The organism is Pseudomonas sp. NBRC 111131, assembly GCF_001320525.1.
GTDB classification, from domain to species: domain Bacteria; phylum Pseudomonadota; class Gammaproteobacteria; order Pseudomonadales; family Pseudomonadaceae; genus Aquipseudomonas; species Aquipseudomonas ceruminis.
Genome location: NZ_BCBH01000013.1, coordinates 57,079 through 114,749 on the forward strand (window position 1 = coordinate 57,079; position 57,671 = coordinate 114,749).

Consider the following 57,671-nt stretch of genomic DNA (forward strand, 5'->3'; position numbering starts at 1 on the left):
GTCGCCCGTCAGGCAGTCATAAATCAAGGTCTCGTAACCGGTCGCCGGGGGCATCTTGAAGAAGTCCTTGTAAGCGAAGCCAAGCTCGACGTTTTCCATCACCAGCTCCGGCCCGGGCCGTTTGGCCTGCAAGTCGAACCACATGCCTTCGTTGGGCTGGATCTGGATCTTCAGGTAATTCGGTTTGGGCCGCTCAAGCTCCGACTCGCGAAATTGCGCATAAGGCGCGGGCTTGAAGCAGATGGCGATTTCCGTGTCGCGTACGCTCATGCGCTTGCCCGTACGCAGGTAGAACGGCACGCCGGCCCAGCGCCAGTTGTCGATCATGACCTTGAGCGCAACATAGGTTTCCGTCTGGCTGTCGGCCGCGACCTTGTCTTCCTGGCGATACCCCGCCAAGTGTTTGCGGCCCTGCTTGCCAGCCGTGTACTGACCCCGTACAGAGTTCTTCAGGGCCATCTTCGCCGACCAGGGGCGGATGGCGCCGATCACCTTGGCTTTCTCACCGCGCACGGCATCGGCGCCAAAGGCCGCGGGCGGCTCCATAGCGACCATCGCCAGCAACTGGAACAGGTGGTTGGGCACCATGTCGCGCAGCGCCCCGGTGTTGTCGTAGAACGCACCGCGGGTCTCGACGCCGACGGTTTCGGCGGCGGTGATCTGCACATGGTCGATGTAGTGGTTGTTCCAGAACGATTCGAACAGGCCATTGGAAAAACGGCTGACCAGAATGTTCTGTACGGTTTCCTTCCCCAGGTAATGGTCGATGCGGTAAATCTGCCGCTCACTCATCACCTTCAGCAGGCATGCATTGAGTGCCTCGGCACTGGCCAGGTCGGTGCCGAAAGGCTTTTCCACCACGACCCGGCGAAAACCGCCGGCCGATTCATCGAGCAGGCCGGCATCGCCCAGGCGCTGCGCCACTTCGGGGAAGAAACGTGGTGAGGTGGCCAGGTAGAAGATCGCGTTGCCGTGGCTGGTCTTGTCGATGCGTTGGGCCAGCGCCGTATAGGTGGCAGGGTCAAGAAAATCGCCGGTCTGGTAGTCCAGCCGCTTGGCCAGGCGTGCCCACACCTTGTCGTCCACGCATCGGGAGGCCCCCTCGCCGCCCTTGTCACGCTCACGCATGAACGCATGCAGGCGCTCGGCGAACGCCTCTGCCGTGGCGGCGTTGTGGTCGACGCCCACGATACGCAGGTTGCGGTCAAGCAAGCCGTCGCGGCTGAGGTTATACAGCGCCGGCATCAGCAAGCGCTTGACCAGGTCACCATTGGCGCCGAACAGGAACAGTGTGCAAGGCGGTGCAGCGGGAATGGTCTTTTTGGTCATTGGCCTTTCTTCTCGACGTGGCCACCAAAGCCCAGGCGCATCGCCGAGAGCACCTTGTCACCGTAAGTGCCCTGCTGCTGGCGCGAGCGGAACCTTGCGAACAGCGCGCTGGACAGCACCGGTACCGGCACGGCCTGCTCGACGGCGGCGTCGATGGTCCAGCGGCCTTCACCGCTGTCGGACACCGAACCGCTGAACTGCGACAGGTGCGGGTCGGCCGCCAGGGCGTCGGCGGTGAGGTCGAGCAGCCAGGACGTGACCACGCTGCCACGGCGCCAGACTTCGGCGATCTCGGCCACATTCAGGTCGAAGCGCTGGTCTTCGGGCAACTCATTGCCCCCCTTGCTGCGCAGCAGGTCAAAGCCTTCGGCATACGCCTGCATCAGGCCGTACTCGATGCCGTTGTGCACCATCTTCACATAGTGCCCGGCGCCGGGCGGGCCGGCGTGGATGTAGCCGTGTTCGGCGCGGTCGTGCTCACCTTCGCGGCCATGGGTACGTGGAATGTCACCTACGCCCGGTGCCAGGGCCTTGAACAGCGGCTCCAGGCGCTCGAACACGTCCTTCTCCCCGCCGATCATCATGCAGTAGCCACGGTCCAGGCCCCAAACGCCACCAGAGGTGCCGACGTCCAGGTAGTGCAACCCACGCTTGGCCAACTGCGCGGCGCGGCGCATGTCGTCCTTGTAGAAGGTGTTGCCGCCGTCGATGATCGCATCGCCCGGCTCGAGCAGCTCGGCCAGTTGGGCAATCGTCTGTTCAGTGGGTTCTCCAGCCGGCAGCATGACCCACACCGCACGCGGCGCCTTGAGCTTTTGCACCAGCGCGCCCAGGTCATGCGCCCCTTGTGCGCCCTCGCCTTCCAGCCCGGTAATGGCTTCACGGTTGCGGTCATGGACCACGGTGCGGTGACCGGCGCGCATCAGGCGCCTTGCGATATTGCCGCCCATGCGGCCCAGCCCGACGATTCCCAATTGCATGAGCCGATGCTCCCTTGAAAATGAATGACAACACAGTCAGCGTTTCAGATTAGTCCAGCGCGCCGCCTGAGGGTTCAGCGACGGACGGCGCGACAACGTTAAACAAAAAAGTTCCCATGGGCAGCGAAAGAATTCAGAATGCGCGCCGCGTGAAGTGTCTACGCTTTAACTGTCACCAGCCAAAACTGCGAGGTGTATCCATGGGTACCTTGATGCCTGCCACCCCTACCCAGACCCTCTATGTCTCCGTACGCCGTGATGAACTGCGTAAACTGAAGGAGGAGCGTGAACAGCTGCTACAACAAGTAGCGCGTCTCACCCTGATGCTCAAGCAAGCCAACCGTGGTGAAAAGTCCGTTAGCTACTGAACGATTTGCCCACTCGTTGACGCGCGGCGCCCTCTTTACCTTGGAGCGCGCCGCAGGCCCACCCCGGTGCCTGCATCCACGGATGCCAGCATGTTCCCCTTAAAATACCTCATCCCAGCAGCGCTACTCGTGGTTGCCGTGCCTGCGCAGGCAGCTACGCCGCACCCCTGTCAAATGTTGAACGAGGCAGACGCGCTCGGGCTGTTCGAGCAGTGGAATGCCAGCCTCAAGACCGGCGACCCGTTGAAGGTGGCCAAGCTCTATCAGCACGACGCGGTACTGTTGCCTACGGTGTCGAACGCGCCTCGGCTAACCCAGGCTGAGCGGGTCGACTATTTCAGCCACTTCCTTGCTGATCGCCCTAGCGGCAAGCTAAACAGCCATCACCTTAAGCGTGGCTGCGACACGGCCACCCTCGCCGGCTTGTACACCTTCGATTTCGCCTCCACCGGTCGACAGGTAGCGGCGAGGTACACCTTTATCTACCGCTGGGATGGCCAAGCCTGGTTGATCGACCACCATCACTCCTCATTGCTGCCTCAGTCCTAGCCACGCGTCGCCAGGGTGACGGGCTTGGGCCGTCACCCGCCTGCTCAGCCGCACCCTGACAGTGCAAGCAACACCCCCTGCCACAAAAATGCGCACAGCAATGTCGCCCGCGAGCCGTGCTTGAACACCGCCTTCACATCCCGTCACACACGCCAACGTTTGCGTCTATCTCGCGTCATAACGAAAGTGACCAGCGGGTCACATCTTTATCTCCGGCTCTCCTACACTCAGCTTTCGGCCCGCCATTTGCTCAAGGAAGAAGCGACATAAATAAGTCGAACTTTTGCAAACGGTGGCAGGTCAGCAACATAAGTAGGCCAAGGCTAAGGGACTTCCCTCGCTAGAGCCCCGCCACCCCAATCTGTCCAATCGCCTTCGGCCGGAATGCCGATAGCGCTGTGCCTGCGCGCACGACCCTGGGGCAAGGACCGCACGACGAACAGACGAAGCAGAGATAACCAACACGAATAGAGCAACGGGTGCCCGCACCCGGACAACACAATAGGGACGGAGAGAAGTATGATCAGTGCCGCTGTCGAACCTCACGTAGAGTCATTCAAACCGGACAACCGCGAACCGCTTACCCCGGATTTCGCCACGACAGGCAAGGCACCCGGCGCCCAGCGTCAGCACAACCCCAACAAGCGCAAGATCCTGTTCGTCACCTCCGAAATCGCCGACCTGGTAAAAACCGGGGGCCTGGGCGATGTTTCCGCGGCATTGCCACGGGCGCTGGCGCACCTGCACGATGTCCGCGTGCTGATTCCCGGCTACCGCCAGGTAATGGAAAGCGACAACCCCATCCATATCGTCGGTGAACTCGGTGGCCACGCCGCCCTGCCACCGTGCAAGATCGGCCGCATGGACATGGCCGACGGCCTGGTCATCTATGTGCTGATCTGCCCCGAGCTGTACCAGCGCGATGGTTCGCCCTATGGCGCCAACAATGGCCGCGACTGGCCCGACAACCACATTCGCTTCGCCCGCCTGGGCCTGGCCGCTGCCGAAATCGCCGCCGGCGAAGGCCGCATCCACTGGAAGCCCGAAGTGGTCCACGCCCATGACTGGCCTGCCGGTCTGGCCCCGGCCTACATGCACTGGCGCGGGCTGAACACGCCGACCCTGTTCACCATTCACAACCTTGCCTACCAGGGCGTGTACAGCCGCGGCTGCAGCCCGGAGCTGGCGATCCCTGACCATGCCATGCAGCAGGAAGGCATGGAGTTCTACGGCAAGCTGTCGTTCCTCAAGGCAGGCCTGGCCTACTCCAGCCACATCACCACGGTCAGCGCCACGTATGCCCGCGAAATCACCACGCCCGAATTTGGCTGCGGCCTGGACGGTTTCCTGGCCAGCAAGGCCCAGCAAGGCCTGCTCGGTGGCATCCCCAACGGCATCGACGAAAGCTGGGATTCGGCCACCGACACGCACCTGCAGCACAACTTCAGTATCAACGACTGGGAGGGCAAGGCGCGCAATGCCGAGGAGGTCCGCCGCCTGTTCGAACTTGAGCCGTCCGAAGGCCCGCTGTTCGCGGTGGTTTCGCGGCTGGTCTTCCAGAAAGGGCTGGACCTGACCCTGGGCGTGGCGGACTACATCGTCGAACAAGGTGGGCAGATCGCGATCATTGGCCGGGGCGAGCCGGAAGAAGAACAGGCCATGAGTGAGCTGGCGGTGCGCCACCCAGGCCGCATCGGTGTGCGTATTGGTTTCAACGAAACCGACGCCAGGCGCATGTTCGCTGGCAGCGATTTCCTGCTGATGCCGTCACGCTATGAACCCTGCGGCCTGAGCCAGATGTATGCGCAGCGCTTTGGCTCATTGCCGGTGGCGCGCAACACCGGCGGGCTGGCCGACACCATCGAGAATGGCGTTACCGGGTTCCTGTTCGACGAGTCCACGGTGCAGAGCTACCGCGAAGCGCTGAGCCGCGCCTTCTATGTATACGGCAAGAAAAACCTGCTCAATGCCATGCGCTGCCTGTCGATGACCCAGCCGTTCAACTGGTGCCAGGCGGTCGAACCCTATGCCCGCCTCTACGAGGACCTGGTCAAGCAGACACAGCTGAGCCACTACTGAGCAGGAGAATCGAAGATGCACAGGCATGGCGCACACCTGCTGGACGCCACGTCGGCGCGCTTCGCCCTGTGGGCGCCCGATGCGCGCAGCGTGAGCTTGGAACTGGAGCAGCAACCGCCCATCGCGTTGCTGCCCGCAGAGGATGGCTGGTACACGGGGGTCGCTCCGTGTCAGGCCGGTGACCGTTACCACTACCGTATCGATGGCACGCTGCAGGTGGCCGACCCAGCGTCGCGCTACCAGCCCGAGGGCGTGCAGGGGCCCAGCCAAGTGGTGGACACCCAGGCCTACGCCTGGCAACACCCGTGGCAGGGCCGGCCTTGGCACGAGGCAGTGATCCAGGAACTGCACGTCGGCGTGCTTGAGGGTTACGAAGGCGTTGCCCGCCACCTGCCACGCCTGGCCGAGTTAGGCATTAGCGCCATCGAGCTGATGCCCCTGGGGCAGTTCCCAGGCGAACGCAACTGGGGCTATGACGGTGTGCTGCCCTATGCACCACAACACAGTTACGGCAGCCCCGAGCAACTTTGTGCGCTGGTCGACCATGCCCACGGCCAGGGCCTGATGGTGCTGGTGGACGTGGTGTACAACCATTTCGGCCCCGACGGCAATTACCTGCACCAGTACGCCAGCCCGTTCTTCCGTGAAGACCGGCAGACACCCTGGGGGGCAGCCATCGACTTCCGTCGCCCGCAAGTGCGCGAATACTTCATCCAGAACGCCCTGATGTGGCTGTGCGACTACCGCTGCGATGGCCTGCGCCTGGACGCCGTGCATGCCATCGACCAACCTGACTTCCTCATCGAACTGGCACAGCGGGTACGTGCGGCGGTCGAGCCTGGGCGGCACGTGTGGCTGGTGCTGGAAAACGAACACAACCAGGCGTTTCTCCTCGAGCAGGGCTTTGATGCGCAGTGGAACGACGACGGCCACAACGCCCTGCACGTGTTGCTGACCGGCGAAACCGAAGGCTACTACGCCGATTACCAGGTGCAGCCGATCGACAAGCTGGCCCGCTGCCTGTCCGAAGGCTTCGTGTTCCAGGGGCAAGCCAACCGCCACGGCATACCGCGCGGCGAGCCCAGTGGGCACCTCGAGCCCAGCGCGTTCGTGCTGTTCCTGCAGAACCACGACCAGATCGGCAACCGCGCACTGGGCGAACGCCTGACCCGCCTGTGCCCACCTGCAGCCCTGCGAGCGGCCACCGGCCTGTTGCTGCTGTCGCCGATGATCCCGCTGCTGTTCATGGGCGATGACGATGGCAGCTGTCGGCCCTTCTTGTTCTTTACCGATTTTCACGACGCGCTGGCCGATGCCGTGCGCGAAGGCCGGCGCGGCGAGTTCGCCCATTTCGCGGCATTCGCCGACCCTGAACAGCGCGAACGCATCCCCGACCCCAATGCCGAGCAGACCTTCGAAGCCTCCAGGCCCCAGCGCAAAGAGGTGATCGCCGGCTGGCACGGCCTCTATCAGCAGTTGCTCGACCTGCGCCGGCAGCATGTCATCCCCCACCTGCCCGGCAGCCGCGCCCTGGGCGCCCAGGTGCTGGGCGACAAGGCGCTGAGCGCACGTTGGCGCCTTGGCAACGGCACTGTGCTGCGCATCGACCTGAACCTGGCCGCCACGCCGCAACCCACGACACTGCCCGCTGCCGAGCACCGCCTGTTCGACAGCAGCGACACCCAGCACCCCGACACCGCACTGTCCGCGTACAGCTGCGTGATCAGCCTGCTTGCACCTGGCCAGGAGAGCCCATGAGCGAAAACGCCCTGCACCGCTTGGCCGCCCGCGTCGGGCTGGCCCGCGACTGGATCGACGCCAACGACCGACCCCAACAGGTAACCGATGAGGTACTGCGCAAGGTACTCGAGGGGCTGGGCCATCCGGCCAGTGATGACAGCGCCCTGCGCGCCAGCCTGCAAAGCGTCGAGGCCGCCGAAGACAGCCAACACCTGCCGCCGCTGCTGACCGCCGACCTGGGCAGGCCAGTGGCGCTGGCGCGCTACTTCAGCCCAGGCGCCACCGTGCGCTGCACCCTGGAAGATGAAAGCGTACGGGAGCTCGCCCTCGACACCCAGGCTCGCCTGCCCGGTGATCTGCCAGTGGGCTACCACCGTGTCCAGATCGAAGGCCGCACGTTCACCTTGGCCGTAGCCCCGCAGCGCTGTTACAGCCTGGAGGATGCCGTCGAGCAATCCCCCCCACGCTGCTGGGGCCTGGCGGTCCAGCTTTACAGCCTGCGCCGCCCAGGCGATGGCGGTTATGGCGATTGCCTGGCATTGGAACAACTGGCCCGCAGCGCCGCCGAGCGCGGCGCCGATGCCTTGGCGATCAGCCCGATCCATGCGTTGTCGATGGTCGACCAGCAGCACTACAGCCCCTATTCACCCTCCAGCCGACTGCTGCTCAACACCCTCTACGCCAGCCCCGCCGCAGTGCTGGGCGAGCGCGCCGTGCGCATGGCGATCGAAAGCTGCGGGCTTGAGCAACTGCTCGAAGCGCTGGAGCAGCGCCCGCTGGTTGACTGGCCTCAGGCCGCCGATGCCCGCCTGCGCCTGCTCGAGGCGCTGTACCAGGACTTCAGCCAGGGCGACCACCCTCAACGCAAAGACTTCGACAGTTTTCGCAAGGCGGGCGGCCAGGCCCTGGAGCACCATTGCCGCTTCGAAGTGCTGCAGGCCCACGCCGTGAGCCACGGCCTGGGGGCCGACTGGCGCAACTGGCCCAGCGCCTGGCACGACCCATACCACCCGCAGGTGGAGGCCTTCGCCAACAGCCACCCGGCCAAGGTAGAGTTTCATGCGTTCTGCCAATGGCTAAGCGAACGCAGCGTGCAGCGCGCTCAGGAGGCCGCACGCGGCAATGGCATGGCGGTGGGCCTGATCGCCGACCTGGCGGTGGGTGCCGACGGTGCCGGCAGCCAGGCCTGGAGCCGTCAGGATGAGCTGCTGGCCAACCTCAAGGTCGGCGCCCCGCCCGACATCCTCAACCGCGCAGGCCAAGACTGGGGGATCTGCGCATTCTCCCCCGAAGGCCTCAAGCGCAACGGCTACCGTGCATTCATTGAAATGTTGCGGGCCAACCTGGCCCATGCCGGTGGGCTGCGCATCGACCACGCCATGGGCCTGCGCCGTTTGTGGCTGATCCCGCGCGGCTGCAAGCCCAGCGAAGGTGCCTACCTGAACTTCCCGCTGGAAGACCTGCTGCGCCTGCTGGCCCTGGAGTCGGTACGCCACCAGGCAATCATCCTTGGCGAAGACCTCGGCACGGTGCCGGCAGGCCTGCGGGAACAACTGGCAGACAAGGCCGTGCTGGGCATGCGCGTACTGCCTTTCGAACAAACCCAGCCCGGCCACTTCACACCGCTTCTGGACTGGCCAGACAACGCCCTGGCCACCACCGGCACCCATGACCTGGCGCCTCTGGCCGGCTGGCTGCAAAGCCGCGACATTGACTGGAGCCACCGCCTGCAACTGATCGACACCACCACCGAACAACACTGGCGCCAAACCCGCCAGGCCGAGCAAAACGGCCTGCGCCGCACCCTGGAAAGCAACTATGGCCCACAACCGGACGATGATGCCTTGATCGATGCTGCCATCCGCTACGTCGGCCACACCCGCGCGCCGCTGGTGCTGATTCCGCTGGAAGACCTGCTGGGCAACGACGAGCAACCCAACTTGCCCGGCACCACCGAGGGCCACCCCAACTGGCGCCGACGCTTTGCCGTGCCAGCCCGTGAACTGCTCGACGATGAAGACGCCGCGCGCCGCCTGGAGCTGCTGGCCCAAGCGCGCGAACAAGCCTGGGAGCGTGACCGATGAAACCCTTGACCGCGACCCTGCGCCTGCAACTTCACAGTGACTTCACCCTCGACGATGCCCTGCCCCTGGTGCCCTATTTCGCCCAGTTGGGCATCAGCCACCTGTACGCTTCCCCCCTGCTCAAGGCCCGCGCAGGTTCGCGCCACGGCTACGATGTGGTCGACCCTACCCAGGTCAACCCGGAGCTCGGCGGCGAGGCGGCCCTGCAACGCCTGGTCGCTGCCTTGCGCCAGCACGGCATGGGGCTGATCCTCGACACCGTGTCCAACCACATGGCGGTGGGGGGGGCGGATAACCCGTGGTGGCAAAGCCTGCTGGCCTGGGGGCGACGCAGCCCTTATGCAACGTTCTTCGACATCCAGTGGCACTCCAGCGACCCGCTACTGGCTGGCCAGCTGTTGTTGCCGTTTCTTGGCAGCGACTACGGTGCAGCGCTGAAAAACGGCGATATCCCGCTACAGTTCGATGCCGAGCACGGCGTGCTGCAGGTCGCCCACTACGAGCACCGTTTTCCAATCTGCCCGATCGATTACGGCTGGATCCTGTCACTAAGCCCCACGCCCGCGCTGCAAGCCCTGGCCGAGCATTTCACTGCCCTGGGCGACGCGCCCGAGCCCTTGGCTGCGGCGGTGCCGTTGCAGGCCGAGCTGGCGCGCCTGGTAGGCGAAGGCGCCGACCTGGCGTCTGCCTTGGTGGCCTTCGACAGCCGCAGCGAAAACGGCCTGAAACGCCTGCACCTGCTGCTCGAGCGCCAGACCTACCGCCTGGCCAGCTGGCGCACGGCCGCCGACGACATCAACTGGCGGCGCTTCTTCGACATCAACGAACTGGGCGGCCTGCGGGTGGAGCGCTCGGAGGTGTTCGAGGCCACCCATGCCAAGCTGTTCGAGCTGATCGAGCGCGGCCTGGTGGACGGCCTGCGGATCGACCACATCGACGGCTTGGCCGACCCACGCGGCTACTGCCGCAAACTGCGCCGGCGGGTCGATAGCCTGCCCGCCCGGCGCCCCCTGGCGGCGGCGCTGGAGCACTTCCCGATTTACGTGGAAAAGATCCTGGGCAGCGGCGAACACCTGCACCGTGACTGGCTCACCGACGGTACCACCGGCTACGAGTTCATGAACCAGGTGTCGCTGCTGCAGCACGACCCGGCGGGCGAAGCGCCGCTGAGCGAACTGTGGGCCACTGTCAGCGAGCGCCCGGCATTTGCCGAAGAGGTACGCCTGGCCCGCCACCTGGTGCTCAATGGCACCCTCGCCGGCGACTGCGAATCGGTGGCCCAGGCCCTGCTGCAGGTGGCGCGCGACGACCTGATGACCCGCGACCTGACCCTCGGCGCCATCCGCCGTGCATTACAGGCGCTGGTTGCGCACTACCCGGTGTACCGCACCTACTTCAATGCCTGCGGCCGCCCGGCAGAGGATGAACGTTTCTTCCAGCAGGCCTTGAGCAATGCCCGCCAGGACCTCGCTGAAGCCGACTGGCCACTGCTCGAGCAGCTCGAACAATGGCTGGGTGGCCAACCTTGGCGCTCGCTGCCACCGGGCCGGCCACGCAAGCACCTGCGCCATGCCTGCGTGCGCTTTCAACAGCTCACTGCGCCCAGCGCCGCCAAGGCTGTGGAAGACACCAGCTTCTACCGCTCTGCCCGACTGCTGTCGCGCAACGACGTCGGCTTCGAGGCCGAGCGCTTCAGTGCCGGCCCCGAGTATTTCCACAACGAAGCCCAGCGGCGCCTGCGTGACTTCCCCGACAACCTGTTAGCCACCGCTACCCATGACCACAAGCGCGGCGAGGACACCCGTGCGCGCCTGGCGGTGTTGAGTGAGCGCGGTCCCTGGTTCGCCAGCCGGGTGGAGCACTGGCGCGAGCTGGCCGCCCCCCTGCGCGCGCAGCTGGACGATGGCTTGGCGCCGAGCCCGGGCGATGAATTGCTGCTGTTACAGACGCTGCTTGGCAGTTGGCCCCTGACGCTCGACCTGAACGACGCCAACGCCTTGCAGCAGTACGCCGAACGTATCCGCCAATGGCAACAGAAGGCGCTGCGCGAGGCTAAGCTGCGCAGCAGCTGGAGCGCGCCGAATGAGGCCTATGAAGGCGCCTGTGCAGCCTACATCGATGGAGTGTTGCTCGGTCGCGAAAACCAGCAACTGCGCCAGTCACTGGCCGATGCCGCGCAGTTGATTGCCTGCCCCGGCGCCGTCAATGGCTTGGCTCAGGCGCTGCTGCGCATGACCGTGCCTGGCGTGCCCGATCTGTACCAGGGCAATGAGTACTGGGATTTCAGCCTGGTCGACCCGGACAACCGTCGCCCTGTGGACTACGCTTGCAGGCGTCGCACCCTGGACGACGCCACGCCACCCACCGAGCTGCTCACGCATTGGCGCGACGGCCGTATCAAACAGGCCTTGGTTTCGCGGGTGCTGGACTGCCGCCAGGCGCATGCCGAACTGTTCCGGCGCGGTGCCTACCTGCCGCTGAGCGTGCAGGGCCGGCACGCCGACAAAGTAGTGGCCTTTGCCCGCCTGGGTGAAGGCGAACGCGCCATCGTTGTTGCCCCGCGCCTGGCCAGCGGCCTGCTGGGCGGCGCCTCCATACCGTTGATCCCGGCACAGAACTGGGACGATACCCGGGTGATTTTGCCGTTTGCCTTGTCGCCTGCCAACTCGACGGGACTTTTTCCCAGCGCTGCGGTCAGCCCTTCAAAGGAGCTGATGTTAAGCGCCGTGCTGTCGGAATTTCCGGTCAATGTGTTGATACAACAATCTTGAGCATCAGGAGCGTCATGATGAGTGTCGATGAGAAACGAATCCGCGAATTCGCCTACCAGATCTGGGAGTCGGAAGGTAAACCTGAGGGCGAGGAGGAACGCCACTGGGAAATGGCCCGCAAGCTGGCCGAGGCCGAAGCGCTGGCACCCAAGGCTGCGCCGCGCAAGAAGGCACCTGCCAAGCCCAAGACGTCTGCACAGCCCAAGGCAGCCGCCAAGCCCAAGGCGCCTGCCGAGCCCAAGGCAGCAGCGTTGCCCGGTGTGAAACCGGCCGCTGCGAAAAAGCCCAGTGCAGTGAAAAAGACCGCCGCAGACTGAGCCTGTAGCGGCCTTATCGCCGACAAGGCGGCCCCACAGATACACCGGTGATCCTTTGATGACAGCGGGTTTGTGTGGGAGCCGGCCCGCCGGCGAAAGGCCGCTACTGTTGCAACTTCTCCCCCTTTATACGGCCATCCGAGGACTGCCATGAGCCCCCGCACCCCAAAGAAAAATCGCTCCGTCGCGCCTTCGCGCATTCGCGAAGGCATGCCTTTCCCCCTCGGCGCCACGTGGGACGGCCTGGGGGTCAACTTCGCGCTGTTCTCGGCCAACGCAACCAAGGTCGAACTGTGCCTGTTCGACTCCACCGGCGAGAAAGAGCTCGAGCGCATCGAACTGCCCGAGTACACCGATGAGATCTACCACGGCTACCTGCCCGACGCCCACCCCGGGCTGGTCTACGGCTACCGTGTGTACGGGCCCTACGAGCCGGAGAACGGCCACCGCTTCAATCACCACAAGCTGCTGATCGACCCTTATGCCAAACAGTTGGTCGGTAGCCTGAAGTGGTCCGAGGCCCTGTTCGGCTACACCATTGGTCACCCCGACGGCGACCTGTCGTTCGATGAGCGTGATAGCGCGCCCTTCGTACCCAAATGCAAGGTCATCGACCCGGCATTCACCTGGGGACGCGACCAGCGGGTACAGATCCCATGGGAGCGCACGATCCTGTACGAAGCGCACACCCGCGGCATCAGCATGCGCCACCCCGCCGTGCCGGAAGCCTTGCGCGGCACCTTCGCGGGCCTGGCCAACGACGAGTTGCTCAAGCACATCAAGGACCTGGGCGTGTCGAGCATCGAGCTGCTGCCAATCCATGCCTTTGTCAACGACCAGCACCTGCTCGACAAGGGCCTTAACAATTACTGGGGCTACAACAGCATCGCCTTTTTTGCACCGCACCCACGCTACCTGGCCAGTGGCAAGATCGCCGAGTTCAAGGAAATGGTCGCGCACCTGCACGATGCGGGCCTGGAGGTGATTCTGGATGTGGTCTACAACCACACCGCCGAAGGCAACGAGCGCGGCCCTACCCTCTCCATGCGCGGTATCGACAACGCCTCGTACTATCGGCTGATGCCCGATGACAAACGCTACTACATCAACGACTCCGGCACCGGCAACACCCTCGACCTCAGCCACCCGTGCGTGCTGCAACTGGTGACCGACTCGTTGCGCTACTGGGCCGGCGAAATGCATGTGGACGGTTTCCGCTTCGACCTGGCGACCATTCTTGGCCGTTACCATGACGGCTACAGCGAGCGTCATGGTTTCCTCGTCGCCTGCCGCCAGGACCCGATGCTCAGCCAGGTCAAACTGATCGCCGAGCCTTGGGACTGCGGCCCCGGTGGCTACCAGGTGGGGAACTTCGCCCCAGGCTGGGCTGAATGGAACGACCGTTTTCGCGATACCGTTCGCGCGTTCTGGAAAGGCGACGAGGGCCAGTTGGCCGACTTTGCCTCGCGCATGACCGCCTCCGGTGACATGTTCAACAACCGTGGCCGACGCCCCTACGCCTCCGTCAACTTCGTTACCGCTCATGATGGCTTCACACTGCGCGACCTGGTGTCGTACAACAGCAAGCACAATGAAGACAACGACGAGAACAACCAGGACGGCACCGACAACAACCTGTCATGGAACTGCGGCGCCGAAGGCCCCACTGACGACCCCGAGATCAACGCGCTGCGCATGCGCCAGATGCGCAACTTCTTCGCCACTCTGCTGCTGGCCCAAGGCACGCCGATGATCGTCGCCGGTGACGAATTCAGCCGCACCCAGCACGGCAACAACAACGCCTACTGCCAGGACAGCGAGATCGGCTGGGTCAACTGGGACTTGGACGAGCAAGGCAAGGAGCTGCTGGCCTTTGTCAAACGCCTGACCCGCCTGCGCCTGGCCTACCCGGTGCTACGCCGCTCGCGTTTTCTGGTTGGCGACTACAACGAAGCCATCGGCGTCAAAGATGTCACCTGGTTGGCACCGGACGGCAACGAGATGAGCGTCGAGCAATGGGAAGATCCCCATGGCCGCTGCCTGGGCATGCTGATCGACGGGCGAGCGCAGGTCAGTGGCATCGCCCGGCCAGGCGCGGAGGCAACCGTGCTGCTGATCGTCAACGCCCACCATGACACGGTGCCATTCCTGTTACCGGCTGTGCCTGAAGGCGACTACTGGAGCTGCCTGGTGGACACCGACCGGCCGGAGCTGCGCAAGGGCCAGCACCTGCAGTTCGACAGTACCTTCGAGGTCACCGGGCGCTCATTCCTGCTGATGGTGTTGCAGCACGAGGAGGACTGAACGCAAGCGATGAAGGCCGGTCCTAGGTAATAGTTGCCCCGCCGAACCTGTGGCAACGGGCTGACCCGCGAAGACGTTGGTGACACAACTGGCGTATTCGCGGGCCCTGCCCACTGAGGTGGGGTGGTGTTTTCCCGTCATGGACAAACAGGAGCCAACGTGAAGCTCGAAACCGGCAGTCCAGGTTTCGCCAACGTCAGCCAGGCGCCCGCCGTGCATCGCCTGCGGGTATTGACGGTCAATACCCACAAGGGTTTCACCGCGTTCAACCGGCGCTTCATCCTGCCGGAACTGCGCGAAGCGGTGCGCAGTACCCAGGCCGATATCGTCTTCCTTCAGGAAGTGCTTGGCAGCCACGACCGACACGCCACGCGCTACCCCGGCTGGCCGCAGACCTCGCAATACGAATTTCTTGCCGACAGCATGTGGAGCGACTTCGCCTACGGCCGCAATGCGGTCTACCCCGACGGCCACCACGGTAATGCACTGCTGTCCAAATACCCCATCATCGAGCACCGCAACCTCGACGTGTCGATCACCGGGCCGGAACGTCGGGGCCTGTTGCATTGCATCCTCGATGTACCCGGCAAGCAACAGGTGCATGCGATCTGCGTGCACCTGTCATTGCTTGAAAGCCACCGGCAAAAGCAGCTGCACCTGCTACGACAACTGCTCGATGCGCTGCCCGAGGATGCCCCGGTGATCATTGCCGGTGACTTCAACGACTGGCAACTGCGAGGCAACCGCACCTTGGGCCTGCAGCGCGACCTGCACGAGGCTTTCGAGCGCCATCACGGCCTGCTCGCCCGCACCTACCCTGCCCGCTTGCCCCTGCTGCGCCTGGATCGGATTTACCTGCGCAATGCCGATAGCCATGCGCCGCAGATTCTGGCGCACAAACCTTGGACGCACCTTTCCGACCACTTGCCGCTGGCGGTTGAAGTGCACCTGTAACAATGATTCGGCATAGCAGCCTGGCGGCAAATAGCGAAGCGGGCTATCCCACCGGCATTTGTTCGTGAAATCAACGGGATGATAGCGAATACGCAGGCGCCACCAACCTTTCACGCTTTCTTGACGCAACCCCCGTCCTCTCCTTAGCTGAACAGTATCACTCGCAATAAAACGTTGCGCCGGGCCTCTAGCTCGCGCCTTCGTGCGCGCTCGCGAACGCTGGCGTGCTGGTTTGGGTCGCCCTCTGTTTTTGTCGTACAGCTCGTGACAACAGGCCAGACCTTGGCTGTACAACAAAAACAGAGGAGATCCGCCATGAAAAGAACCTCGAATCCGCTGCGCTTCGATCGTATTTTCTACGCGGTTTCCACGTCGATGCTTCTGGCAACCCCGGTGGAAACCTTCGCGTTCGAATTGCGGGACGACCCCGGCTCGCCCGGCTTCCTGCAGCAATCGGCGGTGCCGCACCTGTCGCTCGACCCCGTCAGCGCCAGTGGCCTGAACCAGGGCATGTTGACGGCGTTTTCCGACAAGATGGGACAACGCCATGGTCAGGCGGTGCCCGACCTGATGGCCAGCCAGTGGACGCAGTTCTTCCCCGGCTCCCCTCGCCCTGGCGCACAAGCACCCGACCAACTGGAAACGCCCAGCCAGCAACTGCTGATTGGCCCGGACCTGTTCGTGCGTGAGACGGGCGACGGTAACGTACACCGCGCCGGGATTTTCGTTGGCCATAACAACTTGCAAAGCAGCTTCAGCGGCACCCGCCCGCTGCTGGGCGACAAGCAGCGCAATGCGGTCAACCTCAGCGGCGAGAGCTTGGGCGTGTATTGGAGCATGACCCATGAACAGGGTTGGCACCTCGATGCCGTGGCGATGGGCTCGCGAATCGATGTGATGGGCCGCGGCGACAGCGGCAAGCGCCTGGATGACTCCGGCCACGCGATGACCTTTTCCGTTGAGGGTGGCTACCCGATCCGCCTGGGCGGCAGTTGGGTGATCGAACCCCAGGCCCAGTTGATCAACCAGCAGTTCTTCCCGGGCAACCAGGTGCAGGCTGACACCTTGAAAGCCTTCGACAGCCAGCCCAGCTGGAGTGGGCGCGTGGGTGCCAAGCTGTCCGGACGCTACGAAGTGCGAGGGATGCCCATCGAGCCCTATGTACGGACCAACGTCTGGTACGACTTCAGCAACGCCGACGAGGTCAAGCTGGACCAGGTCGACAAGATCTCAAGTTCGCGCTATTCGACCACGGTGGAATTGGGGTTGGGCCTGGTGGCACGGGTGACGCCTTCGGTGGCGTTGTTTGTCAGTGCCGATTACAGCAGCGATGTGGATGACAATGACTTGAATGGGTTGATCGGTAGCCTGGGTGTACGGATGCGCTGGTGAGCCCGTTCCGGCCGCTTCGCGGGCTGCCCTGCAAAGCGGCCGGGCCAGACTACCCATCAGGCCGGCTTCATCACCAGCACCCCGAGCGGCGGCAGGTTCAGGGCCAGCGACAGCGGCTGGCCATGGCTGGCAACCTGCTCGCTCTCCACCGCCCCCAGGTTGCCCACATTGGACCCGGCATACAGCCCGGCGTCACTGTTGAGCAGTTCCTGCCAGCGCTCGCCGAACGGCACACCGATCCGGTACCCCTCACGCGGCACCGGGGTGAAGTTGGCCACCACCAGCAGCGGTTCGCCCTGGCTGCTCCAGCGCAGCCAGGCGTACACGCAGTTGTGCGCGTCATCGCCAATCAACCACTGGAAGCCCTGGGGCTGGCAATCCTGCTCGTGCAAGGCTGGCAGCTCGCGATACAGGCGGTTGAGGTCACTCACCAGGCGCTGCACGCCTTGGTGCTCAGGGTATTGCAACAGGTACCAGTCCAACTGCTGATCATGGTTCCACTCACGCCACTGGCCGAATTCACAACCCATGAATAGCAGCTTCTTGCCGGGGTGGGTCCACATGAACGTCAGGTAAGCACGCAGGTTGGCAAACTTCTGCCAGCGGTCACCCGGCATTTTGTCGATCAGCGAATGCTTGCCATGCACCACTTCATCGTGGGAAATCGGCAGGATGAAATGTTCGGAGTAGGCGTAGATCAGGCCGAAACTCATTTCATTGTGGTGGTAGGTACGGTGGATGGGGTCGTTCTGGATGTAATGCAGGGTGTCGTGCATCCAGCCCATGTTCCATTTGTAGGCAAAGCCCAGGCCCCCTTGCTGGGTCGGCTGGCTGACGCCGGGCCACGCCGTGGACTCTTCGGCGATGATCAGTGCGCCAGGGGCTTCGAGTGCCGCCACGCCGTTGAGGTGGCGGATGAAGTCAATGGCCTCCAGGTTCTCGCGCCCGCCGTGGCGGTTGGGCACCCATTCGCCCGCCTTTCGTGAATAATCGCGATACAGCATCGAGGCCACCGCATCGACACGCAGGCCGTCGATATGGAAGTGCTTGAGCCAGTGCAGCGCCGAGGCCAGCATGAAGCCACGCACTTCATTGCGGCCCAGGTTGTAGATCAGCGTGTTCCAGTCCTGGTGAAAGCCCTCCAGGGGGTTGTCGTATTCGTACAACGCCGTGCCGTCAAAGCGCGCCAGGCCATGTTCATCGGTGGGGAAATGCGCCGGCACCCAGTCGAGGATCACACCGATGCCGCCTTGGTGGCAGGCATCGATGAACGCTGCGAAATCTTCTGCCGTGCCATAGCGCGAGGTGGGTGCGAACAGCGACAAAGGCTGGTAGCCCCAAGAGCCCCCGAACGGATGTTCCATGATCGGAAGCAGCTCGATGTGGGTAAAGTTGAGCTGTTGCACGTATGGCACCAGGCGTTCGGCCAGTTCACGCCAGTTGTAGAAACGCGACACTTCGCCCAGGTCATCCAGCTCGCACTGCCAGGAACCGGCGTGCAGCTCGTAGATTGACAGCGGCGCGCTGTAGGCGTGGCGCTGCGCGCGCTGCTCCATCCATTCATGGTCCTGCCAGGGGTGGCTGAGCTCGGCGGCCACCTTCGACGCGGTGCTGGGCGGCAGTTCGGTGGCGCGGGCCAGCGGGTCGGCCTTGAGCGGCAGCACGCCTTCCTTGCCCAGCACTTCGAACTTGTAGGTTTCGCCGACCCCTAGGCGAGGGATGAACAGCTCCCATACACCCGCACCATGGCGCAGGCGCATCGGGTGGCGGCGGCCGTCCCAGTTGTTGAAGTCGCCGACCACTGAAACCCGCCGCGCATTCGGCGCCCACACCGAGAAACATACACCGTCGACGCCATCGACCTGAGTCGGTTGCGCACCAAAGCGCCCGGACAGGTCACGGTGGTTGCCTTCGGCGAACAGGTGCAGGTCAACGTCACCTAGCTGCGGGCCGAAGCTGTACGGGTCCTCGGTGACCTGCTCGCCACCGGCCCAGCCGATGTGCAGCAGGTACGGCTGTGCGTCATCCAGGCGCGCCGTGAACAGGCCCGGCAGGCTGCCTTGGACCATTTCCGCGAGCACGCGGCCATCATGGCGGGAAAGGATCCGGGCGCTCAGGGCCGTGGGCAGGAACGCCCGCACCCACACGCCGCCCGCGCCATCGTCATGGGGGCCAAGTACGGCAAAAGGATCAGCGTGCTCGGCGCGGGCAAGGGCATCGAGCTCCCGCTGCCGAAGGCCACCGTTATCACGCGTGGTTGCATTCATCTATGACTCTCCCCAGGTACTGATCAGGCCATGCAGGCCATGCAAAGGCACGGCCAGCCAGCTCGGACGGTTTTCGGCTTCGTAAGTGATCTCGTAGGCAGCCTTTTCCAGGCAGAACAGCTCCAGTGCCGCGCGCTCGCCCTCGGCCTGTTGCCAGGCGTGGGGCATCGCGGCGGTGGCCAGGCCATAGGCTTCGACGAAGGCGTGGCGGGACTGGTGCAGGTACTGCCGGGCGACCCGCTGACGAGCCTGCCGCGCCGCCTCGCAGAGGTCTACCGTCGAGGCGCTGCGCAGGACCATGGCAGCAGCATAGTCGAAGGAGCGCAGCACGCCGCTGACATCCTTGTACGGGCTGTGCTTGGCCCGGCGCTCGTCCAGCGGGCGCGAGGGTTCACCCTCGAAATCAATCAGGTAGGCATCGCCCTGCACGACCAGCACCTGGCCCAGGTGCAGGTCGCCATGCACGCGCATCAACAGGCCGCCCTGGGCCAGGCCGGCGAGGTTGGCGATGTGCTGGGTGAGGCCGTCGCGTTGCTGCTGCAGGTCGTCGACCAGGGCCTGGCTGTCGCCGTCGAGGTGGTCGCGGTGCTGTACCAGCAGATCAAGGGCATGGTTGAGCTCGGCGCTGATCTGCCGGCTCCAGCGTTCGCTGTCCTCGTGATCGCTGGGCCGCGGCTGGAAGGCCGCATCCTCGGTGGGCGCGGCCAGCAACAGGTGCATTTCGCCCAGGCGCTGGCCGAGCAAGGCGGCAAAGCCGTTGAGTTCGGCCAGGGCATCGGTGTGTGCCTCGGTATCACTGCTGGACGGCTCCATCTCATCACGGATGGCGCGCTCCAGCGTGTTCTGGGTCCAGGCCCAGGCATCGCCCTGGTTGCTCAGGTAGCCCTGGGCGATCATCAGCAGGTGCGGGGCGTTGGCCTCGTCCACGCGGCTGACCCACGCCAGCAACGGCGAGATATTGGCAAAACCGGCAGCGGTAAGGTAGGCGCTCATCTCCAGTTCTGGGTGGATGCCTGGGTTGACCCGGCGGATCAGCTTGAGTACCAGGCGGTCGCCGACCACCACCGAGCTGTTGGATTGCTCGGCGCTCAGGTAGCGCACGGTGCTGTCCTGCGTGAGCTCAAGGCCAGCCAATTGCCCGGTGCAGGCGAAGCGCAATTCGCCCTGGGCGTTGCCGCACGGCAGGCGCATGCCGTCCTGGCAGGCGCGCAGCACGGCGCGGATGAACGGCTCAAGCACGAAGGCATCGGTGATCAGGCCAACCTGCCGGCCACGCCGCACCCTGGAAAGCGCAAGTTGTTGCGGCAGGGCACTGGCGATCTGGTCTTCAGGCAAGAACCCGAACGGCAATTGGTACTGGTTGGCCACACCCTCGCTGAGCACTTCGATTTCGCTGAGCAGCACCGGTGTGGTGGCGGTGTTCAAGCGGACGCCATAACGCAGACGCACCTGGTCGATCGGCCCTTCCTTGCCGGCGAACCAGCGCCGCTTGGGCAGGTACTGCGGCAGGACCGCCTCTTGCAGGGTATCGCGCGAAGGCGCTTCGAGCAGCTCCTCCATACGTTTGCGTAGCACCAATGTAGTCAATTCCGGCAACCCCTCAGTAGGTTGAACGTGCCAGCTGGGCATGCGGTCATGGGACGCCAGCAGGAACCAGTAGAAGGCATAGGGCGGCAAGGTCAGCAGAAACGGCAACTGGCCGATCGGCGGGAAGGCGCTGCCACCGAGCATCTCCACCGGCACCTTGTCGGCGTATTGCGACAGGTCGAGCTCGGCGGCTTGCGCGGCCCGGGAAACGTTGGCGACGCAGAGGATGACTTCGCTGTTGCCTTCGGCGTCGGTGTACTCGCGGATGTACGCCAGGATGCGCCGGTTGCTGGGCGTGAGGGTGCGCAGGCTGCCGCGGCCGAAGGCTTTCTGCTGGTTGCGCACCGCCAGCAGGCGGCGGTTCCAGTTGAGCAGCGAATGGGGGTCGTGGGACTGGGCCTCGACGTTGACCGTCTGGTAGCCGTACAACGGGTCCATGATCGGTGGCAGCACCAGGCGCTGCGGGTCGGCCTTGGAGAAGCCGCCATTGCGGTCGGGTGACCACTGCATGGGGGTGCGCACGCCGTCGCGGTCACCCAGGTAGATGTTGTCACCCATGCCCAGTTCATCCCCGTAATACAGGGTGGGCGTGCCGGGCATCGACAGCAGCAAACTGGTGAGCAGCTCTATACGCCGGCGATCGCGCTGCAGCAATGGCGCCAGGCGCCGGCGGATGCCGAGGTTGATGCGCGCGCGGCGGTCTTCGGCGTAGTAGTTCCACAGGTAGTCGCGTTCGCGGTCGGTGACCATCTCCAAGGTCAGCTCATCATGGTTGCGCAGGAAGATCGCCCACTGACAGTTGGCGGGAATTTCCGGGGTCTGGCGCAGGATGTCGGTGATCGGAAAGCGGTCTTCCATGGCCAGGGCCATGTACATGCGCGGCATCAACGGGAAGTGGAAGGCCATGTGGCACTCGTCGCCGGCGCCCTCGCCAAAGTAGGGGCGAGTGTCTTCGGGCCACTGGTTGGCCTCGGCCAGCAGCATGCGATCGGGGTAGTTGGCGTCGATCTCGGCGCGAATGGCCTTGAGCACCTTGTGGGTCTCGGGCAGGTTCTCGTTGTTGGTGCCGTCACGCTCGATCAGGTACGGGATGGCATCCAGGCGTAGGCCGTCGACGCCAAGGTCGAGCCAGAAGCGCATGACCCCGATCACCGCCTTGAGCACCTGCGGGTTGTCGAAGTTCAGGTCTGGCTGGTGCGAGTAGAAACGGTGCCAGAAGTACTGCCCGGCCACCGGGTCCCAGGTCCAGTTGGACTTCTCGGTATCGAGGAAAATGATCCGCGTGCCGTCGTATTTCTGGTCGTTGTCGGACCACACATAGAAGTCCCGGGCCTTGCTGCCACGCTTGGCATGGCGGGCGCGCTGGAACCAGGGGTGCTGGTCGGAAGTGTGGTTGATGACCAGCTCGGTGATCACCCGCAAGCCCCGCCTGTGCGCTTCGCCGATGAAACGCCTGGCGTCCGCCATGGTGCCGTAATCGGGGTGCACGGCCTTGTACTCGGCGATGTCATAGCCATCGTCACGTCGCGGTGAGGGGTAGAACGGCAACAGCCAGAGGGTATTCACGCCCAGGTCGGCGATATAGTCGAGCTTGCTGATCAACCCTGCAAAGTCGCCGATGCCGTCGTTGTTGGCATCGAAAAACGACTTGATGTGCAACTGATAGATCACGGCGTCCTTGTACCACAGCGGGTCGTCGATGAAGGCTGCCGGGCGTGAACGCTTGGCCATGGGTGACTCCTTTCAATTCTGCAAAAACCGTGGAGACTCATGTGGCTACTTTGCAGCCCATTCGCGGGGCAAGCCCGCTCCTACAACGAGAGCATTCATCCTTTGGGTGGGAGCGGGCTTGCCCCGCGAATGGGGCGCGCAGCGGCCCCTAGCCGGACTTCTCGATACGCCAGATGCCAAACGGCTGATGCCACGGCTCGATACGCATCCATTGGGTCTTGCCATGCCAGGTCCAGCGGTGCCCGTTCATCAGGTCCTCGCCTAGCGTGTCGGCATCGTCATCCAGCCCAAGCTCCCACAGCGGCAGCTCGAAGCTCGCTTCCTGGGCGTTGTGCGGGTCGAGGCTGATCGCCACGAGGATGTAATTGTCGCGCTCGGGCGTGCGCTTGGCGAAGTACAGGATGTTGTCGTTCCAGCAGTTGAAGAACGCCACGCCGAGATGGGTCTGCAAGGCGCGGTTCTGCCGGCGGATGCGGTTGAGCTGGGCGATCTCGGCGATGATGTTGCCGGGCTGGGTGAAGTCGCGCGGGCGGATCTCGTACTTCTCCGAGTCCATGTACTCCTCCTTGCCCGGCAGCGGCGTGGCCTCGCACAGCTCGAAGCCCGAATACATGCCCCACAAGCCAGACCCCATGGTCGCCAGCGCGGCGCGGATCAGAAAACCGGCACGCCCCGAGGTGTGCAGGAAGAACGGGTTGATGTCCGGCGTATTGACGAAGAAATTCGGCCGGTAGCACTGGCTCCACGGCGGCTGGTTGAGCTGCTCGAAGTACTCGCGCAGTTCCTGCTTGGTATTGCGCCAGGTGAAGTACGTGTAGCTCTGCGCGTACCCAACCTTGCCCAGGCGTGCCATCATCGCAGGCTTGGTGAACGCCTCGGCGAGGAAAATCACCTCAGGGTACTGGGCACGCACATTGGCGATGAGCCATTGCCAGAATGGCAGCGGCTTGGTGTGCGGGTTGTCGACGCGGAAAGTGTTCACCCCCTCCTCGACCCACCCCACCACCACGTCGCGCAGGGCCAGCCATAGCGAGGGCACGGCCTCGGCGGCATAGAAATCGACGTTGACGATGTCCTGGTACTTTTTGGGCGGGTTCTCTGCGTAGCGGATGGTGCCGTCGGGGCGCCAGCTGAACCAGCCGGGGTGCTCCTTGAGCCACGGGTGGTCCTGGGAGCACTGGATGGCGAAGTCCAGGGCGATTTCCAGACCATGCTCGGCGGCAGCCGCGACCAGCCGGCGGAAATCCTCGCGGCTGCCCAACTCAGGGTGAATGGCGTCGTGTCCGCCTTCGGAGCTGCCAATGGCATAGGGACTGCCCGGATCGTTGGGCTCGGCCTGCAAGGCATTGTTACGGCCTTTGCGGTGCGTCCTGCCGATCGGATGAATGGGCGGGAAATACAGCACGTCAAAACCCATGTCGCGGATCATCGCCAGCCGCTCATGAACGTCGTTGAACGTGCCGTGGCGCTGGGGGCTGTCGGTGATCGAGCGGGGGAACAGCTCGTACCAACTGGCAAACTGCGCTGCCGGACGGTCAACGTCGACCGGGAATTCGACACTGCGGGTAAGGTAGCTGCGGTGTTCGGCTTCGGTCATCAGGCGCGTGGCGTCCGGGCCTAGCAACAAGGCCACCTGTTCGTCCACTGGCAGGTTCGGCAGGTGTGCCTGAAGCGCGCCGATCTGGTCGCGCAACACCCCTTCGCTGCGCTCGGCACCCTTGCCAAGCAGCAACCTGCCCTCCTCCAATTCGAGCGTGACGTCGACGCCGGCGTGGTACTTCTTCTCCAGGTCATGGCAATAGGTGGCGAACGGGTCGATCCAGGCCTCGACGCTAAACAGGTGCAGGCCCAGTTCCGTAGGCGTGAATTCAGCCAGCCACAGGTCGTTTCCCGGCGAATGCATGGGCACGCAATGCCAGCCTTGGCGCTTGGCCGGGCGCCAGTTGAGCATGACCGCCAGGCGGTCGTGCCCGTCGCTGTATACCTTGCTGCTGACGGCAACCGGCTGGCCACTGATGGCCTTGGCGGCAAAGGTGCCGCCGTCCAGTACCGGGGTGCTGTCTTCGATCACGATACGCGGCGCCAGCAGCGCCTGGGACAGGCTGATAGCCTGGTCCGGGTGATCGTTGGCCATCGGTACGCTTTCGAAGGGCTCGTTACGCGACATCGGTCCTGGCTCCCGGTTGGCATTGGCGGTAAGGATTCAGAGCGGCGGAGCTGGCGAGGGGTTCAAAAAAATTGAGCGAATGGCGCAGCCACCGAATCAAAGCTGCACCACCCCTTCATTCACCCCCGCGAGGTCAGGCCATGAACATTCCCATTCCACCGGAAACTCCCGATCCCAACATCGACGACCCTAGCTTGCCGCCACCTGTGCCGGAAGAAGAACCGGACGAACTGCCGATCAAGCCGACCGTACCGCCAACGGTGGGGGACCCACCGAGTGATGAACCGCCGGTGAAGGTCTGAGGTTCGGGCGCAACTGAGGGGCCTTATCGTCGGCAAGCCGGCGAGAGGGCCCGTCAATTCGCAGACAGTTCCTCCACACTGATCTCGCGCATGCGAAATTTCTGTACCTTGCCAGTTACCGTCATCGGGAACTCCTCGACGAAGCGAAAATGTCGGGGCACCTTGTAATGCGCGATGCGCGCCTTGCACCAGTCGTGCAACTCTTCGACCGTGGCGCTGTGCCCTGGGTGCAACTTGATCCAGGCCACCACCTCTTCCCCGTACCGGCTGCAGGGAATACCGACCACCTGCGCGTCCGCTACCGCCGGGTGAGTGTAGAAGAACTCCTCCAGCTCCCGTGGATAGATGTTCTCCCCACCGCGGATGATCATGTCCTTGTTGCGCCCGACGATGCGCACATGGCCGTGCGCGTCCATCACCGCCAGGTCGCCCGAATGCATCCACCCGGCCGGGTCGATGGCGTCTGCCGTGGCCTGCGGATTGTCCCAGTAGCCGAGCATCACGCTGTAACCACGGGTGCACAATTCGCCGATTTGGCCCCTGGGCACGATGCAGCCGTCGGCGTCCACCAATTTGTTTTCCAGCTGCGGCTGGGTGCGGCCGACGGTGGTCACGCGCAGCTCCAGGTCATCGTCCGGGCCGGTCTGCAGTGACACGGGGCTGGTTTCGGTCATGCCGTAGGCGATCTGCACTTCAGCCATGTGCATCTGGTCGATGACCCGGCGCATCACCTCGATCGGGCAGGTGGCACCGGCCATGATGCCGCTACGCAGGGTCGACAGGTCCATGCCTTGGCGGGCCGGATGGTCGAGCATTGCAATGAACATGGTCGGCACGCCGTACAGGATGCTGGCACGCTCCTCGGCCACGGCGCGCAGGGTGAGCTCGGCGTCGAAGGCGTCGTTGGGGTAGATCATGGTGCTGCCGTGGGTGATGCAGCCGAGGTTGGCCATGACCATGCCGAAGCAGTGGTACAGCGGTACCGGGATCACCATGCGGTCATGTGCGGTCAGGCCCAGGCTCTCGCCGACCATGAAGCCATTATTGAGAATGTTGTAATGGCTGAGCGTGGCCCCCTTGGGCGCCCCGGTGGTGCCGGAGGTGTACTGGATGTTCACCGGCTGGTCGAATTGCAGGCTTTGCTGGCGGGCAGTGCAGGCATCGGTCGAGGTCTGCCCTGCCCGCTCGGCCAATGCGTGCCAGGGCAGGAAGCCGGCAGGCGGGTTGGCGGCCAGGCTGATCACGCCGCGCAAGTCCGGCAGGCGCTCACTGGCCAGTTCACCTGGCGTGGCGCAGGCCAACTCTGGCACCAGTTCCTGGACCATGGCGTGGTAGTCAGATGTCTTGAAGGCATCGGCACACACCAGCCAGCGGCAGCCGGACTGACGCAACACATAGTCCAATTCGCCCACGCGATAGGCCGGGTTGATGTTGACCAGGATGGCGCCGACCTTGGCGCTGGCCAACTGCAAAATGCACCACTGGGCGCAGTTGGGCGACCAGATGCCGACACGGTCGCCGGTGTTCACGCCTAGGGCCATAAGCGCGCGGGCATGCACTTCGACCTGTTCGGCCAACTGCCGCCAGCTATAGCGCAGGCCTTGGTGGCGCGACACCAGCGCCTCGCCATCGGCACAGCGGGCCACCGTGGCATCGAACGCCTGGCCGATGGTCTGGGTCAGTAAGGCTCGGTCCTGGCGACCGCGGGTGTAGCTAGGTTGACTCATGGGTGTCCCTTCTTGTGGTTGTTCTGGGCACGGCTGAAGCAAGCGCAATTACTCTGGCGCAGATTTACGTTTACGTAAAGGTGATGAGCAGATTGACAGTGACCGAATGCAGGTTTACGTTAACGTAAAGGTGAAAACGGCACTACACTTCGCCCCTGTGGGAGCGGGCTTGCCCCGCGAAAGCGATCGTTCAGGCAATGACGGTCGCCCTGCCGACGCATTCGCGGGGCAAGCCCGCTCCCACAGGTGATGAGGTACGAACCGACGGTGCCATCCATATTTCAAGAACAAGAAGGTGCCCCCGCATGCATTACCCCTCCCTGAACTTCGCCCTGGGCGAAACCATCGACATGCTCCGTGACCAGGTGCGCACCTTTGTCGCTGCCGAACTGGCACCACGCGCCGCACAGATCGACCACGACAACCTGTTCCCCGCCGACATGTGGCGCAAGTTCGGCGACATGGGCCTGCTGGGCATCACCGTATCGGAAGAATACGGCGGCGCGGGCCTGGGTTACTTGGCCCACGTGGTGTCGATGGAAGAGATCAGCCGCGGCTCGGCGTCGGTGGCCCTGTCCTATGGCGCCCACTCCAACCTGTGCGTCAACCAGATCAACCGCAACGGTAGCCATGAACAGAAGCTCAAGTACCTGCCCAAGCTGATCAGCGGCGAGCACATCGGCGCCCTGGCCATGAGCGAACCCAATGCCGGCTCCGACGTAGTGTCGATGAAGCTGCGCGCCGAAAAGCGCGGCGACCACTACGTGCTCAATGGCAGCAAGACCTGGATCACCAACGGGCCCGACGCCAACACCTACGTGATCTACGCCAAGACCGACCTGGACAAGGGCGCCCATGGCATCACGGCGTTCATCGTCGAACGCGACTGGAAAGGTTTCAGCCGCAGCAACAAGTTCGACAAGCTGGGCATGCGCGGCTCCAACACCTGCGAGCTGTTCTTCGATGACGTCGAAGTGCCGCAGGAAAACATCCTCGGCCAGCTCAATGGCGGCGTGCGTGTGCTGATGAGCGGCCTGGACTACGAGCGCGTGGTGCTCTCCGGCGGCCCCACCGGCATCATGCAAAGCTGCATGGACCTGGTGGTGCCCTATATTCACGACCGCAAGCAGTTCGGCCAAAGCATCGGCGAGTTCCAGCTGATCCAGGGCAAGATTGCCGACATGTACACCCAGCTCAACGCCAGCCGCGCCTATCTGTACGCCGTGGCCCAGGCCTGTGACCGTGGCGAGACCACGCGCAAGGACGCGGCCGGGGTCATCCTCTACACCGCCGAACGCGCCACGCAAATGGCCCTGGAGGCGATCCAGATTCTCGGTGGCAACGGCTACATCAACGAGTTCCCGGCCGGCCGCCTGCTGCGCGACGCCAAACTCTACGAGATCGGCGCCGGCACCAGCGAAATCCGCCGGATGCTGATCGGCCGCGAACTGTTCAACGAAACCCGCTGAGCACAAGGGACGGGCGCACATGGCTACCTTGCATACACAGATCAACCCGCGTTCGGCGCAATACGCCGGCAACAGCGCGGCCATGCTCGAACAGGTCCAGGCCCTGCGTGGCCTGATCGCCCACATTGCCCAGGGCGGCGGCTCCAAGGCCCAGGAACGGCACACCTCGCGCGGCAAGCTGCTGCCGCGTGAACGTATCGACCGCTTGCTCGACCCTGGGTCGGCGTTTCTCGAGATCGGCCAGTTGGCGGCCCACGAGGTGTATGGCGAAGACGTACCCGCCGCTGGCGTGATCGCCGGCATTGGCCGCGTCGAGGGCGTGGAATGCATGATTGTGGCCAACGACGCCACGGTCAAAGGCGGCTCCTACTACCCGCTCACCGTGAAAAAACACCTGCGTGCGCAGACCATCGCCCTGCAGAACCGCCTGCCATGCATCTACCTGGTGGACTCCGGTGGCGCCAACCTGCCGCGCCAGGATGAGGTTTTCCCCGACCGCGAGCACTTCGGGCGAATCTTCTTCAACCAGGCCAACATGAGCGCGCTGGGCATCCCGCAGATTGCGGTGGTCATGGGTTCCTGCACTGCCGGGGGCGCCTATGTACCGGCCATGGCCGACGAAGCAATCATGGTGCGCCAGCAGGCCACCATTTTCCTTGCCGGCCCGCCCCTGGTGAAGGCCGCCACCGGTGAGGTGGTGAGCGCTGAAGACCTCGGTGGTGCCGACGTGCATTGCCGCACCAGCGGCGTGGCCGACCACTATGCCGACAACGACGAGCACGCCCTGGCCCTGGCCCGGCGCAGCGTGGCCAACCTCAACTGGCACAAGCTGGGCACGCTGCAGCGCCAGGCACCGGTGGCACCGCTGTATGGCGCCGAAGAGCTGTATGGCGTCGTGCCGGCCGACGCCAAGCAACCGTTCGATGTGCGCGAGGTGATTGCGCGCCTGGTCGACGGGTCGGTGCTCGACGAGTTCAAGGCACTGTTCGGCACCACGCTGGTGTGCGGCTTTGCCCACCTGCACGGCTACCCGGTCGCGATCCTGGCCAACAACGGCATCCTTTTCGCCGAGGCCGCGCAAAAAGGCGCGCACTTCATCGAGCTGGCCTGCCAACGCGGCATTCCGCTGCTGTTCCTGCAAAACATCACCGGCTTCATGGTCGGCAAGAAGTACGAGGAAGGTGGCATCGCCAAGCACGGTGCCAAACTGGTCACTGCGGTGGCCTGCGCCCAGGTGCCGAAGTTCACGGTAATCATCGGTGGCAGCTTTGGCGCCGGTAACTATGGGATGTGCGGTCGCGCCTACGACCCGCGCTTCTTGTGGATGTGGCCCAACGCACGGATTGGCGTGATGGGCGCCGAACAGGCCGCCGGGGTGCTGGCGCAGGTCAAACGCGAGCAGAGCGAACGCAGTGGCCAGGCGTTCAGTGCCGAGGATGAAGCCAAGCTCAAGCAGCCGATCCTTGATCAGTACGAACACCAGGGCCACCCCTACTACTCTAGCGCCCGGCTGTGGGACGACGGTGTCATCGACCCGGCGCAGACGCGCGACGTGCTTGGCCTGGCATTGTCTGCCGCGTTGAACGCGCCCATCGAACAGAGCCGCTTCGGCATTTTCCGGATGTGACCATGAGCGATTTCAACACCCTCGAAGTGATCCGCGACCCGCGCGGTTTCGCCACCCTGTGGCTGAGCCGCGAGGACAAGAACAACGCCTTCAACGCACAGATGATCCGCGAGTTGATCGTTGCCCTCGACCAGTTGGCCGAAGACGCCGGCCTGCGCTTCCTGGTGCTGCGCGGCCGGGGCCGGCATTTCAGCGCTGGCGCAGACCTGGCCTGGATGCAGCAATCGGCACAACTGGACTTCAACACCAACCTGGATGACGCCCATGAACTGGGCGAGCTGATGTACGCCCTGCACCGCCTCAAGGCACCGACCCTGGCCGTGGTGCAGGGCGCGGCCTTTGGCGGTGCCCTGGGGTTGATCAGTTGCTGCGACATGGCCATTGGTGCCGAGGATGCACAACTGTGCCTGTCGGAAGTGCGGATCGGCCTGGCACCGGCGGTGATCAGCCCCTTCGTGGTCAAGGCCATTGGCGAGCGTGCCACCCGCCGTTACGCCTTGACCGCCGAGCGTTTCAGCGGCGTGCGCGCTCGCGAGCTGGGTTTGCTGGCCCAGGTGTACCCGGCCAGTGAACTGGACGCACAGGTCGAGGCCTGGGTGGACAACCTGCTGCTCAACAGTCCGCAAGCGCTCCGCGCCACCAAGGACCTGCTGCGCGAGGTGGACGACGGCGAACTCAGCCCAGCCCTGCGCCGCTACTGCGAAAACACCATTGCCCGCATCCGCGTCAGCGCCGAAGGCCAGGAAGGCCTACGCGCCTTCCTGGAAAAACGCCGGCCTGCCTGGCAAACCGAGCACAAGAAGGAGCCGCGCCCATGAGCCGCCCCACACTGACCACCTTGCTGGTCGCCAACCGCGGCGAAATCGCCTGCCGGGTAATGCGCACCGCCAAGGCCCTGGGCCTGACCACTGTGGCCGTACACAGCGCCATCGACCGTGATGCCCGCCACACCCGTGAAGCGGATATTCGCATCGACCTGGGCGGCAGCAAGGCGTCTGAAAGCTACCTGGTGATCGACAAGCTGCTCGCGGCGGCCAAGGCCAGCGGTGCCCAGGCGATCCACCCCGGCTATGGTTTTCTTTCCGAAAACGCAGGCTTTGCCCGCGCCATCGAAGACGCCGGGCTGATCTTCCTCGGCCCGCCGGCCAGTGCCATCGACGCCATGGGCGCCAAATCGGCAGCCAAGGCACTGATGGAAGCGGCAGGGGTGCCGCTGGTACCGGGATACCACGGCGAAGCCCAGGACCTTGAGACCTTCCGTGCCGCCGCCGAGCAAATCGGCTACCCCGTGCTGCTCAAGGCCAGCGCTGGCGGTGGCGGCAAAGGCATGAAAGTGGTCGAGGACGAGAGCCAACTGGCCGATGCCCTCGCCTCGGCGCAGCGTGAAGCCCAGTCGTCGTTCGGCGATGCACGGATGCTGGTGGAAAAGTACGTGCTCAAGCCCCGCCATGTGGAGATTCAGGTATTCGCCGACCAGCACGGCAACTGCCTGTACCTCAACGAACGTGACTGCTCGATCCAGCGTCGTCACCAGAAAGTCGTCGAGGAAGCGCCTGCGCCAGGGCTTAGTGCCGAGCTGCGCCAGGCCATGGGCGAGGCTGCAGTGCGTGCCGCGCAAGCCATCGGTTATGTGGGTGCCGGTACCGTGGAGTTTCTGCTCGACGCACGTGGCGAATTCTTCTTCATGGAGATGAACACGCGCCTGCAGGTGGAGCACCCGGTCACCGAAGCCATCACCGGCCTCGACCTGGTGGCCTGGCAGATCCGCGTTGCCTGCGGCGAACCGCTACCGATCACCCAAGCGCAGGTGCCGCTGCACGGCCATGCCATCGAGGTACGCCTGTACGCCGAAGACCCGGCCAATGACTTCCTGCCGGCCACCGGCACCCTGGCGCTGTACCGCGAATCGGCACTTGGCGAAGGTCGCCGGGTGGACAGCGGGGTCAGTGAAGCAGACGAGGTTTCGCCCTTCTACGATCCCATGCTGGGCAAGCTCATCGCCTGGGGCGAGAACCGCGAACAAGCACGCCTGCGGTTGCTGGCAATGCTGGACGAGTTCGCCATCGGCGGGCTGAAAACCAACATCGCCTTCCTGCGCCGCATTCTCGCCCACCCGGCGTTCGCCGCGGCCGAGCTGGATACTGGGTTCATCCCACGTCATCACGCGGTTTTGCTACCGGCCCCGCAACCTCTGCCAGTGGCCTTCTGGGAGGCGGCCGCTGAGGCCTGGTTGCAGGGCCAGGCACCGTACCAGCGCGAGGACGACCGCCACTCACCCTGGGCCGCGTGCGATGGCCTGCGCCTGGGGCTGCCGGCGCGCAGCAGCCTGCACCTGCTCAGTGGCGGCGAACGCCGGGCGGTTGCCCTTGAACGCAGCGCGGCGTCCACCTGGCGGCTGGACGGTGAACAGTTGGGTCATGACAACAACGGCATGCGCCAGCGTTATCTGGCTGTGCGCCGGGGTGGCACGCTGTTCCTGCGCTGGGACGGGGAAATGCATGCCATCACGGCGTTCGACCCCATCGCCGAAGCCGAGGCCGGTCACAGCCATCAAGGTGGGCTTGGCGCGCCCATGAACGGCAGCATCGTCCGCGTGCTGGTCGAGCCGGGGCAAGTGGTAGAGGCGGGTACTGCCCTGGTGGTGCTGGAGGCCATGAAAATGGAGCACAGTATTCGCGCGCCCCAGGGGGGAACAGTGAAGGCGCTGTTCTGTCATGAGGGGGAAATGGTCAGCGAAGGGACAGTGCTGGTCGAGCTCGCCGAATGATCTGAACCGGGGCCGCTTAGCGGCCCCTGCCCTCTAAAAGACGCCGTGCGCCCGCACGACCACGCCCAGAAACTCACACCCTTCTTCACACACCAGCGCCGGATAACTGCTGTTAAGCGCCTTCAGGTACCGCTGCCCGCCCTCTTCGGCGAGCTCGCGCAGAATCGCTGACTTGCCTGGCTGACGCGCAATCACCAAGCGCCCAGGCTCCGCCTCCAGCCCTGGGTCCACCAGAATGCGCATCCCCTGCGGCACGCTACGGCCACTGGCGGTGCTCATCGCATCGTTTTCTACGGTCAGCCAGAACGCCTTGCCCTGCGCCAAGTACTCGGTCTGCTCGAACAGCACGGGCGGATCAAGCTCTGGCTCGGCCAAGGCGTCCCAGCCACGCACCGGGTAACGGAAGCACACGATGTATTGCATCAGGTCTACATCATCGTCTTCATCCAGTAGGTAGCGGCCAGTGTCCTCACCTACCTGGCCGAGCACCCTCAGTTGCATGCTGACGTGGTAATGCGGCATGCCCAATTCGACGAATACCCGGTTCATCGACTCGACCTTTGGCTGTCGCCGCTTGTTCACCCAGTGCCCGACACTGCCCTGGGAGACCCCGACGCGTTCGGCGAGCTGCTCCTGGGAGATATCGAGTTCCTCCATCCGCTCACGGACGAGGGCAATCCATTTATCCATATTCATCGCTGGCACGATACGGACTGCCTTCGAGCGCTCAATAAACATTCAGTATTATTTATCAGAAAGCGAAAAAATACTTTAGGTATTAGTATCACTCAGGACCTTTCCCCTATTGGCATTCGCAGGTATCAGGATGAAACCACCGAAAAACGACGTAACAGATCTCGACAGCGAAGCGGCCCGTCGCGCCCTCGACTATTACCTCAACCCCAACCCGACCCGTCCTAGCGAACACAACAAAATCTGGACCCTGCACGAGGGGGTCACCGCCGAACAAGCGCAGGAACATGCCATCGCACTGCTGCGCTGTGCTGCCGCCACTGCCCAGGAAACGGCCCTTCATCAGGAAGGCACCACCCGTGAACTGACCTTCGCACTGATGCACATGATGGACATGGCCAGGGCGCTGCTGGAGCACCGGCGCTCCGTGGATAGCGGCTTGTAGGCAAGAAACAGGTAGGGAGAACGTGATGGCCAGAACGGCAAATGCCCCGATTGCCGGGACAAGGAAGCGCTCCGGTAAAACTTTTTTACCGGATAACTGAAAATTCATTTGACTGGCAAATGATAACGATTATTATTGCACTCAGCTGATCGCGAGATCCGCTGGATAACCTGGAGCTTAGGTCGCTCTCAGATTATCTCCTCATCAGGCTAATCACGGTTTTTGACCCGGCTTTTTGCCGGGTCATTTTTTTTGGCTCTTCAGGCTAATGAAGATCGTTGATGGCCGCGATGATAGCAAAAGTGTGTCAGGGCGTGAACGCTCATTACAAAACTTTGCGGATTCAGCACTTGAGAATCAATCTCGTTTCGCCTACTCTGGTTCCGCATCAAGGAAGATGCCCCCACCTTCCCCTCGAGCAAGGAGCTGTCCATGACCCGTCTGCTGCTGCCCCTTGAACACCCAACGCCTTCTTCCGGCCATGCGGCCGAGGATGCTCTGCTGCATGGGCTCAAACGCCTCCCTCGTCGTGTTCAGCAAGTCTTCCTGCTCAACCGCCTCGACCAGCTGGATTTCGCCAGCATTGCCAGCCGCCTCGACCTGCCTTTAGTGAGCATCGAACGCAACATGAACCAAGCGCTGCAAACGGCATGCCCCCATGGCGATGCCCTGGCCAGCGTTGCCGGGCAATGGTATGTGCGGCTACAAAGCCCTGATGCAACCGCCTGTGAACGCATCGATTTCCGCCGCTGGCTCGATGCCGACCCCGCCCACCTGCAAGCCTTCCATGACACCGAGCTGCGCTGGCGCAGCCTGCTGGCACCGGCGCGCGAGCTCGGCCAGGATGGCTGGTACCGGCAAGGGCGCGCGGCGCTTTCGTTGGGTGGGTGCTCGATTGCGGTTGGGTTGGGTGTTGCTGCGCTGTTGCTGATTGGTTATTGGGCGTAGGCCCGTGACAAGATCCTCAGCCTCTATTAACAGGAGTAAGAGGCATAAGCATAATTATCGAAGGAAAAGTTAAAGCTACGCGTAGGGATTTTCTTCAAAAATCCTTTATTTAACGATTTTTCCCACAATACAGGGGTGCTCGATTTGCGAGGCCTTCACACCCCAACCCAAGAGCAGGTCATCAGCACAAGAGCGTTCTTCCAGGCCATCAAGGGGTGTACAGTACCCCCACAATAAAGCCCAAGGAGCCTCGCCAATGACCGTGACGCTTTCCCCCCTGCAGATCGACTACGCCTTTGATTCCGGCAACATTCAGGTCCTGGATGCCAGCAACCCGGCGCTGGTCCACCTGGCCATCCGCCCGGACACTCACAGCGGCCACTTCCAGTGGTTCCACTTCAAGGTCAGCGGCCTCACCCCCGGTCACACCCATCGCTTCAGCCTGGACAACGCCAGCGAGTCCTCCTACAAGAACGCCTGGGCCGGCTATAACGCCGTGGCCTCCTACGACCAGCACACTTGGTTCCGCGTGCCCAGCCAGTTCGATGGCAAGGCACTGGCCTTTGAAATCAAGGCCGAGCACGAGCAGATCTGGTTCGCCTACTTCGAGCCCTACCCGCGCGCACGCCACAACCAGTTGATCGAACGTGCCCGGCAAATCGAAGGGGTCGAACTGTTGGCCCATGGCCGCAGCGTGCAAGGCCGCGACATCCCCCTGCTGCGCGCAGGCAACGGCAGCGCGGGCAAGCGCAAGCTGTGGCTGATCGCCCAGCAGCACCCGGGCGAGCACATGGCCGAGTGGTTCATGGAGGGTGTGATCGATCGGCTGCAAGCGAATGATGACGTCGTTCAGCAACTGCTGGCCAAGGCCGACCTGTACCTGATCCCCAACATGAACCCCGATGGCGCCTTCCTCGGCCACCTGCGGACCAATTTCAACGGCAAAGACCTCAACCGAGCTTGGCAGGATGCCAGTGTCGAGCTGACCCCTGAGGTGTTCTTTGCCCAGGCGCAGATGAAGCAATATGGGGTGGATGCATTTATCGACGTGCATGGGGATGAGGAAATCCCGCATGTGTTCACTGCGGCCTGCGAAGGCAACCCTGGGTACACGCCGCGACTGGCCAAGCTGGAGGCGCAGTTTCGCGCTACGTTGTGCAGCGTTACGCCGGATTTCCAGACCAAGCATGGCTACACACGTGATGAACCGGGGCAGGCCAATACGACGCTGGCGTGCAATGCGGTAGGGATGGCGTACGACTGCTTGTCCCTGACCCTGGAAATGCCCTTCAAGGACCATGACGATGCGCCCAACCCGGTTACCGGCTGGTCGGGTAAGCGGTCGAAGGCGTTGGCGGGGGCGGTGCTGGAAACCTTGCTGAAGATCGCTGACGATTTGCGCTGATCGGTGCCGGCCTCTTCGCGGGCATACGACCGAAGATGCCCTTTACACCGTAAACCGGGCGCGTGGTTTATACCTTCGAGGCTTTTACGCGGTTTTCACCCTGTTCAAGCCTCCCCAAGAGCGGGTCACACAGGCCGACACGGTCAAAACTGCACATCGAGTATCACGCTATCGGTATAGCTCGTGGCCGGCGGCGTGGCCTGGTCGGTATAGACCTTGGCGTTGTAATTGAATAGCTGGCTTCCGGTCCCGGTGCCCACCCCAGGGTTCACATCGGCATCGCTGCTCGACCTTCTCGCACTCGTCAGCGAACCCCAGCGCACAGCCCCGGCGCTCTTGAAGATGTCGTAGGCCAGGTAGTTGTTGGCCGCAGACTTCATCCGGCGGCGCCCGCCCGCCGCATTCTGGCCGTCATCCAGCCCCACGGTATAGCTGCTGCCCTTGGTGCACGACAAGCTGATGCTCTGGTTCACCGTACCGAACCCCGTCACCACCGGCGCACTGCCAAAGTTGATGTTGGGCGTGGTGATCTGGCAATCGTTGCTTACGGTCAGGCTGACACTCAGGGTCTGGCTGCCAGCACCGATGTCACGACCCAGGCAGAGCGAACCGACACCTATGCCGGAGCAGTAGTTCCAGCTCCAGGCCACGGTCAGATTTTCCCTGTACACCCCGGCCGCGACGTTGCTGCCGATCAGGGTTCTCATGTAGAGCGGCACGGTTTTGGGGGTAGTGCCGTTGAGCAACCCCAGCAAATCCAGGATGCCGTTGCGGGCGAAGTCGAAGGCCACACCTCGGGCGATCGGGTAGCTGGTGCTGTTGTCGGCATACAGGGTGTAGGCGATGACATCACCCGTAGGCCCCACCAAGCCGCCCGAGGCAGGGGTAATGGTGGCGTAGAAGTGATCGCTGGCACTGAGCAGCGTCAGCAGCGAGCCGGTGCATTGCAGCCCCGCGTTAAGGGTAGAGGCAGCCTGTACGTTGGTGCGTACCAGGGTCGAATTGACGGTGCCGAAACCCGCGGGCGAGGTCGGCACCGACGTGCACAAGGCCCAGGCCGAACCCGCCGGCAGCAGCAACCCTGCCCATACCAGGCCGCGGATCACCGAACTCATCGACACACCAACGGGCCGATGAGCGGAATCGAGCCTTCTGCCTGCGGCAAGTCGAAGGCGACCTCGCATTGGCCTGCGCCTTCCAGTTGCACGTGCAGGCGGTTGTGCGGCGACAGGTTTTCCAGGTACACCAGGCCATCCCAGCCGACCACCGCCTGGCTACCACTTTCCTGGTGGGTCACCTTGCTGCCCAGCTTGAGCGGCTGCTGATTGCCATCGACCAATTCAATGCTCGCCGCCAGCACGCGCTTGAGGTCAAACTCCAGCAGGTAGCCGCTGCCACGGCGCACCGCGACGCGCTGCTCCACCTCAGGGGCAAGGATGTCGGGCGGCAGGCCCATGGGGTCGATCTCGTATTTGCCACGGTAGTAGCCGCTGCTATAAGGCACCAACAGGTGACCGCCTTTGTCGGTGCGGCCTATCGCCTGGTTCTCGTAGCGCACCGGCACGTCGGCGTAGCCGCTGGTACTGACCACCACGAAGGCATCGTCGATACGGTTGGCAGCGAAGACGCCAGCGTCCATCCAGACCAGCGAGCCGCTGGCATCGGCCCAGCGGGTCATTTCGCCGCTGCTGCCGTACACACCGGCCTGCAGTTGCACCGACTGCAGGCGCCAGGTGACATCGGCCTGGCGATAGGCGTCGCGGTTGCCGCCTGTGGCATAGCCGAGGTTGTAGCCAACCCCCGTGCCCACCGGTACCGCGCGGCTGTAGTTGACGCGCTGCAGGTCCTGGCCGTCCTTGCTGCGTTCCAGGCTCACGGCAAGCGTGCCGTTGAAGTCGAACGGAATCACCAGTTGCGCCTGCACTGCCCATTGGCTGTCGCCGACTTCGCGGTTGGCCGACAAGTACATGCTGCTGTTGCCCCACAGGGGCTTGCTCCAGCTCAGGTTGATCAGCCGGGTGCGCGTACCGTCCCCAGCGCGCACATCGAAGTAACCGGCTCCGAGGCTGCCGTAGCGATCCAGGTTGAGGCTGAGCGTGACTTGCTCGCTGCGCTGGCTCAATTGCATCTCGGGGGTGTCGACGCGGCTCAGGTCGGTGTAGTCGCCGTGGCGTTGCAGACGCTGATAGCTGAAGCCGATGCGCTGACTGTTGTATTGGTAGCCGAGGGCGAGTTGGTGGCCGTTGTCACTGTCGAACTGGCTCTGCGCCAGCGCGGTATTGAGCACACCGAAGTTGCCCAGGCGCAGGGTGCCACCCAATCCACCGAGCAACAGCGATTCGGCAGTTTCGACATGACTTTCCAGGGTGAAAAAATCACTGACGCCGTGGCGCAGGCTGGCCGAGGCAACACCGGGGCCATACCCGAAGTCCTCCATGGCGTAGTCGCGGCGCAAGCTGCCGGCGGCCACCGAAAAGTCCGTAAGGCCCTTCTGCAACAGGCTGCTGGTAACGTAGAACGGCAAGGTGGTCGACACCTGACGGCCAAGGGCATCGGTGGTGACCACGACCGCTTCGCCGGCCCCATTGATGAACGGCACGTTGGTCAGGGTGTAGGGGCCCGGTTGCAACTCGGTGGTACTGGACTTGTAGCCGTTGATGAACAGATCCAGTGAGGTCGGCACGGCCGCTTCACCGGCGAATGCCGGCAGCGGGTAGGTGACCAGGTCCGGGCGGGCGGCGAAATCGCGTGACAGCTGCAGGCCGCCGACACGCACTGAGCTGGTCCAGGGCAAGGCCGCGGTGACCACGTCACCGGCTTCGTAGGTCAGCAGGCGCTGCTCGTCGGTGAAACGCCAGGTGGTGTCGTAACGCAGGAAGCCCTGACGGCTGGCGCCAGCTTGCGCACCGTTGAATGACTGACGCCACTGGCCGGTGGTGGAGAAGGTTCCCCAACGGTCGAACAGGCGCAGTTCGTTCCAGGCGGCCAGGTAGGTGCCGCCGTCGTCGGTGTCGTTCAGGTACAGGTCATAATTGAACAAGGCGCCAAAGCTGCTGCGCGCATCGCTGGCAGGGTACAGGCTGCGATCACCGACCTGCTGGTCCGGCAGCCAGGCCGGCGGCACCTGCAGCAACAGGCGTTGGTTTTGGCTGTCGTAGTCGGTGTGCAGGCCAGCCACCTCATCCAGTGCCACCTCACCCAGGGGATCGCCCGGCAGCTTGATGCCCGCCGCCCGCAGCACGTCGCTACCCAGGTACAGGCGCCCGGCCCGTTGCTGCACCGGCACCAGCTCAGCCTTGGGCACCTGATTCACCAGCAGGTCGAGGTAGAGCGTGGCGTCGGCGATGGCAGCGGCCTGCGTGGGGGGTGGCGGCAGGTCGTCGGCCACGGCCAGGCTGGGGCTAAGCACGACGAACCCCAGGCACCAGCGGCGCGTTGCCCGCAACAGCCATTTCACACACCGATTCCAACCATTGCCGGGTCCTCCCTGGCCCCTGCCCTTCACTCAGCCGCACGCTCATTGCCCCTGACGGATCGCTTCAGCCGTTTCCTGGCCGTTAACCCTGCCCTTGAGTACGCCACTGCTGCTGGCCGCCACAGGTGCCGGCCAACGCATGCTGGCCCCGGGCAGCACATAGCCGAGCAGGCCCTCGGCCACAGGTCTGGCCTGGCTGCCCTGCTGCACCACCACGTCGGTCAGCCGCGCGTGCACCGGGCCGGTATTACGCAGCTCCACATAGGGCTTGCCTTGAACAGTCACTGGGCGCCAGCTCAACTGCGGCTTGCCGACGCCACTGGCACTGCGCTTGCCGTCCGGGTCGGGTTTACCCCACAAACCTTCGCCATAGACGAACAACGGCACCGAGTAGCGCATCTGCAGGCGGATGGCTGCCGTGGTGCCTTGGTTGGCATTGTCGGTCGGCAGTGGCGAGGGGATCTCATCGATGATGATGCGGTAGGCCTGCTCCTGGCCGGCGGGTGAACTGCCGGTGCGGGTCAGGCGAATCAGTTGCTTCTGGCCTGGGGCAATGGTGGCTACCGGCGGGCTGCCAATGATCTCGCGCTGGGCCTGGAACTGCTCCTGGTAATCGCCCTGGCGCCAGGCGAACACCCGCACCTGCAGACTGGCCGGGGCCGAACCGCGGTTCTCCAACCACAGCGCACCGGCTTTCTGGTCGGCCTCCAGCACCGGGTCGATCGGCCAGATCAGCACCGAAGTTGCCGCCCCCATCGGCAGGCTCGTCAACAGCAGAAACCCGATCACTCCCCGCGCCCACTTCGCGCATGCCCGCATACCACTCTCCTTGGTTGATGCTCAGGTTGCCGGTGCCATCACCAGCTCACCGTCACTTGCACTACATCGCTATAGGTCCCGGCCGGCAGCGTGCCGCTCAGTTGGGTGCGGCCATATACCGGCAGCTTGATCGCCATCGGGTCGCTGTAGCTCACCGTCACGCTCTGGCCGATGCCCAGGGCCTGGGTGTAGGCCGCATCGCGGTATAACTGGTAGGCCAATACCTGCGTGCCGTCGCTGCGCTTGAGGTTGCGCGTGCCGCTGGCCGGGTTCTGGCCGCCATCAAGGCTCATGCTCAGGGTTACGCCCGGCGTGCACTGAAAGGTCACGGTGGTGCCGCCCAGGGACGTGCTGAGAATGCCGGTGGACAATGCCGACTGCGTGCCGAAAATGAGCACCCCATAGCTGGTTACCCCACCGACGACCAAACAGCCGGCAACGATCTGCGCCGAGACCTGGAAGGTGCTGGTGGTGGCCGCATCGAGCGGTGTGGCCAGCAGCAGGCCCAGGCCCACAAGGCAGCCAGCGAGCCCTTCGCGCATGGGGGCGGCTCAGAACGACAGCTCAACGGCCACCGTGTCGGTGTACACCCCCGCCGGTAACCCCGCCTTGCCTCGCGCCTGACCGTACAGGTTGACGGTTTGCGCAACGCCGGTACTGGTCGGCAAGGTAATGGTGCCGTCTATGGCGAGCAGCTGGGTATGCCCGGTGTCGGTATAGAAGTCGTACGCCACGAAGTTACCGTTGCCGTCGGCCAGCGCACGCGTGCCCCCTGTCGACTGGCCATCGTGGGTGCCGGCGCGCACGCGGATCGCTGGGACGGTGCCAGCCGAGCAGAGGATGCTCATCGCGCCGCCGCCACCGCCCAGCACCTGACCGCTGGCGGTGGTGAACAGGGCATCCTGAGTGCCGAAGTTGAGGGAACCAAAGTTCAACCCCGACGTACCGGCACTGCCATTGACCTGGCAGGCTGCAGTCAAGGTCAGGGTCGAGCTGATGGTCCCGGTCACCGTGGCGGCCTGGGCATGGGATGCCAAGGCCAGGCCAAGGCCAGCGAGGATGCAGCGGGTGAGGTTCGTTCGCATGGCGGTCTCCTTGCGTTGTTTACCAGTCCAGGGTCACTCTCAGGGTGTCGCGGTACAGCCCGGCCGGCAGCGCGCGCGGTTGCGCCACCACTACGCCGTAAATAGGAATCGGGATCTGTTGGGCGCTGCTGATGGTGAAGGCGCGGGCCTGGCCGATGCCGTAACGGCTATTGCCGCCGGGGTCGACCGCCAGTTGGTAGGGAATCATCTGGCGACCATTGCTCAAGCGCCGCACGCCATCGCTGCCGTTCAGGCCGCCGTTGATGCGCACGTTGAAAGCCCTGACCTCAGGCGTGCAACTGATTTGCAGGCGGCCCTCGCCACTCACCTCGTCAACCCGGCTACGCAGCGGCTGGTCCCAGTTCGGACCGCGCTCGCCAAAGTCCATCACGCCCGGGTTCCCCAAGGTGGCCGGCGGTTGGTCACCGCTGCTGATCTGGCAAGCTGCGCTGATGACCAGGCGTGCCTGGATGAACCCGGTGGTGGTGCCATGCACCGCACCGCTGGGCAACAACAGCGGGCCGAGTGTCAGCAGCAGAAGCGAAGTGCGGTTCATGGTGTGACGTCCATGTGCAGAGTGGCCTCGCTACCAGGTGACCGTGACTTTGAGCAGGTCGGCGTACTGCCCGGCGCGCGGCACCCAAGCCAACCGGTCGATCCGCGCATACAGCGGCAGTTCAACCGTGCCACTGTCCGGCACCCGCGCCGCCTGGGACACCTCGACAGCCACCGGTTCGCGCCAGGCCGCGTCGCGGTAGAGGCGATAAGGAATGGGCCGGGCCTTGGCATCTTCGCTGGCAAGAAAGCGCAGCTCGCCAGCGCCGCCATGCTGGCCACCGTCGACGCGCACCTGATAAGGCGTGTCGGGATTACATTCCAACCGCGGTGGGCGCTGGCTGAGCAGCACGCCGCTCACCGGTGCACCCGGGCCATCCAGGCGTGCGGTGCTGCCCAGGTCGATTCGACCCAGCGCCTGAGCCCCTGCATCGCGCTGCTGGCCGACCAGCATGCAGCCCCGCTGCACCTGCACCCGCACCTCGACGAGGAAATCCGCCGCAACGGCACAGCCGCCCGGCAAGAGACCCAACAACGCGGCCAGAAAGCGCTCCTTCACCTCGTATTCCTTGTTTGTATAGGGTGAATTTGAGCGTAGCAGCCAGTGGCGCACAAACCGGCTGGCAGACGCCATTCTTTGGTGCTAACGACAAAGACTTAACAGGCCCTCACACAACGTCTTCAACAAATTTTCTGTCGGTACCGAACCCATGAACCTCCCGCGCCTCCAATGGCCATAGGCCGGCAAAGCGGCACGTATTCTGTTACGGTGCAGCACCGCCACAGGGCCGGAATCAGACGCATGCGCCATGCATGGACGAACATGACAGGAGCGTATTCATTGACGACCGCAGACATCGCACTCGCCGAGGCCGTGGAACGCTGCGCCCAGGAGCCGATCCAGGTACCGGGCAGCATCCAGCCGCACGGCTTCATGCTGGTGCTGGACGAGCCAAGCTTGCGCATCCTTCAGGCCAGCGAAAACGTCGAGCGCTGGCTCGGCGTGCCCGCACAGGCGCTGGTAGGGAGCACATTCGCCAGCGTGGTCAGCGGCTGCTTCGACCTGTGCGCGCAGCTCGAGCGCCTGCCCGGCGACCAGGTGTTCCCGTTCCATGTCGGTGATGTGCGCTTGCGCCATGGCGCGCCCTGGATCGACAAGCTGCGCCTGCTGACCCACCGCCACGACCAGGTGCTGATTGCCGAGTTCGAGCCCATACGCTCGCCCTCCAACCTGACCGATCACGACGACTACTACCCGCTGGTACGCAGTTTTGTCGCCAGCCTGACCAACGCCGCAAGCCTGGCGGACCTGCTGCAACAGACGGTACGGCAGATCAAGCGCATTACCGGTTTTGGCCGAGTCAAGGCCTACAGCTTCGACGCCGAGGGCAATGGCGAAGTACTGGCCGAAGAGGCCGATGAGGGTTACCCGCGCTACCTGGGCCTGTGCTTTCCGGCATCGGACATTCCGCGCCAGGCTCGCGAGCTGTACCGGGTGAACCGCATTCGCGTGATCGAAGATGCCAACTATCAGGCCTCGCCGCTGGTACCAGGCACCAACCCGCTTACCGGCAAGCCGTTGGACATGAGTTTCGCCGCCCTGCGCAGCGTATCACCGGTCCATCTGCAGTACATGCGTAACATGGGCACACTGGCGTCGATGTCGCTGTCGATCGTGGTCGACGGGCAGTTGTGGGGCCTGGTGTCGTGCCACCACGAGCAACCGCACCCGGTGGACCTGCGCATCCGCACCGCCTGCGAACTGTTGGCCAGCGTGCTGTCGTTGCAGGTCGAATCACGTGAGTCCCACGCCAAAACCCGCCAATTGCTCGACCTGCGCCAGCACATCGTGCGGATGATTTCGTCCATGGCCGACCACGACAGCGTCAGCGACGGCCTGCGCGCCCTCCCGGATGTGCTGCTGAAATTCACCGGGGCCAGCGGCGCCGCCGTGATCTGCGCCGAACGCTGCGACCTCATCGGCCAGACGCCGCCCGCGGCGCAGGTCAATGCTCTGGTACACTGGCTGGCCCAGCGCGGTGAAGAGACTGTGTTTCACAGCGACAACGTAACCCGTGACATCGATGAACTGCCCGAACTGGCGCAGCATGCCGGTGGCGTACTGGCGGTGGCTATCTCGCAAATTCATTCGCACTACTTGCTGTGGTTCCGCCCCGAGCAGGCGCGCACCGTGCACTGGGCCGGGCGGCCGGAAAAGCAGGTCGGGGCCCATGGTGCGCTCAGCCCGCGGCACAGTTTCGAGCATTGGCAGGAGCAGGTCAGCGGGTATTGCGAACCTTGGGACCCGCTGGTCATCGAAGGCGTGCAAGAGCTGCGCACCGCCGTGTTCGGCATCGTCCTGCGCAAGGCCGAGGAGATGGCCCAGCTGGCCAACGAACTGCGCCGCTCGAACAAGGAACTCGAAGCGTTCAGCTACAGCGTGTCCCATGACTTGCGTGCACCGTTGCGGCATATCGCCGGTTACACCGAACTGCTCAGCGAGATCGAAGGCCAGGAGCTGAGCGAACGCGGCCGGCGCTTTCTGACGCATATCGAGGAGGCCGCGCATTTCGCCGGCAGCCTGGTGGACAACCTGCTGAACTTCTCGCAGATGGGCCGTTCGGCGCTGCGCCTATCGGACGTCGACCTCAATGCCCTGGTCGAAACCATCCGCCAGGACCTGGCGCCTGACTATGAAGGGCGTGAGATCATCTGGGACATCGCCGCGCTGCCCAAGGTGATCGCCGACCCGGCGTTCATCAACCTGGCGCTGCACAACCTGATCGCCAACGCCATCAAATACACCCGTGGCCGCGAACCTGCACGCATTGAAATCGGTGCCTGCGAGCACGCCGAGGAAACCGAGGTCTATATTCGCGATAATGGTGTCGGCTTCGACATGGCCTATGCCAACAAGCTGTTCGGTGTGTTTCAACGCCTGCACCGCATGGAAGACTTCGAGGGCACCGGGATCGGCCTGGCCAGCGTGCGGCGCATCATCGAGCGCCATGATGGCCGCGTCTGGGCCCAAGGCCAGGTCGACCAAGGCGCCAGTTTCCATTTCACCCTTCCCCGTCATCCAGAGACTACCTGAGGCACCCGTACCATCATGCTCAAACCTATCCTGCTGGTAGAAGACAACCCCCGGGACCTGGAGCTCACGCTCCTGGCCCTGGAGCGCAGCCAGTTGGCCAACGAAGTCATCGTCCTGCGCGACGGTGCCGACGCCCTCGACTATCTGCTGCGACGCAACGCCTATGCCGAACGCGACGACGGTAATCCCGCAGTGTTGCTGCTGGACCTGAAACTGCCCAAGGTCGACGGCCTTGAAGTGCTCAAGGAGGTGCGTGGCACGCCCGAACTGCGCAGCATCCCTACGGTGATGCTGACCTCCTCGCGGGAAGAGCCCGACCTGCTGCGCGCCTATGAACTCGGGGTCAATGCCTACGTGGTCAAGCCGGTGGAGTTCAAGGAGTTCGTCGCGGCAATTTCAGACCTTGGCGTGTTCTGGGCCGTGCTCAACGAACCCCCACCCGGCTCGCTGCGCCTGACCCGGCGTGGCAGCAACTGAGGCCCGCCGCGAAGATGCTGCCAACGCCGCTGAAACTGTTGATGGTCGAAGACAGCTCGATGGATGCCGAGCTGACCCTGCTGGGCCTGGAGCGCAGCGGGCTGCAGTTGCAGTCGCACCTGGTATTCGACCATGTTGCCGCCGAGCAAGCCCTGCGCGAGGCCAGCTATGATCTGATCCTCTGTGACTGCGTGCTGCCCGGCTCCTCCGGCACCGACGTCCTGGCCATCGCCCAGCGCCTGGCGCCGGACACACCGTTCATTTTTCTTTCGGGCATCTACGGTGAAGAACATGCCGTAGAGATGATCCGCCTGGGCGCCACCGATTATGTGCTGAAAAAGAACCTGCCACTGCTGCCCAAGGCGGTGCGCAGGGCGCTGACCGAAGTACAGGAGCGCCAGCGTCGGCGCCGCGCCGAGGAAGCGCTGGCCGACGTCGAGGCGCGCGCACGTATCGCCATCGACGCCGCCGGCATGGGCACCTGGGACCTGCGCCCGCAAGAAGACCTGCTGGTCTGGGATGATCGCTGCAAGATCCTGTTCGGCCTACCGGTCGATACCGAGATGAGCCTGGAGGTGTTCTACGCCGGCATCCACCCCGACGACCTGCCACAGGTGCGCAATGCAGTGGAACACGCCATGCGCCCGGACAGCGACGGCCTGTACTGGGTCGAGTTCCGTAGCGCCCAGGCCAATGGCTTGGAGCCGCGCTGGCTGCTTAGCAGCGGCCAGTGCCAGTTCGTCGACGGCCAGTGCACACGCTTTTCCGGGGTTCTGCAGGACATCCACGCCCAGCGCCTGGCCACCCAGGCGCTCAAGCAACTCAATGAGATGCTCGGCGAGCGTGTCGAGCGCCGCACCCGCGAACGTGACCGCGCCTGGGAGTTGTCGCAGGACTTGCTTGCGGTGCTCAACAAAGACCTCACGCCGGTGGCGCTCAACCCCGCCTGGGAGGCCAGCCTGGGCTTCTCGCGCGAGCGGCTAAGCCAGACCTCGCTGCTGCAATTGCTGCCAGAGCCTGACCAGGAGTCGCTGCTGACCGAGTTGGCCGCTCTCGCCCACGGCCGTACCAGTGCCCGTTTCGTCGGCCGTATCCAGCATGCCGGAGGCCAGTTGCGCTGGCTGTCGTGGGTGGTAGTACCGGAGGACACGCTGCTTTATGCGGTGGCCAGGGACATCACCAGCGAGCGCGAAACAGCCCTGGGCCTTGCTGAGGCCAACGACCGCCTGCGCGAGCAGATCACCGAGCGTGAACGCATCGAGGCGGCGCTGCAGCAGATGCAGCGCCTGGAAGCGGTTGGCCAGCTTACCGCCGGGGTCGCCCACGACTTCAACAACCTGCTTACAGTCATCCTCACCGGCACCAGCTTCCTTGAGCGCGACCTGGACAAGGGTGATCTGGACAAGGCCAGAACGCGCCTCAAGCATGTGCGCGAGGCGGGTGAGCGGGGAGCCAAGCTGACCTCGCAGTTGCTCGCCTTCTCTCGCCGCCAGCGCCTGGAGCCGGTGCCGTTGAACCTCAACCGTACCTTGGGCGGCCTGGAAGAATTGCTGCGCCGCACCCTGGGCGGCAGCATTTCCGTGCGCCTGGACCTGGACCACACCCTGTGGCAAGCGCTGACCGACCCGACCCAGACCGAGATGATCATTCTCAACCTGGCGATCAATGCCCGGGATGCCATGCCCGAGGGCGGGCAGCTTACCCTCTCGACCCGCAACACCCGCATCAAGGCCCGCCCCCAGCGCCCGGAAGATCCGGAGCCAGGCGAATACGTGATGCTGAGTATCCGCGACACCGGCTGCGGCATGAACGAAGACGTGCTGGCCAAGGTCTTCGAACCTTTCTTTACGACCAAGGACATCGGCAAGGGTTCTGGCCTGGGCCTGGCACAGGTGTTCGGCTTTGCCAAGCAGTCCGGCGGTGGCGTGCGCATCGATACCGAACCTGGGCATGGCACCCAGGTCGCTGTGTACCTGCCTGCGGTCAAACATGAGGTAGCGCCGGTGGCCGTGCTGCCGACGGTGCCCCAATCGGTCGGCGACAGTGGCCGTAATCGCACTGTATTGCTGGTAGATGACGACCACCTGGTGCGTGACATGCTCGGGGATGTATTGCGCCAGTATGGCTACCAGGTGCATCAGGCACACAATGGCGAACAGGCACTGGCGCTGCTGGACGAGGGGATCGACCTGTTGCTGACCGACTTCGCCATGCCCGAATTCAACGGCGGCCAGTTGGCCCTGGCGGCGCGCGAACGGCACCCGAAGTTGCCCGTGGTGTTTTTGACCGGCTATGCAGAACTGCAGGGGCTGGAGCTGCCTGACAGTCTGGTGATTCAAAAGCCGGTGCAAGCCGAAGAGTTGGCCCGGGCGCTTGATGAACTGTTGCGGGTTGCCAGGTAGCGCCAGGTAAACCCGTTCCACAGGCGCGCCGACCTGTTGGAACGGGTTCAACCCGCCAACGGCTTGGCGCGCACGACAGAAACGGAAGATCCCAGCGCGGGCGTCGCCTGCACTGAATCAAGAATGGGTATTTGAACGAGAGAAAATGGCAGGGGCGGCTGGATTCGAACCAACGCATGGCAGGATCAAAACCTGCTGCCTTACCGCTTGGCGACGCCCCTGTATCGGATGCAGCGATGGCTGCTCTGACCATTCCAATGGTGTGACAACTGGGTTGTTGTCTTGGAATGCGCGGCACTTTAACAACATTCTTTTCACCTGGGAAGCACTTTTTGAAAAAAAATGCTTTAAAACAGCAAGTTAGTGCCCTTTGCCGTGGTGCGTAGGGTTAGCGGGGTAACCACCCGTCGTTTTTCCACCGCTTCACGCCAACACAATCACTTATCGCCTTTCCAATCAGGTAAGCCAATTGCGCCTACCAAGGAGGACCCCATGCCCGTTTCCCACGATCTGTACCAGGACCTGCATTACCCGCGTGAAATCGTGCAACAGCGCCGCCAACAGGACAAACACCTCGACCGCCTGCTGGACGAGTACATGGACATCGACAACCAGGTTCTGGCCGCCGAATCGATTTCGGCGGGCAACTTCCAGGATGATGACTTGCGCCAGCTAAAGGAACGCCGCCTGACCATCAAGTACATGATCGAACGTCAACTGGAACGCAAAGGCTGAGCAGTCGCTCCCGGCATCCACATCGCAGCACTTTTCCACTGTTAAAAAGGAACGCCCTCGGGCAAGCTGCGCCCTGCCCTGTCATTGCCAAGGAGCTCAGCGGTGCCCGCCTGGATCCCTACCTCGCTACTTCAGCTCGGCCAGCGCAAACGCGCCGCTTCGCCCAGCGATAGCCCACTGCTCGGTTGGTTCGAGGACACGGCACGCAGCCGCGGCTACCAGCTGAGCGCCGGCCAGCGCCGGGTCATTCAGTGCATGGCCGAGCAACTTGCGCAATTGCAGGGCGGCCAACCGCGCAGCCTGTATCTGTACGGCGCGGTTGGCCGCGGCAAGAGCTGGTTGCTGGACGGCTTTTTCCAGGCGGTACCGGTGCAGGCCAAGCAGCGCCTGCATTTTCATGACTTCTTCGCCCGCCTGCACCAGGGCATGCACCGCCACCGTTCCCTGGACGATGCCCTGGGCGCAACACTGGACGAACTGCTCGGCAATTGCCGGGTCTTGTGCTTCGACGAGTTCCATGTGCATGACATCGGCGACGCCATGCTGCTTACACGCTTGTTCAATGCCTTGTTCGCCCGTGGCATCTTCCTGCTGGTGACCTCCAACTACGCGCCCGAAGGGCTGTTGCCCAACCCGCTTTACCACGAGCGCTTCTTGCCGGTGATCCGCCTGATCAATGGCCGCATGGACGTGCTCGAGGTGGGCGGCGATACCGATTTTCGCAGCCTGCCCGCCAACCGTGAACACCAGCGCTTTACCCAGGGGCACTATGTGTGGCCCGGTAATGCCGCGCAGCGCCAGGCGCTGAAGGTGCCCGCCGTGCAACCGCTTACGCTGGACGTCAATAAACGCAACCTGCGGGCGCTGCACAGCGCCGACAGACAGGTGATGTTCGCCTTCGACGACCTGTGCGAGCAGCCCACGGCGGTGATCGATTACCTGCAGCTTGCCCGCCAGTACGATGCCTGGGTCATCGACGGGCTGGATGATTTATCGCAATGCTCGCTGGCGGCGCAACAGCGTTTCATCAACCTGGTGGACGTGCTGTATGACCAGGACCGGCACGTGACGGTGATCGGCCGGCGACCGCTGGAGCAAAGCCTGGATGGCGCAATCGCCGACCTGATGCGGACCCGCAGCAGGCTGGGGCAGTTGCATCAGGTAGGTCCTGAATGACCTGGCCTTGTATGGCAAAAGGGCCGCACCGCGGCCCCACCAACAATCACCCAGCCCGAGGCAAGTCCGCCAGCACCGCCTCGATCTCCCCCAGCACCGCCGGGTCGTCCAGGGTCGAAGGCGGCACATAGGCCTGGCCATCGGCAATCTTGCGCAGCACCGCCCGCAGGATCTTCCCGGAACGGGTCTTGGGCAGCCGCTTGACCAACCGCACGCGGTTGAAACACGCCAGCGCCCCGATCGCTTCGCGCACACTGCCCACCAGTTCGACCAGCAACTGCGGTTCGGCGATGCCCTCGCCATCCTTGAGCACCACCAGCGCCAACGGCACCTGCCCCTTGATCGCGTCGTGCACGCCGATCACCGCGCACTCGGCCACCGCCGGGTGACGCGCTACCAGGTCTTCCATCTCGCCGGTGGACAGGCGATGGCCGGAGACATTAATCACATCGTCGGTTCGGCCCATGATGTAAACGAAGCCATCGTCATCGAGGTAGCCACCATCGCCGGTGTGGTAATAGCCAGGGTAGGTGCGCAAGTAAGCCTGCAGGTAGCGCTCGTGGTCGCCCCACAAGGTCTGGCTGCAACCGGGTGGTAGCGGCAGGGCGATAACGATTGAACCTTGATGGCCAGGGCCGAGCAGGTGCCCCTCGTCGTCCAGCACGCGCACGTGGTAGCCCGGTACCGCGCGGTTGCTCGACCCGGGGCGCGCCGCGCTGCCATCAAGCCCCACGCACGGTGCGGTAACCGGCCAGCCGGTCTCGGTCTGCCACCAGTGGTCATGCACTGGCTTGCCGCTGACCCGTTCCAGCCATTCGTGGGTGCTGGAATCGAGCTTTTCCCCGGCCAGGAACAGTTGCCGCAGGGAGCTGAGGTCGTGTCGGCGGATCATTTCACCGTCCGGGTCTTCCTTGCGGATCGCCCGCATGGCGGTGGGTGCGCAGAACAGCGCGTTGACCCGGTATTGCTCGACCACACGCCAATACGCCGAGGCATCGGGCGTGCGAATGGGCTTGCCTTCGTAGAAAACCGTGGTGCAGCCGCTCATCAGCGGCCCGTAGACGATCAACGAATGGCCAACCACCCAGCCGACATCGGAAATGCCCCACCACACGTCGCCCGCTTGCATGCCATAAATGTGGCGCATGGCGTAACACAACGCGACCGCGTTGCCGCCGTTTTCGCGAACGATGCCTTTGGGTTTACCTGTGGTCCCGGAGGTGTACATGATGTACAACGGGTCGGCCGCATCCAGCTCGACCGGGGCCACCGGCTCGGCGCCGTGCAGTGACGCCTGCCAGTCCAGGTCACGGCCCGGCTGCAACAGGGCGCGCGCCTGCGGGCGTTGCAGCACCAGCACATGGCGCGGTTGGTGCCGGGCCACCTGCAAAGCACGATCGACCAGCGGCTTGTACTCGATCACCCGGTCGAACTCCAGGCCGCAAGAGGCCGTCAGCAACAACGCCGGGCGCGCATCGTCGATGCGCAGGGCCAGCTCGTTGGCGGCAAAACCGCCAAATACCACCGAGTGCACCGCACCGATGCGGGCACAGGCGAGCATGGCCATGGCCGCCTGGGGCACCATGGGCATGTAGATGATCACCCCATCCCCTTTGCCCACTCCCAACTGGCGCAGCAGGCCGGCCAGGCGCGCCACTTCGTCACGCAGCTGGTTGTAGCTCAAACGCTGCTGCGTGCCGGTTACCGGCGAGTCATAGATCAACGCTGTCTGCTCGCCGCGGCCTTGCTCGATCTGGTGGTCGAGGGCCAGGTAGCAACTGTTCAGGCGCCCATCGGCAAACCAGCGGTGGGTACCGTCGGGGTTTTCCTGCAGGGTAAGGGCAGGTTTGCGGTACCAGGCCAGGTGGTTGGCCTGTTCGGCCCAGAAGGCGGCAGGGTCGGCAATGGAGTGGGCGTAGCTGTGCTGATAAGTCATGTTGAGGAAAACCCGGTACTTGTTGTTATTGAAGGGCGAATCCTGAGTATGGACCGCCCCGCCGGGCCTGCCATGGGACTTAAGTCACAACCGACCTGCAAATTTGCAGACAGCGCAAATGCGCCCCATCACGGGGCAAAGCCTCTAGAATAGGCCACCTTTCGTGCAACAGAGCAGCCCATGGATATCGATCAGGCCCGAACCTTTCTGGAAATCGTGCGTTGCGGCAGCCTGGTCGCCGCCGCCGAACGCCTGTTCGTGTCACAGACGGCCATCACCGCCCGCGTGCAGCGCCTGGAACAGCAACTGGGCTGCCAGTTGTTCGTGCGTAGCCGCAACGGCGCCAGCCTGACCAGCGACGGTGAAGCCTTTGTCAGCTATGCCAACCAGCTGGTACAGACGTGGGAGGCAGCGCGCCGCGACCTGCCGTTGCCCCAGGGCTGCCAGCAGGTGCTGCACATCGCAGGCGAGGTAAGCCTGGGTAACCCGATGATGCTCGAATGGGTCAGCGCGCTGCACCGCGAGTTGCCCAGCCATGCCATCCGCAGCGAGGTGAGCGACGGTGAATCATTGCTACGCAAGGTGGAGATGGGCCTGCTGGACGCCGCGCTGGTGTACCAGCCAACCTACGGCCCAGGCCTTCAGGTGGAGCAGTTGATGGAGGAAAAACTGATTCGCGTGCGCCGGGTCGGTAAACCGGAGCCGTATATCTATATCGACTGGGGCGAGGCGTTCCGCCGTCAGCACGATGCGGCGTTGCCAGACTGCGCGCGCCCGACGCTGAGTTTCAACCTCGGGCCGCTGGCCCTGCAGTTCATCCTCGACCAGGGCGGCAGTGGTTATTTCCGTACCCGTGTAGTGCAGGCCTACCTGGACAGCGGGGTCTTCGAGCGCGTGCCGCAAGCCCCGGAATTCACTTACCCGACCTTTCTGGTGTACCCACGCAAGCGCGACAGCGAAGCCCTGCAGCAGGCCTTTGCCGTGCTGCGTCGGCTGGTGGCAGCCGGCGCCAGCGACTGGTCACAACGCTGGGACCCGCTGATCTGAACCATTGCCCGCGGCACTGAGCAACTGGCGTTTGAGGCCGGCGATCAAGTCGGTCTGGGTAATCACGCCAACCAGCAGGCCGTTTTCGAGTACAGGCAGGCAGTGCAGGCCCTGCTCACACAGCAGCGGCAGCAAACGCTCCAGCGGATGCTCGCCACTGACACTGACCACGCGCCGGCTCATCACCTGTTCCATGCGCACGGCCTTGCGGTTGAACAGGCCGCGCCAGGTGAACCGGCCACGCTGCATGGCCGGGCCGACCAGGTCGCTGAGGCTGACGATACCCACCAGCTTGCCCTGCTGCAGCACCGGCAAGGTCTTCAAGTGGTGGTTGTCGAGCATTTTCCAGGCCTGCTCCAGGGTTGTGTCGGGCGTGGCGAACTGCACATCGCGGGACATCACCGAAGCGGCAGTGATGCCGCCGAGGCTGCGCTGCAGGGCATGCTGTTCGGTGGCCAGAATGATGCGTTCGAGTTCGTCACGGGTCACATCGACGAACTCACCCAGTTCTTCCAAGGCCTGGTCCAGGTCCGCGCCGCTGATGCCGACACGCTGGCTGGGCAGTGGGTCATGGGTGTGGTGCAGGTCTTTGCGCGGCGCCACACCCTTGGGGTAGCGCACACCGGTCATGCGGTTGTACAGCACCGCCACCGTCACCAGGATCAGCGCGTTGAGCAACACCGGTTCGAGCAGGTGATCCCCCATCGCCGTCAGCCCCGAGTCAGCCAGCACCGCGCTCACCGCCACACCGCCGCCCGGTGGGTGCAGGCAACGTAACAGGCACATCACCAGGAGCGAGAGGCCCAGCGCAGCCGCCGCCACCCATAGTTCAGGGCCAAAGCCCTCGCGCATGGCCAGGCCCACCGCACCGGCCAAGGCATAGCTGCCCACCACCGGCCAGGGCTGGGCCAATGGCCCGGAATGCACGGCAAACACCAGCACCGCCGATGCGGCCAAAGGGCCCAGCAGGTGCAAGGCGATGCTTGGCCCGTAGGCCATGCTGGTCAGCCAGCCGGCGAGGAACAGGCCGAGCAGCGCGCCGATGCCCGCGCGCAGCCATTGTTTGGGAGGGATATTCAGAGGTGCCGGCAGCAGCCGCTGCAGAAGACGTTCGGAGCGCGAGGCAGACATTTGCAAGATCGTATTCGTAGTACTTCGGATTAAAAAGAAAGCCCAGCAGAAGAGGCCTGGGCCCTAGGGGGTTCCGTCCGTGGAGAGATGGAAACCGGGAGGTTTCGTGAGGATGATTGTGCCGGTTGGCGACAGGCTGGGGCCAATTCAAAAAAATGAGGCTGTACTGCAATTTTTTTGCAGTGCTGTCAGGGGCACCGCGCCAATCAACGCACTTTGCGCGGCAACGCAAGACTTACCCGCAATCCGCCCAACGGGCTCTCCAACAGTGCCAAGGTCCCACCCCAGGCTTCGACGATATCGCGCACGATACCCAGCCCCAACCCATGCCCATCAACCTGTTCATCCAACCGCGAGCCGCGCTCCAGCACCTGCAGGCGCTGGCCTGCAGGAATCCCCGGGCCATCATCGTCGACCCAGACCTGGTAGCTATTTTCAGCAGGCGCAATCCCCAGCCGCACCTCGCTGTCCGCCCACTTGCAGGCGTTGTCCAGCAGGTTGCCCAACAGCTCCAGGAAATCCTCGCGGTCCCACGGCAACAGCAGCCCGGGCGGTACATCCCGCTCCAGCAGCAGCCCTTCGCCATGGATCATCCCCAAGGTGGCAAGCAACCCCGGCAATTCAGCGTCACAGTCGAACTGCGCGCCGGGCAGCGCATCGCCGGCCAAACGCGCGCGGTTCAGTTCGCGCGCCAGGCGTTGCTGAATCTGTTCAAGCTGCTCGCGCAGTTGCACACGCACGTCGGGCAGGGCCTGCAGACGCTCGCTGGCCGCCAGGCTCAGCAACACCGCCAACGGTGTCTTCAGCGCGTGCCCGAGGTTGCCCAAGGCATTGCGTGAACGGCGCAAGCTGTCCTCGGTATGGCTCAGCAGATGGTTGATCTGGTCCACCAACGGTGCCAATTCGCTGGGCACCTGGGCATCGAGCTGTGAGCGCTGGCCTTGCTGCAACTGGGCAATCTGCTGGCGAGCGCGTTCCAATGGCCGCAGCGAGCGGGTAACGGTGATACGTTGCAGCACCAGCACCAGCACCAGCGCCACCAGCCCCATGCCCAGGCCGATCTGCTGCAGGCGCCTGAAGCCCTCGCGCACCGGGGAATAGTCTTGGGCCACGGTGATCGAAATGTCCTGGCCCAAGCGCCGGTAGTCGGCACGCAACGCCAGCAGTTGCTGCCCTTCCGGGCCCAGTTCGTGGCTATCGGAAAGGCCCTGCGCTGAGGGTTTGGGCATATCCAGGTCCCACAGCGAGCGCGAGCGCCAGGTACCCTGGTCGAAATCGATTCGGAAGTAGTAGCCCGAAAATGGACGCTGATAAGCCGCGGAGATACGCCGTTCATCCAGCTGCAAGCCCGCTGGCCCGCGCACCAGCGCCACCAGCAGGTTTTCGCTCTCCTTGCGCAGGCCGTTTTCCAGGTAGCGCTGCATGCCCGCCTCGAACAGCCACAACGTGAGCTGCGCGAGCACCACCCCAACGACCACCAGCACGGCTACCAGGCCCAGGCTAAGGCGCGCCTGGATCGACTTCATTCGCTGTGCCCGGCGTACAGGTAACCTTGCCCGCGGCGCGTCTCGATGACACTGCGGCCCAGCTTGCGACGCAGGTGGTTGACGTGGACTTCGAGCACATTGGAGTCGCGCTCGGTTTCACCGTCGTACAGGTGCTCGGCCAGGTGGCTCTTGGACAGGATCTGCTGCGGGTGCAGCATGAAGTAGCGCAGCAGGCGGAACTCGGCGGCGGTGAGCTGGATATCCACCCCGTCGCGGCTCACGCATTGGCGGCCTTCATCCAGGTGCAGGCCGGCCGCTTCGAGCGTCGGCTGGTTGGCCAGGCCGCGGGCGCGGCGCAACAACGCCTGGATGCGCAACTGCAGCTCTTCGGGGTGGAAGGGTTTGCTCAGGTAGTCGTCAGCTCCGGCCTTCAGCCCTTCGATACGCTCAGCCCAGGAACCCCGCGCGGTGAGGATCAGCACCGGCGTGGCAAGGCCACCGGCACGCCACTGGCCCAGCACCTCCAAACCCGGCAACCCCGGCAGGCCGAGGTCAAGAATGATCAGGTCGTAGGGTTCGCTCTGTCCCTGGTACACCGCATCACGGCCATCGGCCAGCCAGTCGACGGCATAGCCCTGGCGCTGCAGGGCAGTAGTCAGTTCGTCAGCCAGGGGAACGTTGTCCTCAACAAGCAACATGCGCATTCAGTCGTCTTCCTCGTCTTTGAGCAGGGCACCGGTGCTGGCGTCGAGTTTGATCTCGCGTACCACGCCTTGCGGGGTCAGCAGCTCGACTTCGTATTCGTAGCGGTCATCGTCCTCTTCCAGCTCGGCCTCCAACAGACGCGCCCCGGGGTAACGCCCCAGGGCGGTCTCAAGCAGTTGTTCGAGCGGCAGGATGATACCTTTCTGGCGCAGCCTGAGGGCTTCATCCTGGTCCAGGTCACGGGCAACGGCCAGGGAGCAGACGGCCAGCAGCGAGAGCGCCAGGTAACGCGCTGGCCGGGGTAAGTGAATCATCAGTGGTCCTGTTCGTCCTTGAGCACCTCACCGGTCTTGGCGTCCAGGGCAACGTCCCATTCGACGTTCTGTGGGTCGCGCAGCTCGACCTTGTAGATGTAGCGGCCGTATTCGTTTTCCAGTTCGGAATCCTTGACGGTGGCGCCGGGGTGCTTGGCCACGGCAGCGGCCTTGAGCTCATCCAGCGACTTGATGGTCTTTTCGTTGACCAGCTTGACCACTTCGTCAGGCTGGACGTCCTTGGCCAGGGCGATGTTGGCACCGAAAGCGAGTGCAGCGGCAGTGAACAGGGCAGTCAACGTTTTCATGGGGTCTCTCCAGCGAGATGTGCAATGGGTCTACGGGGTTAAGATTAACCACCGGTCCTTAACTCAACCTGAAAACATTTGGCGCCATGATAGCGCAGCCGACGGTCGCGTTCAGGCCTTATACTGTCCGGCTAGCCGGCCCCGAGGTCTTCCATGAGCGCCATTCACATCAAATTTCCCGCCTTGACGTTCAAGGCCGGCCAGCGTGCCCTGCGACAGATCCGCGAGCGCGGCCTGCAGGCGGCCGATGTCGGTGTGCTGCCCGGCGCGGCGGGTGGGCCCAAGCCCCTGGGCATCCAGGGCCTGGACCTGGCGCTGTTCGGCGAATGGTTGCCATCGGCGCCACGTCAGCGCGCCTTGATTGGCGCCTCGATCGGCTCGTGGCGCTTTGCCAGTGCCTGCCTCGACGATCCGGTCGAGGGCATCCGGCGCCTGGGCGAACTGTATACCGAGCAGGATTTCGCCAAGGGTGTCACGCCCAGCGAGATCAGTCGCAGCTGCCAACAGATGCTCGACGACCTGCTGCAGGGCCGCGACCGGCAGATCCTCGCCAACCCGCACTATCGCCTGAACGTGCTGGTGGTCAAGAGCCATGGGCAACTGGCCCACGACCATCGCGGCCGTCTGGGCATGGGCCTGGGCTCGGTGATCGCAAACAATCTGCTGGGCCGCTCGCGCCTGAGCCGGCACTTCGAACGTATCATCCTGCACGACGAGCGCGCTGCACCACCGCTCGATGCGCTCACCGACTTCCCCTCACGTTGCCTGCCCCTGGCCCTGACCAACCTGCGCCATGCCCTGCTCGCTTCGGGCTCGATCCCGATGGTGATGGAAGGCGTACGCGACATCCCCGGTGTGGGTACCGGCACCTACCGTGACGGTGGCCTGCTCGACTATCACCTCGACCTGCCCTACCGCGGCGA

The 57,671-nt window shown here is 63.8% G+C and carries 45 protein-coding genes and 1 tRNA gene (2 of these 46 only partly in view); 25 read left to right on the forward strand and 21 right to left on the reverse strand.

The features are described 5' to 3' along the window. Positions 1-1,329, reverse strand: the 5' portion of a protein-coding gene (gene zwf, locus APH34_RS14205) for a glucose-6-phosphate dehydrogenase (protein WP_054901666.1). 177 nt of this gene lie to the left of the window's left edge; 1,329 of the gene's 1,506 nt are visible here — the first part of the coding sequence; its start codon is at positions 1,327-1,329; the stop codon falls past the left edge of the window. After that, entirely contained in the window at positions 1,326-2,345 is a 1,020-nt protein-coding gene (gene gnd / locus APH34_RS14210; RefSeq protein ID WP_256215656.1) for a phosphogluconate dehydrogenase (NAD(+)-dependent, decarboxylating), read from the reverse strand. Before gnd ends, zwf begins: the two co-directional genes overlap by 4 nt. Positions 2,346-2,509: 164 nt before the next feature. Here gnd and APH34_RS29550 point away from each other — a divergent pair, with 164 nt between their 5' ends. The 10 genes from APH34_RS29550 to APH34_RS14255 all read left to right on the forward strand — a co-directional run bounded on the left by APH34_RS29550 (position 2,510) and on the right by APH34_RS14255 (position 16,867). Then, positions 2,510-2,677, forward strand: coding sequence for a DUF6026 family protein (locus tag APH34_RS29550; protein ID WP_176513693.1), 168 nt, complete (start codon positions 2,510-2,512; stop codon positions 2,675-2,677). A gap of 90 nt (positions 2,678-2,767) precedes the next feature. After that, positions 2,768-3,226 carry an SgcJ/EcaC family oxidoreductase gene (locus APH34_RS14215; protein WP_054901668.1) on the forward strand — a complete coding sequence of 153 codons (459 nt, stop codon included), beginning with the start codon at positions 2,768-2,770 and terminating at the stop codon, positions 3,224-3,226. Positions 3,227-3,745: 519 nt separating this feature from the next. Next, a complete protein-coding gene (glgA, locus tag APH34_RS14220) occupies positions 3,746-5,305 on the forward strand; it encodes a glycogen synthase GlgA (protein ID WP_054901669.1) in 1,560 nt (519 codons plus the stop codon). Between the two features lie 15 nt (positions 5,306-5,320). Further along, positions 5,321-7,063 carry a malto-oligosyltrehalose trehalohydrolase gene (gene treZ / locus APH34_RS14225; RefSeq protein WP_054901670.1) on the forward strand — a complete coding sequence of 581 codons (1,743 nt, stop codon included), beginning with the start codon at positions 5,321-5,323 and terminating at the stop codon, positions 7,061-7,063. Then, a complete protein-coding gene (gene malQ, locus APH34_RS14230) occupies positions 7,060-9,129 on the forward strand; it encodes a 4-alpha-glucanotransferase (protein WP_054901671.1) in 2,070 nt (689 codons plus the stop codon). Before treZ ends, malQ begins: the two co-directional genes overlap by 4 nt. Continuing rightward, complete coding sequence (locus APH34_RS14235) at positions 9,126-11,900, forward strand: malto-oligosyltrehalose synthase (RefSeq protein ID WP_054901672.1); 2,775 nt, start codon at positions 9,126-9,128, stop codon at positions 11,898-11,900. The genes malQ and APH34_RS14235 overlap by 4 nt, the downstream gene beginning before the upstream one ends. Positions 11,901-11,914: 14 nt before the next feature. Beyond that, positions 11,915-12,217, forward strand: a complete 303-nt coding sequence (locus APH34_RS14240; RefSeq protein ID WP_054901673.1) for a DUF2934 domain-containing protein — start codon at positions 11,915-11,917, stop codon at positions 12,215-12,217. A gap of 150 nt (positions 12,218-12,367) precedes the next feature. After that, entirely contained in the window at positions 12,368-14,521 is a 2,154-nt protein-coding gene (gene glgX, locus APH34_RS14245; RefSeq protein WP_054901674.1) for a glycogen debranching protein GlgX, read from the forward strand. A gap of 159 nt (positions 14,522-14,680) precedes the next feature. Beyond that, complete coding sequence (locus APH34_RS14250) at positions 14,681-15,475, forward strand: endonuclease/exonuclease/phosphatase family protein (RefSeq protein ID WP_054901675.1); 795 nt, start codon at positions 14,681-14,683, stop codon at positions 15,473-15,475. Between the two features lie 315 nt (positions 15,476-15,790). Further along, a complete protein-coding gene (locus tag APH34_RS14255) occupies positions 15,791-16,867 on the forward strand; it encodes an autotransporter outer membrane beta-barrel domain-containing protein (RefSeq protein WP_054901676.1) in 1,077 nt (358 codons plus the stop codon). 56 nt (positions 16,868-16,923) lie between these two features. Here the strand turns inward: APH34_RS14255 and glgB are convergent, their stop codons facing one another. From glgB to APH34_RS14270, 3 genes are all read right to left on the reverse strand, one after another. After that, positions 16,924-19,134 (reverse strand): 1,4-alpha-glucan branching protein GlgB, encoded by a 2,211-nt coding sequence (glgB, locus tag APH34_RS14260; RefSeq protein ID WP_054901677.1) that lies wholly within the window; start codon positions 19,132-19,134, stop codon positions 16,924-16,926. Further along, a complete protein-coding gene (gene treS, locus APH34_RS14265; protein ID WP_054901678.1) occupies positions 19,135-22,452 on the reverse strand; it encodes a maltose alpha-D-glucosyltransferase in 3,318 nt (1,105 codons plus the stop codon). Between the two features lie 148 nt (positions 22,453-22,600). Further along, on the reverse strand, positions 22,601-24,619 hold the full coding sequence (locus APH34_RS14270; protein WP_054901679.1) for an alpha-1,4-glucan--maltose-1-phosphate maltosyltransferase: 2,019 nt from the start codon (positions 24,617-24,619) through the stop codon (positions 22,601-22,603). Positions 24,620-24,759: 140 nt separating this feature from the next. Between APH34_RS14270 and APH34_RS29555 the strand changes: the two genes are divergently transcribed. Continuing rightward, entirely contained in the window at positions 24,760-24,921 is a 162-nt protein-coding gene (locus tag APH34_RS29555; protein ID WP_176513714.1) for a hypothetical protein, read from the forward strand. Between the two features lie 53 nt (positions 24,922-24,974). On the opposite strand, the gene APH34_RS14275 is transcribed toward APH34_RS29555, so the two are convergent. After that, a complete protein-coding gene (locus APH34_RS14275) occupies positions 24,975-26,648 on the reverse strand; it encodes an AMP-binding protein (protein WP_054901680.1) in 1,674 nt (557 codons plus the stop codon). Positions 26,649-26,953: 305 nt separating this feature from the next. Here APH34_RS14275 and APH34_RS14280 point away from each other — a divergent pair, with 305 nt between their 5' ends. Genes APH34_RS14280 through APH34_RS14295 form a run of 4 tightly spaced genes read left to right on the forward strand, consistent with a single transcriptional unit; the run spans position 26,954 to position 32,511 of the window. Continuing rightward, the gene (locus APH34_RS14280) at positions 26,954-28,117 is read left to right on the forward strand and encodes an isovaleryl-CoA dehydrogenase (RefSeq protein WP_054901681.1); all 1,164 of its coding nucleotides are present in this window, start codon (positions 26,954-26,956) and stop codon (positions 28,115-28,117) included. A gap of 19 nt (positions 28,118-28,136) precedes the next feature. Next, positions 28,137-29,744, forward strand: a complete 1,608-nt coding sequence (locus APH34_RS14285; RefSeq protein ID WP_054901682.1) for a carboxyl transferase domain-containing protein — start codon at positions 28,137-28,139, stop codon at positions 29,742-29,744. A 2-nt stretch (positions 29,745-29,746) separates the two neighbouring features. Continuing rightward, complete coding sequence (locus APH34_RS14290) at positions 29,747-30,562, forward strand: gamma-carboxygeranoyl-CoA hydratase (RefSeq protein ID WP_054901683.1); 816 nt, start codon at positions 29,747-29,749, stop codon at positions 30,560-30,562. Next, entirely contained in the window at positions 30,559-32,511 is a 1,953-nt protein-coding gene (locus tag APH34_RS14295; RefSeq protein ID WP_054901684.1) for an acetyl/propionyl/methylcrotonyl-CoA carboxylase subunit alpha, read from the forward strand. The genes APH34_RS14290 and APH34_RS14295 overlap by 4 nt, the downstream gene beginning before the upstream one ends. A gap of 33 nt (positions 32,512-32,544) precedes the next feature. Here APH34_RS14295 and APH34_RS14300 read toward each other — a convergent pair whose 3' ends face one another. After that, positions 32,545-33,249: a LexA family transcriptional regulator gene (locus tag APH34_RS14300; protein ID WP_054901685.1), complete on the reverse strand. Its 705-nt coding sequence runs from the start codon at positions 33,247-33,249 to the stop codon at positions 32,545-32,547. An 88-nt stretch (positions 33,250-33,337) separates the two neighbouring features. Between APH34_RS14300 and APH34_RS14305 the strand changes: the two genes are divergently transcribed. From APH34_RS14305 to APH34_RS14315, 3 genes are all read left to right on the forward strand, one after another. Next, the gene (locus tag APH34_RS14305) at positions 33,338-33,649 is read left to right on the forward strand and encodes a DUF6124 family protein (protein ID WP_054901686.1); all 312 of its coding nucleotides are present in this window, start codon (positions 33,338-33,340) and stop codon (positions 33,647-33,649) included. A 432-nt stretch (positions 33,650-34,081) separates the two neighbouring features. Beyond that, positions 34,082-34,597, forward strand: a complete 516-nt coding sequence (locus tag APH34_RS14310) for a DUF4880 domain-containing protein (RefSeq protein WP_054901687.1) — start codon at positions 34,082-34,084, stop codon at positions 34,595-34,597. Positions 34,598-34,853: 256 nt separating this feature from the next. Continuing rightward, entirely contained in the window at positions 34,854-36,002 is a 1,149-nt protein-coding gene (locus APH34_RS14315) for a M14-type cytosolic carboxypeptidase (RefSeq protein ID WP_054901688.1), read from the forward strand. A 143-nt stretch (positions 36,003-36,145) separates the two neighbouring features. Here the strand turns inward: APH34_RS14315 and APH34_RS14320 are convergent, their stop codons facing one another. From APH34_RS14320 to APH34_RS14350, 7 genes are all read right to left on the reverse strand, one after another. Further along, positions 36,146-37,117, reverse strand: a complete 972-nt coding sequence (locus APH34_RS14320) for a spore coat U domain-containing protein (RefSeq protein ID WP_054901689.1) — start codon at positions 37,115-37,117, stop codon at positions 36,146-36,148. After that, on the reverse strand, positions 37,114-39,450 hold the full coding sequence (locus APH34_RS14325; RefSeq protein WP_371263306.1) for a fimbria/pilus outer membrane usher protein: 2,337 nt from the start codon (positions 39,448-39,450) through the stop codon (positions 37,114-37,116). Before APH34_RS14325 ends, APH34_RS14320 begins: the two co-directional genes overlap by 4 nt. 69 nt (positions 39,451-39,519) lie before the next feature. Next, complete coding sequence (locus APH34_RS14330) at positions 39,520-40,296, reverse strand: molecular chaperone (RefSeq protein ID WP_054901691.1); 777 nt, start codon at positions 40,294-40,296, stop codon at positions 39,520-39,522. 38 nt (positions 40,297-40,334) lie between these two features. Further along, entirely contained in the window at positions 40,335-40,838 is a 504-nt protein-coding gene (locus APH34_RS14335) for a spore coat U domain-containing protein (protein WP_054901692.1), read from the reverse strand. Positions 40,839-40,847: 9 nt separating this feature from the next. Next, a complete protein-coding gene (locus APH34_RS14340) occupies positions 40,848-41,381 on the reverse strand; it encodes a spore coat protein U domain-containing protein (protein WP_054901693.1) in 534 nt (177 codons plus the stop codon). A gap of 19 nt (positions 41,382-41,400) precedes the next feature. Further along, positions 41,401-41,937, reverse strand: coding sequence for a spore coat U domain-containing protein (locus APH34_RS14345; RefSeq protein ID WP_054901694.1), 537 nt, complete (start codon positions 41,935-41,937; stop codon positions 41,401-41,403). Positions 41,938-41,967: 30 nt separating this feature from the next. Then, entirely contained in the window at positions 41,968-42,495 is a 528-nt protein-coding gene (locus tag APH34_RS14350) for a spore coat U domain-containing protein (protein ID WP_054901695.1), read from the reverse strand. Positions 42,496-42,759: 264 nt separating this feature from the next. Here APH34_RS14350 and APH34_RS14355 point away from each other — a divergent pair, with 264 nt between their 5' ends. Genes APH34_RS14355 through APH34_RS14365 form a run of 3 tightly spaced genes read left to right on the forward strand, consistent with a single transcriptional unit; the run spans position 42,760 to position 47,909 of the window. Then, complete coding sequence (locus APH34_RS14355; RefSeq protein WP_054901727.1) at positions 42,760-45,030, forward strand: ATP-binding protein; 2,271 nt, start codon at positions 42,760-42,762, stop codon at positions 45,028-45,030. Positions 45,031-45,045: 15 nt separating this feature from the next. After that, positions 45,046-45,507 carry a response regulator gene (locus tag APH34_RS14360; RefSeq protein WP_054901696.1) on the forward strand — a complete coding sequence of 154 codons (462 nt, stop codon included), beginning with the start codon at positions 45,046-45,048 and terminating at the stop codon, positions 45,505-45,507. A gap of 14 nt (positions 45,508-45,521) precedes the next feature. Continuing rightward, positions 45,522-47,909 carry a hybrid sensor histidine kinase/response regulator gene (locus tag APH34_RS14365; protein ID WP_054901697.1) on the forward strand — a complete coding sequence of 796 codons (2,388 nt, stop codon included), beginning with the start codon at positions 45,522-45,524 and terminating at the stop codon, positions 47,907-47,909. A 146-nt stretch (positions 47,910-48,055) separates the two neighbouring features. Here the strand turns inward: APH34_RS14365 and APH34_RS14370 are convergent. Then, positions 48,056-48,130, reverse strand: a tRNA-Gln gene (locus APH34_RS14370). 271 nt (positions 48,131-48,401) lie between these two features. On the opposite strand from APH34_RS14370, the gene APH34_RS14375 reads away from it, so the two are divergent. Together APH34_RS14375 and zapE are read left to right on the forward strand one after the other, a co-directional pair. After that, the gene (locus APH34_RS14375; protein ID WP_054901698.1) at positions 48,402-48,644 is read left to right on the forward strand and encodes a hypothetical protein; all 243 of its coding nucleotides are present in this window, start codon (positions 48,402-48,404) and stop codon (positions 48,642-48,644) included. Positions 48,645-48,746: 102 nt separating this feature from the next. Beyond that, positions 48,747-49,820: a cell division protein ZapE gene (gene zapE, locus APH34_RS14380; protein WP_054901699.1), complete on the forward strand. Its 1,074-nt coding sequence runs from the start codon at positions 48,747-48,749 to the stop codon at positions 49,818-49,820. 46 nt (positions 49,821-49,866) lie between these two features. Here zapE and APH34_RS14385 read toward each other — a convergent pair whose 3' ends face one another. Further along, positions 49,867-51,756: a propionyl-CoA synthetase gene (locus tag APH34_RS14385; RefSeq protein ID WP_054901700.1), complete on the reverse strand. Its 1,890-nt coding sequence runs from the start codon at positions 51,754-51,756 to the stop codon at positions 49,867-49,869. A gap of 180 nt (positions 51,757-51,936) precedes the next feature. On the opposite strand from APH34_RS14385, the gene APH34_RS14390 reads away from it, so the two are divergent. After that, positions 51,937-52,803: a LysR family transcriptional regulator gene (locus APH34_RS14390; RefSeq protein ID WP_054901701.1), complete on the forward strand. Its 867-nt coding sequence runs from the start codon at positions 51,937-51,939 to the stop codon at positions 52,801-52,803. Here the strand turns inward: APH34_RS14390 and APH34_RS14395 are convergent. The 5 genes from APH34_RS14395 to APH34_RS14415 all read right to left on the reverse strand — a co-directional run bounded on the left by APH34_RS14395 (position 52,777) and on the right by APH34_RS14415 (position 56,748). Beyond that, positions 52,777-53,934, reverse strand: a complete 1,158-nt coding sequence (locus tag APH34_RS14395) for an HPP family protein (RefSeq protein WP_054901702.1) — start codon at positions 53,932-53,934, stop codon at positions 52,777-52,779. The genes APH34_RS14390 and APH34_RS14395 overlap by 27 nt on opposite strands. 206 nt (positions 53,935-54,140) lie before the next feature. Continuing rightward, entirely contained in the window at positions 54,141-55,460 is a 1,320-nt protein-coding gene (locus APH34_RS14400) for a sensor histidine kinase (RefSeq protein ID WP_054901703.1), read from the reverse strand. Continuing rightward, the gene (locus APH34_RS14405) at positions 55,457-56,125 is read right to left on the reverse strand and encodes a response regulator transcription factor (RefSeq protein WP_054901704.1); all 669 of its coding nucleotides are present in this window, start codon (positions 56,123-56,125) and stop codon (positions 55,457-55,459) included. Before APH34_RS14405 ends, APH34_RS14400 begins: the two co-directional genes overlap by 4 nt. Continuing rightward, the gene (locus APH34_RS14410; RefSeq protein ID WP_054901705.1) at positions 56,126-56,440 is read right to left on the reverse strand and encodes a PepSY domain-containing protein; all 315 of its coding nucleotides are present in this window, start codon (positions 56,438-56,440) and stop codon (positions 56,126-56,128) included. Beyond that, complete coding sequence (locus APH34_RS14415; RefSeq protein ID WP_054901706.1) at positions 56,440-56,748, reverse strand: PepSY domain-containing protein; 309 nt, start codon at positions 56,746-56,748, stop codon at positions 56,440-56,442. The genes APH34_RS14410 and APH34_RS14415 overlap by 1 nt, the downstream gene beginning before the upstream one ends. Positions 56,749-56,901: 153 nt before the next feature. On the opposite strand from APH34_RS14415, the gene APH34_RS14420 reads away from it, so the two are divergent. After that, a protein-coding gene (locus APH34_RS14420) for a patatin-like phospholipase family protein (RefSeq protein ID WP_054901707.1) crosses the window boundary here: on the forward strand, positions 56,902-57,671 show its 5' portion. It continues 310 nt past the right edge of the window; 770 of the gene's 1,080 nt are visible here — the first part of the coding sequence; its start codon is at positions 56,902-56,904; its stop codon lies off the right edge, out of view.

Bases quoted from the DNA above. Each gene is read 5' to 3' on its own strand.
- APH34_RS14400 (WP_054901703.1), bottom strand. From the start codon at position 55,460: ATGAAGTCGATCCAGGCGCGCCTTAGCCTGGGCCTGGTAGCCGTGCTG.
- APH34_RS14330 (WP_054901691.1), bottom strand. From the start codon at position 40,296: ATGCGGGCATGCGCGAAGTGGGCGCGGGGAGTGATCGGGTTTCTGCTG.
- APH34_RS14275 (WP_054901680.1), bottom strand. From the start codon at position 26,648: ATGAGTCAACCTAGCTACACCCGCGGTCGCCAGGACCGAGCCTTACTG.
- APH34_RS14315 (WP_054901688.1), top strand. From the start codon at position 34,854: ATGACCGTGACGCTTTCCCCCCTGCAGATCGACTACGCCTTTGATTCC.
- APH34_RS14355 (WP_054901727.1), top strand. From the start codon at position 42,760: ATGACAGGAGCGTATTCATTGACGACCGCAGACATCGCACTCGCCGAG.
- APH34_RS14305 (WP_054901686.1), top strand. From the start codon at position 33,338: ATGAAACCACCGAAAAACGACGTAACAGATCTCGACAGCGAAGCGGCC.
- APH34_RS14390 (WP_054901701.1), top strand. From the start codon at position 51,937: ATGGATATCGATCAGGCCCGAACCTTTCTGGAAATCGTGCGTTGCGGC.
- APH34_RS14345 (WP_054901694.1), bottom strand. From the start codon at position 41,937: ATGAACCGCACTTCGCTTCTGCTGCTGACACTCGGCCCGCTGTTGTTG.
- glgX (WP_054901674.1), top strand. From the start codon at position 12,368: ATGAGCCCCCGCACCCCAAAGAAAAATCGCTCCGTCGCGCCTTCGCGC.
- APH34_RS14215 (WP_054901668.1), top strand. From the start codon at position 2,768: ATGTTCCCCTTAAAATACCTCATCCCAGCAGCGCTACTCGTGGTTGCC.
- APH34_RS14335 (WP_054901692.1), bottom strand. From the start codon at position 40,838: ATGCGCGAAGGGCTCGCTGGCTGCCTTGTGGGCCTGGGCCTGCTGCTG.
- APH34_RS14360 (WP_054901696.1), top strand. From the start codon at position 45,046: ATGCTCAAACCTATCCTGCTGGTAGAAGACAACCCCCGGGACCTGGAG.
- APH34_RS14295 (WP_054901684.1), top strand. From the start codon at position 30,559: ATGAGCCGCCCCACACTGACCACCTTGCTGGTCGCCAACCGCGGCGAA.
- APH34_RS14405 (WP_054901704.1), bottom strand. From the start codon at position 56,125: ATGCGCATGTTGCTTGTTGAGGACAACGTTCCCCTGGCTGACGAACTG.
- APH34_RS14385 (WP_054901700.1), bottom strand. From the start codon at position 51,756: ATGACTTATCAGCACAGCTACGCCCACTCCATTGCCGACCCTGCCGCC.
- APH34_RS14365 (WP_054901697.1), top strand. From the start codon at position 45,522: ATGCTGCCAACGCCGCTGAAACTGTTGATGGTCGAAGACAGCTCGATG.
- APH34_RS14290 (WP_054901683.1), top strand. From the start codon at position 29,747: ATGAGCGATTTCAACACCCTCGAAGTGATCCGCGACCCGCGCGGTTTC.
- APH34_RS14255 (WP_054901676.1), top strand. From the start codon at position 15,791: ATGAAAAGAACCTCGAATCCGCTGCGCTTCGATCGTATTTTCTACGCG.
- glgB (WP_054901677.1), bottom strand. From the start codon at position 19,134: ATGAATGCAACCACGCGTGATAACGGTGGCCTTCGGCAGCGGGAGCTC.
- APH34_RS14300 (WP_054901685.1), bottom strand. From the start codon at position 33,249: ATGTTTATTGAGCGCTCGAAGGCAGTCCGTATCGTGCCAGCGATGAAT.
- APH34_RS14340 (WP_054901693.1), bottom strand. From the start codon at position 41,381: ATGCGAACGAACCTCACCCGCTGCATCCTCGCTGGCCTTGGCCTGGCC.
- APH34_RS14415 (WP_054901706.1), bottom strand. From the start codon at position 56,748: ATGAAAACGTTGACTGCCCTGTTCACTGCCGCTGCACTCGCTTTCGGT.
- APH34_RS14375 (WP_054901698.1), top strand. From the start codon at position 48,402: ATGCCCGTTTCCCACGATCTGTACCAGGACCTGCATTACCCGCGTGAA.
- APH34_RS14395 (WP_054901702.1), bottom strand. From the start codon at position 53,934: ATGTCTGCCTCGCGCTCCGAACGTCTTCTGCAGCGGCTGCTGCCGGCA.
- APH34_RS14285 (WP_054901682.1), top strand. From the start codon at position 28,137: ATGGCTACCTTGCATACACAGATCAACCCGCGTTCGGCGCAATACGCC.
- APH34_RS14240 (WP_054901673.1), top strand. From the start codon at position 11,915: ATGATGAGTGTCGATGAGAAACGAATCCGCGAATTCGCCTACCAGATC.
- malQ (WP_054901671.1), top strand. From the start codon at position 7,060: ATGAGCGAAAACGCCCTGCACCGCTTGGCCGCCCGCGTCGGGCTGGCC.
- glgA (WP_054901669.1), top strand. From the start codon at position 3,746: ATGATCAGTGCCGCTGTCGAACCTCACGTAGAGTCATTCAAACCGGAC.
- treZ (WP_054901670.1), top strand. From the start codon at position 5,321: ATGCACAGGCATGGCGCACACCTGCTGGACGCCACGTCGGCGCGCTTC.
- APH34_RS29555 (WP_176513714.1), top strand. From the start codon at position 24,760: ATGAACATTCCCATTCCACCGGAAACTCCCGATCCCAACATCGACGAC.
- APH34_RS14320 (WP_054901689.1), bottom strand. From the start codon at position 37,117: ATGAGTTCGGTGATCCGCGGCCTGGTATGGGCAGGGTTGCTGCTGCCG.
- APH34_RS14410 (WP_054901705.1), bottom strand. From the start codon at position 56,440: ATGATTCACTTACCCCGGCCAGCGCGTTACCTGGCGCTCTCGCTGCTG.
- APH34_RS29550 (WP_176513693.1), top strand. From the start codon at position 2,510: ATGGGTACCTTGATGCCTGCCACCCCTACCCAGACCCTCTATGTCTCC.
- treS (WP_054901678.1), bottom strand. From the start codon at position 22,452: ATGGCCAAGCGTTCACGCCCGGCAGCCTTCATCGACGACCCGCTGTGG.
- APH34_RS14310 (WP_054901687.1), top strand. From the start codon at position 34,082: ATGACCCGTCTGCTGCTGCCCCTTGAACACCCAACGCCTTCTTCCGGC.
- APH34_RS14280 (WP_054901681.1), top strand. From the start codon at position 26,954: ATGCATTACCCCTCCCTGAACTTCGCCCTGGGCGAAACCATCGACATG.
- APH34_RS14235 (WP_054901672.1), top strand. From the start codon at position 9,126: ATGAAACCCTTGACCGCGACCCTGCGCCTGCAACTTCACAGTGACTTC.
- APH34_RS14270 (WP_054901679.1), bottom strand. From the start codon at position 24,619: ATGTCGCGTAACGAGCCCTTCGAAAGCGTACCGATGGCCAACGATCAC.